The organism is Streptomyces sp. NPDC050388, from assembly GCF_040655635.1.
Classification (GTDB): Bacteria; Actinomycetota; Actinomycetes; order Streptomycetales; family Streptomycetaceae; genus Streptomyces.
In genome coordinates, this window is the sequence record NZ_JBFAKH010000064.1 from 1 (window position 1) to 45780 (window position 45780).

A 45780-nucleotide genomic window follows, 5' to 3' on the forward strand; every position below is an offset into this window, starting at 1 on the left:
TTGGGGCGGGACATCACACACCTCCCGATCGGCACGAACTCGCACCAGTGCACCCAGAATAATGCAAACACCCTATTTTGTTAGGGGCTCTTAGCGCAGACCGCACGGGCCGAAAAAATCTTGGCCGGGCCGTGCAACCCTCCCCCCACCCCGCGGGTCGTACTTGCTGTCAGGACTTCTGTGGGGGACCCGGGGGGGATCCGAGAGGTTCTGACAGGGGAGGGAACAGGGGGAGGGAACCGAGGGGGCCCGGTCACGTACCGGGCCCCCTCGAAATTTCTCCGCGTCGAAGTTTCCCCACGCACGGCAGGACCCCGTCCCCGTGGCCCGGCTCGGCCGGCGCACCGGAGGGACGCCGGTCGAGTATTCCGCTCCCCTTCACAGGGCGGCCACCTCTTCCGCCGTCGGGAAGGACACCTGCGCGCCCTCCTTGGTGACCGTCACCGCCCCCACCCGGGCCGCGTAGGAGGCCGCGTCGGCGAGGGAGTCGCCGAGGCCGAGCCGCCAGGCCAGCGCGGCGGTGAAGGAGTCCCCGGCGCCGGTGGTGTCCACGGCGCGCACCGGTACGGAGGGGATGCGGGCGACACCGTCGGAGGAGGCCACCAGGGAACCCTCACCGCCCAGTGTCACCACCACCGACCGGGGCCCCTTCGCGAGCAGCAGCCGCGCCCAGTCCTCGGGCTCCTCACCGACACGGGCCTCACCCAGGATCACCTTCGCCTCGTGCTCGTTGAGGATCAGCGGGTCGCACGCCGCCAGCACCTCGGACGGCAACGGCTGCGGCGGCGACGGGTTCAGCACGAGCCTGCTGCCCGGCGCCAGCGTGCGCGCCACCTCCGCCACCGTCTCCAGCGGGATCTCCAACTGCGTGGAGACGACCCGGGCGGAGTGGAAGATGCTCCCGGCGGCGCGTACGTCCGCGGGCGTCAGCCGGCCGTTGGCGCCCGGTGAGACGACGATGCTGTTGTCCCCGGACGGGTCCACCGTGATCAGCGCGACGCCGGTCGGCGCCCCGCCCACCAGCACGCCCGCCGTGTCGACCCCGGCCTCCCGCTGCGAGTCCAGCAGCAGCCTCCCGTGCGCGTCGTCGCCGACCCGGGCCAGCAGGGCCGTACGGGCGCCGAGCCGGGCGGCCGCCACCGCCTGGTTCGCGCCCTTGCCACCCGGGTGGACGGCCAGGTCGGAGCCGAGCACGGTCTCCCCGGCGCCCGGGCGGCGCTCCACGCCGATCACCAGGTCGGCGTTGGCCGACCCCACGATCAGCAGGTCGTAGTCGTACACGGACTGGTTCTCCATGGCTCTCCATAGGGTCGGTTCCGGGCGGGCGGCCGGCTGCTGTGCGGCGGACGCGTACAGCGTGCCCTCCCCGACTGCCTTCCGGCCGTCCGGCGTGCCGTCGAAGCCGACGACCCGGACCGGTTTTCCGGTTTTCCGGCCTCGGGGCCGAGCACCTCGATCGCGCCGAGCGCCGTCTCGTCGTCCTCGGCGTGCGGGGTGCCGCGACGCGTGCGTCCGGAACCGGCCGCCGACTGCCGGCGTCGTGGTGTTCATGGCGCGGGGCGGGAGCACGATGGGCGAGGAGCCGACGTGGGCGGAGTCGCTGCTGATGTTCGTTTTCATCGGGGCGATTCCCACTGTCGTCGGAGGAGCGGTGCTCCTGTCCCTGTTCGGTCTGACGATGTGGGCGACAGCACCGCTGCGGCGCCGCAGACGGACCAGCGCTTGAGGTGTACGCGAAGGGCGGCCCGACTCCGGCTCGTCGGACGGTGCCGGGTCTCCCTGCCTGTTGCCCGACCGTGAGCACTTGGCCCTGAGGTGTACGTATCGCGCTCGGGTGAGCGCGGATCCAACAGCCGGCCGGGAAGTGTCATCGAGTCTGCTGGGCCATCAGGGGGGCAGGGCCTGGGGGGCGACGGAGCGAGTGAGAGCCAGTTCGCACCATCGGAGATGTCAACCGTTGTGATCTTGCTGCTTTTTCTGCAGGAACCGGGTGCTGAGCAGCAGGTTCGGCGAACCCTCACCCGGGTCGGCGCCCAGGTACAGCACCGCGACACCCGCGATGTACGGGGAGACCATCGAGGCACCGGATGGGTAGGGGACCGGTATGAAGGCGGAGAACGGCTGCGAACGGCACGGGTGTTAGCTTCTTCCCCGTGGCGGAACACCAGGACGAGACCAGAGCGGCCTACGACGGGGTCGTCGAGCTCTACGCGTCGATGTTCGCTGATCGGTTGGAGACGCACCCGTTCTCACGGAACATGATCGGCACTTTCGCCGAGCTGGTGCGCGGGACGGGGAACCCGCGGACAGCCGACGTCGGGTGCGGACCCGGTCACCTGACGTCCATGCTGCACGACTTGGGGCTGGACGCCTTCGGGCTCGACCTGTCCCCGGGCATGGTCGACCACGCCCGGCGGGCCCATCCGGCGCTGCGGTTCGACGAGGCGCGGATGGAGGCCCTGCCGGTCGAGGACGGCGCGCTCGGCGGCGTGCTGGCCCACTACTCGATGATCCACACCCCGCCCGGGGAATTGCCCGCGCTGCTCGCCGAGCAGGTGCGTGTCCTGGCACCAGGGGGCCTGTTCCTGGTCTCGTTCTTCGCGACCGAGGGACCGGAGCCGGTCCGTTTCGACCACAAGGTGACGCCCGCCTACAGCTGGCCGGTGGACCGGTTCGCCGAGTTGCTGACCGGGGCCGGGCTCGTCACGTTCGCCCGGCTGCTCCACGACCCGGCCTCCGAGCGAGGCTTCCTCGACGCCCACTTGCTGGCCCGCCGCCCCTAGGACGCCCGCAGGCGACGCGCACACCTTCCGCATGTGATGTCCCATCGACATCGCGCACTGGGACCGCAGGCTGCGCGTCCTGTCGGTACGCACGATGCCCGGGCCACTGAGCCTCCCGCGCCTACGCGCCCGGCACATCCCGGAGGCGGGGGCCGGGCGGCGGCGGACTGAGGGCTGTGGCCAGGGACGCAGATCGCGGTCGACGAGGTCACGACCCCTCCGGACCCTCCGTGAACGCGGTGGCGTGGTCGGCGGCCCACTGGTGAAACGTTCGCGGCGCCGTCCCGAGGATGTCGGCCACCGCAGTGGTGATGTACGCGGGCTGTCCGACCGCCGCGTTCCACGCGGCGAGCAGCATGTCGACGGCCGAGCTGGGCGCCGTGCCCTCCGACAGGCTCCGGAACTCGTCCGGCGTCATCTCCTCGAATGCGATCCGGTTCCCCAGGGCGTCGCCGATGACGCCCACCTGCGCGGCTTGGGTCAGCGATTCGGGGCCCGTAAGGACGTAGTCGCCTCCGGCGTACCCGTCCTGACAGAGCGTCCGCGCCGCGACGGCTGCGACGTCGCGGTCGTCGACCGGTGCCGTCTCGGCAGCGCCGTGAGGCCACCGGACGACCTCGCCGGCCCGGATCGCGGGCGCCCACCAGGCCAGCGAGTTCGACGCGAGCATCCCCGGCCGGATGATCGTCGACTCGAGTCCGGTGGCTGCGATGAGCCGCTCGATGTCGGCGTGCAGCACCGCCATGGGATTGGGCTGCCGGAAGAAGGGGTGCGGCGTCCGGTGCGGAGAGGAGAGGAAGACGACCCGCCGCACGTGGGCCGCCAGCCGCTCGACGACCGCCGCGGCGGTCTGAGGCGGGGCGGTCCAGACGAGGAAGACGGCACCGGCGCCGTTCAATGCCGGGTCGAGCGTCTCGGGCACAGTGAGGTCGCCGGTGAAGACCTCGACCTTCGCCGGCAGCGTCGCCGCAGCCTCGGAGCGACGGGTGAGGGCACGGACCGGCACGCCCGCGTCGAGGAGTCGATCGATGACGAGGCGGCCGACCCGGCCCGTCGCCCCGGTTACGAGCACGGGAGGAGTGTCTCTCTTCTGATTCACGACGCCCATAAAAACGTTACTCGGTTAAAAAAGCAACCCGGTCATGAATGTTACGGTGGTCAGATGAGCGAGTCGACGGGACTGCGGGCCCGCAAGAAGGAGCGGACGCGCGACGCCATCGGCGACGCGGCCGTCTCGCTGTTCCTGGAGCGCGGCTTCGACCGCGTCTCGGTCAACGACATCGCCGCGGCGGCCGAGATCTCCAAGCCGACCCTCTTCCGGTACTTCCCCACCAAGGAAGACCTGGTGCTGCATCGGTTTGCGGACCACCAGGGCGAGGCAGCAGGCGTCGTACGTGACCGCGGGTCCGGCATCAAGCCGGTGACGGCGCTGCACCGGCACTTCCGGGCCGGCCTCGATCGGCACGACCCCGTCACCGGCCTCAACGATCATCCCGAGGTGGTGGCGTTCCATCGGCTGGTGTTCACCACACCGAGCCTGGCAGGACGGCTCACGCGGTACCAGCTCGAGGACGAGGAGGCACTGGCGGGCGCCCTCGGCGAAGGCATCCGGGCACGCCTGCTGGCCGCCCAGGTGCTCGCGGTCCAACGGGTGCTCGCCCGGACCAACTGGCAGAAGATCGCCGACGGTCGCACCGCCCACGACGTCCACCCCGAGGCCGTAGCCGACGCCGACCAGGCATTCAGCCAACTGCGGTGACAGGCGACCCTCCCGGTCGAAGAAGGCTCCGCAGCCTGGTGCACGCGTTGTCACCGGCCCGGTCATGCCGCTTCCGCACTGTTCCGATCGGTGCCGGCGTCCTCTGGCCATCGCCGGAGGCGGCAACGGTCCAGGTCACGAAGGCTCCGGCGGTGCGGCGACCGCAGCAGTGCGAGCAACGACCTCCCGGAAGGTGGGAATTCCCAGGTCGACAGACTCCTGCTGCCGGGAGATCCGCGCGTCGAGTTGAGCGAGCTTCCCCTCGGCGTGGGTCAGGCCGCTCTGCAGTCCTTCGATATCGCCGAGCCACCCCTCGCCTTCGGCTTCCAGGATGCGTGCGAGGAGGGTGTCGCGGATCCCGACGAGCCGCGGGCGTTCGGAGACCTGCACGGTCAGGACGGGACGACGGACACACGCCCGCTGTCCGAAGGTCGGCTGTCCCGAAGGACGGCCTTCTCGGAGCGCGCGAAGATCAGGCGTTCCACCACTCATCGGTGGCACAGCCGACTTCGTAGTGCCACCACCCATCCTCTTGCCCTCGGGTCAGGAGCGCCTTGATCCCGTGGAAGTCGCCACCGGCCGGTGCGTTGAAGGCCACCATCGGGAAGTCTTCACGGAAGACCTCGCCACCGAGCCCGAATCTCGAAAGGTGCTGATGAACTGCCTGAGGGCTGCGCCCCAGCGGCCCGGAAGGAACAGGCACAACGCGAATCGTGCAGTTGCCGGAGGAGCTGACCCGCCCCACGGCCCAGCGAAGCCCTTCCGAGTCGGTCTGGAACCGCACGACGTCCCCCTCAGCCACCCCGTTCTGAAGAAAGGGGACGTTCTGCACGCGAGCCGTGTCAGCGCTGAGCCTCGTAGCCCATAGACCCTCGGTGTCCTGCGGGAACCACCCCTCGCGAGGAACGAACCGGAACCAGACCTTGATCTTCTCGACCATGCTCTCCATGCCGGGCATCATGCGCCGGCCGCCGAAGTCCCGTCGCATCGGACCTGAGCTGGGCGATCAATCCTCGCTGTCACCGGACGCCCACCAGCAAGACCACGATCTACCGCTGGAGTACTGATTCGTCACTTGTCTGAGTGAAGTGCAGAGAAGTGAGCGCAGATCCAGCAGGTGGCCGGGAAGTGTCAGCGAGTCTGCGGGGCCGTCAGAGGGGTCGGGGGCTGTGGGGCGACGGGGCGAGTGAGAGCCGGCTCGCACCAGATGAACTTGCCCCGGTTGCCGTGTCTGGACAGTGGGTGCCACCCCCACACGTCGGCGCAGGCCCGCACCATGGCCAGCCCCCGACCCGTCTCCAGCTCGCCGGCCTGCTCGAAGAGGGTCGGCGGTTCCGGTGGTTCCGGGTCCGCGTCCCATGCCCCGATCCGGAGCGTGCCCGGCGGTGCCCAGCGGACCCGGAGGGCGGCGGGACCCTGGGTGTGCGTCACGGCGTTGGCGACCAGCTCGGTCGCCAGCAACTCGGCGACATCGACGAGGCCGATCAGCCCGTGCATGGTCAGGATCAGACGCAGGGTGCGGCGGCTGATGGTGACGGCGCGGAGGTCGTTGGGGATGTGGAGGGAGTACTCCCACGGCTCGTTCTCGCTTTGGGGCATGCGTCAACTCCGTTCGGTGAGGGAGAGGTTCGGGGGCGGGATCGGTGTCATTGCCGCGGCCGTCGTGGCAGGGCGGAGCGGTGCGCTTCCGGGGTCCCGGTGCCGCACGGTGTGCGTCGCGTCACTGACGGTAGGGCTTACATGTAATCCAGGGCAAGCTGATCGCGATAATCTGCCCTCGAACGAGCTGTCCTGGCGATCGGGTTGAACCAAGGAGCGATTGATGGTCCTCAGGCGCGAACCAACCGCACGCCAGTTGCGCCTGGGGGCGGAGTTGCGCAGGCTTCGCGAGGCTGCCGGGTTCACCGCGATCGAGGCGGCGGCGCTGCTCGGGGTGAATCGGGTCCAGATCAGCCACGTCGAATCCGGGCTCACAGGTGTGAGCGAAGAAAGGCTGCGCCGCTTCCTGTCCCACTACGCCTGCACGGATGAGGAGTTCATCGCATCTCTGATCGCCATGGCCACCGACCGGACGCGCGGCTGGTGGGAGGAGTATCGGGGCCTGCTGCCCACGTCCTTCCTGGACCTGGCCGAACTGGAGAACCATGCCGCGTTCCTGCGCGAGGTCCAGTTCCTGTACATCCCTGGCCCGTTCCAGACGGAGGACTACGCCCGCGCTGTCTTCGCCTACCGGATTCCCGAACTCCCGCAGGAGGAACTCGAGGCGCGCGTCCGGCACCGGATGCAGCGCAAGGCCGTCCTTGAAGGGTCTGCTCCGACGCCGTACGAAGCGGTCGTCCACGAGGCCGCGTTGCGCATCATGGTGGGCGACCGGGCCACATCACGGACCCAGTTGGCTCGGCTTCTGGAGTTCTCCGAGTGGGGGCATGTCACCGTCCGCGTCATCCCCTTCGGCCTGGAAGGCTTCGCCGGCGCCGCGAGCGCCATGACGTACGCGGGAGGTGCCGTGTCCAAGCTGGACACCGTGGTACGCGACGGCCCGCACGGTGCGGCCTTCATCGACTCGGAAGCCCAGCTCGCCGCTTTTCGAACGCTCTTTCATAGGGTGGAGGGCGTGTCGCTCTCCACCGAGCGGTCGCGCGATTTCATCCACAGGCTGGCGAAGGAGCTGTGAGGCGCTTCATGGGCACCCCAGACAACTGGCGGAAGTCGTCCTACTCCGGTCCGGGCGACGGCGACTCGTGCGTGGAGATCGCGCACAGTCCTACTTGCATAGCCATACGCGACTCGAAGATCCCCGACAGGGCCACTCTCCTCTTCCCCGCCCCCGCCTTCATCCCCTTCCTCAAAGCCCTCAAGAGGTCGGCAATGCCTGCGGCCGTGCCTCGTGTCCGGCCAAGTGGAGCCGCAGGCGGGTGAGGTCCTCGGCCTCGGCGAACACCTGCTGTCCCCAGTACGCGGTGAGGCGGTGGGCGACGTCGACCAGCCGGCGGCGGTCCTCGGGCGTGTGCGCCGGGAAACGCGCATAGCCGTGGTCGGCGATCTCGTTCCCGAGTTCGCTGAAGAGCACGGCCCGGAAGCGCTGCTCCTCCTCGTCGGTCAGCGGTGCGACGGCGGCCTCGGTGGGCCGCACCCGGACGTTGTAGAGGTCTCGCATCACGTGCCGCTCCGCCATCTGCTCGAGTTCGTCCGCGAGAGCCTACCGATTGCGGCCTCCCGGGCAGGCCCCGGTTGCCACGGCCCACCGGTACCGTCACCGGGTCCCTTGGGCAGTTCCCCGTGTCGGCGTCGCCATAAGACTCGGCTGTCATCGCTCAATCGCTAGCCGAAGGAGGCCAGTTGATGATGTGACTGCTGTCCTTGGGGTGCATGAGTGTGGTCTACTCGGCTTTTGTGACGAATGTTGGGGAACGGCGACTCTTCCACTTCACGCACGTACGCAACCTGCGCGACATCCTTACCGAGAAGCAGTTTGGTGTCGGACGCCGTCATGCAAGACAGGGGAGGGGTGTTACTGGAGTGCGGAGACAGGGAGGTCAAGGCCGAACGGCGCACCCGACGGATCACCGTCCCTCCGTACGGTTGTCCGGCTGACTATGTTCCGTTCTACTTCGCCCCGCGATCGCCCATGCTGTATGTGATCAGCCGGGGTGGCGTGCCGACGTACCGGGAGGGGCAGACTCCACTCGTCTACCTCGTCACGTCCGTAGGTGCGGTTGTGGAGTCCGGAAGGCCTTTCGTCTTCAGTGACGGCAACTGCGCAAACGAGATCACTCAGCACTTCACGACGCTGGGTGAGATGCCCACGGTCGTCGACTGGGGGATCATGGCAGCTCGGTACTGGGCAAACACGGCTGATGACGGTGACCGGATGAGACGGCGCATGGCTGAACTTCTGGTTCTCGAACATCTCCCCGTCACCGCTCTGCATGAGGTCGGGACCTACGATCATGATCACGCCCAACAGGCGTGTCACCTGCTCAGGGAGGCGGGGGCCGAACTCCCGGTGAGTGTCAGACGTGAGTGGTACTACTGAGTTGGCGGAAGCGATCGGACCCTCCAAGGGAAGGATGACAATGATCACGCGCGGCACCGGCAACCTGCTTCTGGCGGATGTCGATGCCCTTGTTAACACGGTCAACACCGTGGGCGTCATGGGCAAGGGCATCGCCTTGCAGTTCAAGCGGGCCTATCCGGAGAATTTCAAGGACTACAAGGCGTCCTGTGACCGCGGGGATGTGACGGTCGGCCGAATGCACGTGCATGAGGTCGGGCAGATGGCAGGCCCTAGATTTATCATCAATTTCCCGACGAAGCGTCACTGGCGCGAGCCGTCCCGAATTGAAGACATCGCCTCGGGGCTTGTCGCGTTGCGTGACGAGATCGTCGAGAGGGGAATCAGATCAATCGCGGTTCCTCCGCTCGGGTGCGGAAATGGCGGCCTCTCCTGGCGCGAGGTCGAGCCCATGATTCGCCAGGCGCTGGGCACCATCCCGGGGGTCGAGGTCCGGGTGTGGGAGCCAGCGGGTGCGCCGAATGCGACCTCCATGCCGAACGCCACCGAAGCGCCCTCCATGAACCGCGAGCGTGCCGCTTTCCTTGCTGCGCTCGACCGCTACATCCGTAGTGGAATCTCGCGTGGACTTGCTTTTGAGCCTCGTGTTTCCCTGCTCGAAGCGCACAAGGTCGCGTATTTTCTGCAGAAATTGCAACTGCCGCTGGGTCTTCGTTTCGAAAAGGGGATCTACGGTCCGTACTCGCACCCCCTGGACAGAGCGGTCTCGGCGATGGAGGGACACTTCATCACGGGGTATGGAGACGGCACCAGCGGAGCTCAGGCAATCCTGGAACTCGACAAGGGCTCCGTGGACGAAGCCGAGCGGCTTCTTGAGCAGTACCCGGAGTTCGAGGGGATCGCGGAAAAGTTCCATATGCTGACGGCTGGTTTCGAAGACGCCTTCGGCATGGAACTCCTGAGCACCGTTCTGTTCGCTGCGGAAGAGCTGGTCACGCCGCCGCCGAGCCCTGACGCCGTCGCGGCGTGCATCGGCGGGTGGAGCGAGCGCAAGCAGCGCCTGTTCACACGGGCGCATGTGCGCACGGCGTGGCAGCGCCTGTCCGAGGCGGGCCTCCTGCCGCCGCACGAATCCGGCTCAACCGCGTGAGGGAACAGGGCCTGGCCCGCGCCGCCCGCCCGTTCCGCCAGGGAGCCTTCGCCCCCTCCGTCCAAGCGCTCCCAGCGGATTCCCGGCGCTGAAGCCCGGACGGCCCGGCACCCTGTCACACCCCACCGGTACCGTCGGAGCATGTCCACTCAGTCCGCAGCGGCCCCCGGGGAACGGCGCCTCGCCACCCTCGAAGGCGTGCTGGAGCGCATCACGTACGCCAACGAGGAGAACGGCTACACGGTCGCCCGGGTCGACACCGGCCGGGGCGCCGGCGACCTGCTCACCGTCGTCGGGGCGCTGCTCGGTGCCCAGGTGGGCGAGTCGCTGCGGATGGAGGGGCGCTGGGGGTCCCATCCGCAGTACGGCAAGCAGTTCCACGTGGAGAACTACACGACGCTGCTCCCGGCCACCGTCCAGGGCATCCGCCGCTATCTCGGCTCGGGGCTGGTCAAGGGCATCGGGCCGGTCTTCGCCGACCGCATCACCCAGCACTTCGGGCTGGACACCCTGACCGTCATCGAGGAGGAGCCCAAGCGGCTGATCGAGGTGCCCGGTCTCGGCCCCAAGCGGACCAAGAAGATCGCCGACGCCTGGGAGGAGCAGAAGGCGATCAAGGAGGTCATGCTCTTCCTCCAGACCGTCGAGGTCTCCACCTCCATCGCCGTGCGGATCTACAAGAAGTACGGCGACGCCTCGATCTCCGTCGTGAAGAACCAGCCGTACCGGCTGGCGTCCGACGTCTGGGGCATCGGCTTCCTCACCGCCGACCGGATCGCCCAGTCCGTCGGCATCCCGCACGACAGCCCGGACCGGGTCAAGGCCGGCCTGCAGTACGCCCTGTCGCAGGCCACCGACCAGGGGCACTGCTACCTCCCCGAGGAGAAGCTGATCGCCGACGCGGTGAAGCTGCTCCAGGTGGACACCGGGCTCGTCATCGAGTGCCTCGCCGAACTGGCCGCGGAGCCCCAGGAGGGCGAGGACCCCGGAGTCGTACGGGAGAAGGTGCCCGACCCGCAGGGCGGCGACCCGGTCACCGCCGTCTACCTCGTCCCCTTCCACCGCGCCGAGCTGTCCCTCTCCGCCCAGCTGCTGCGGCTGCTGCGCACCGGCGAGGACCGGATGCCGGGCTTCCGGGACGTGGACTGGGCGAAGGCCCTCGGCTGGCTCAAGGGGCGTACGGGGGCCGACCTGGCTCCCGAGCAGGAGGCCGCCGTGAAGCTGGCGCTCACCGAGAAGGTCGCGGTCCTCACCGGCGGTCCCGGCTGCGGCAAGTCGTTCACCGTCCGCTCCATCGTGGAGCTGGCCCGCGCCAGGAAGGCCAAGGTGGTGCTCGCGGCGCCGACCGGCCGCGCCGCCAAGCGCCTGGCCGAGCTGACCGGCGCCGAGGCCTCCACCGTCCACCGCCTGCTGGAGCTCAAGCCCGGCGGCGACGCGGCCTACGACCGGGACCGGCCGCTGGACGCCGACCTGGTGGTGGTCGACGAGGCGTCCATGCTCGACCTGCTGCTGGCCAACAAGCTGGTCAAGGCCGTGGCCCCCGGCGCCCACCTGCTCTTCGTCGGTGACGTCGACCAGCTCCCCAGCGTCGGCGCGGGCGAGGTGCTCCGCGACCTGCTGGCGGACGGCAGCCCGGTCCCCGCCGTCCGCCTCACCCGCGTGTTCCGCCAGGCCCAGCAGTCGGGCGTGGTGACCAACGCGCACCGGATCAACGCCGGGCAGCACCCGGTCACCGACGGCATGAAGGACTTCTTCCTGTTCGTCGAGGACGACACGGAGGAGGCCGGCCGGCTCACCGTGGACGTGGCGGCCCGGCGCATCCCGGCGAGGTTCGGTCTCGATCCGCGCCGGGACGTGCAGGTCCTGGCCCCCATGCACCGGGGCCCGGCCGGCGCCGGCACGCTGAACGGACTGCTCCAGCAGGCCGTCACCCCGGGCCGCCCGGACCTGCCCGAGAAGCGGTTCGGCGGCCGGGTCTTCCGTGTCGGCGACAAGGTCACCCAGATCCGCAACAATTACGAGAAGGGCGCGAACGGGGTCTTCAACGGCACCGTCGGCGTGGTCACCTCGCTCGACCCGGTCGACCAGCGGCTGACGGTCCTGACGGACGAGGACGAGGAGGTGCCGTACGAGTTCGACGAACTGGACGAACTGGCACACGCCTACGCGGTGACCATCCACCGCTCCCAGGGCAGCGAGTACCCGGCCGTCGTCATCCCGGTGACCACCGGCGCCTGGATGATGCTCCAGCGCAACCTGCTCTACACGGCGGTCACCCGGGCCAAGCGGCTGGTCGTCCTCGTCGGCTCCCGCAGGGCGATCGGACAGGCGGTCCGCACGGTGTCGGCGGGCAGGCGCTGTACGGCCCTCGACTTCCGGCTCGCGGGCGCCTGATCCGCCGTTGTTGCGGCCCTTCGCCCCGTTCCCGGAAGGAAAATGATCGATCAAATGAGTCGTAAAGGTCACAAGGGCTTCCGGAAGTTGAACACAACGGGCAGGATGGGAAAGCTGGCGGCACTCAGTGCCGCCAATAGGCCCGATGGTCGACCCCGAGTGCACTCTCCTGAGCCAAGTGGGGGATGGTAGAGACAGTCAGGGCACCTCGAAGATGAGGCACTACGTCGGTGAGGGAAGACGTGAGCGACAACTCTGTAGTACTGCGGTACGGCGACGGCGAGTACACCTACCCGGTGGTCGACAGCAGCGTCGGCGACAAGGGATTCGACATCGGGAAGCTCCGCGCCCAGACCGGACTGGTGACGCTGGACAGCGGCTACGGCAACACCGCCGCATACAAATCCGCGATCACGTACCTGGACGGTGAGGGGGGCATCCTCCGTTACCGCGGATACCCGATCGAGCAGTTGGCCGAGCGCTCCTCCTTCCTGGAGGTCGCCTACCTGCTGATCAACGGTGAGCTGCCGACCGTCGACGAACTCAGCACGTTCAGGAACAACATCACGCAGCACACCCTGCTGCACGAGGATGTCAAGAACTTCTACAAGGGCTTTCCGCGCGACGCCCACCCGATGGCCATGCTGTCGTCGGTCGTCTCGGCGCTGTCCACGTTCTACCAGGACAGCCACAACCCGTTCGACGAGCGCCAGCGCAACCTCTCCACCACCCGGCTGCTCGCCAAGCTTCCGACCATCGCGGCCTACGCGTACAAGAAGTCGATCGGCCACCCGTTCGTCTTCCCGCGCAACGACCTCGGTTACGTCGAGAACTTCCTGCGCATGACCTTCTCGGTCCCGGCCCAGGAGTACGAGCTCGACCCGGTCGTCGTCTCCGCCCTGGACAAGCTGCTCATCCTGCACGCGGACCACGAGCAGAACTGCTCGACCTCCACGGTGCGCCTGGTCGGTTCCTCGCAGGCGAACATGTTCGCCTCGATCTCCGCCGGCATCTCCGCCCTGTGGGGGCCGCTGCACGGTGGCGCCAACCAGTCGGTCCTGGAGATGCTCGAGGGCATCCAGGCCGCCGGCGGCGACGTCGACTCCTTCATCCGCAAGGTGAAGAACAAGGAGGACGGCGTCCGCCTGATGGGCTTCGGCCACCGGGTCTACAAGAACTTCGACCCCCGCGCCAAGATCATCAAGGCCGCCGCGCACGAGGTGCTGTCCGCCCTCGGCAAGTCCGACGAACTGCTGGACATCGCGCTGAAGCTGGAGGAGCACGCGCTCTCCGACGACTACTTCGTCTCGCGCAGCCTCTACCCGAACGTCGACTTCTACACCGGTCTGATCTACCGGGCCATGGGCTTCCCGACCGAGATGTTCACGGTCCTGTTCGCCCTCGGCCGCCTTCCGGGCTGGATCGCCCAGTGGCACGAGATGATCAAGGAGCCGGGCTCCCGCATCGGCCGCCCGCGCCAGATCTACACGGGCGTGGTGGAGCGGGACTTCATCCCGGTCGAGCAGCGCTGACCGACCCCGGTCGCCCGCACGGACACCGGACGGCACGCCCTCAGGGGCGTGCCGTCCGGTGTTTTCGTCGGCCGCCCGGGCCGGAACCGGGCCTCGGGAAAGCGAGAAGGCGCCCCGCGCCGGTCCCCCCACGGGCCGACGGCAGGGCGCCTTCCCATGTCCCGGTGCGGATTCCCCCCACGGGATCCGGCCGGGCGTCTGTGAAGAACAGCGCCTGAATCGCTGTGTGAGCACAATGAGCAGAACAGAACTCACTGCCCCCATGCGGTCTGCCGGGACAGCGCACGGTCGGGAGGGCCGCTCAAAGCTCTCCGATGTACGTGCCCCGGCAACGCAGTCTGGGAAAGTCCCCCAAAGACATCCCCAGATGCCAGGTCGCGCCCCCCAAGACGCTTCCTGACATCGCCAACTTAGACCTTCGAACCCCTTCGATGGTTACGTTCACTTCACTGTGATCTGCGTCTCTTGCATATGTCCGTTACGCGCGCAAGGGCCCCGGTATCGCCAATGGGGCCCAGGCGTAAGGGCGATGCGTACGCCTTGTGAAGAGCTTATGTGAAAGGTCGTACCGGACTCCAGGGGTTCATCAGGTCGAGATCTCAATGAAACGCCCTCCGGCGGCGGGTCGGCCGGTGCGGCGAAGGCCGGCCGGGGCACCGTGCCCTCAGGCCTTGCCGACCAGTTCGAAGCCGGCCTCGTCGACGGCGGCGCGGACGGCCTCCTCGTCGAGCGGGGCCGCGGAGACGACGGTGACCGCGCCGGTGGCGGCGACGGCCTTCACCGAGGAGACCCCGGGGAGCCCGGAGATCTCGCCGGAGACGGCGCCCTCGCAGTGGCCGCAGCTCATGCCGCTCACCTTGTAGGTGGCGGTGACGGAACCCTGGGTGTCGGTCTGGGCGGTCATGTCGTTGCTCCCTCGTCGAGACGTGTGAGGTGGAGGGGCCCGCAGGGGCCACGTTTTTCAGTTTATACCCCTAGGGGGTATGAATCCAGGACCGTCGGGGCTCCCGGATCAAGGAGCCGCCCGCGACAGGGCGGAGGTTCGCGGATAGCGTTCCGCCGCAAACGGTGATCGCCGGGAAGGGGCGGGGGAGGCGCCGGGGTGCGCGTACGGCACTCCACGCCGGTCCCCGCGCCGCCGGCGCGGACGGAAGGCGGGCCGTCATGCGGGCGGTGGTGTTCGAGCGGTACGGGGAACCGGCCGAGGTGCGGGAGGTCGCGGACCCGGAGCCCGCGGAGCACGGGGTCGTGGTGCGGGTCGAGGCCACCGGCCTGTGCCGCAGCGACTGGCACGGCTGGCAGGGCCACGACCCGGACATCACACTGCCGCACGTGCCCGGCCACGAACTCGCCGGTGTCGTCGAGGCGGTCGGCGCGCGGGTCACCGGCCGGCGGGTCGGCGACCGGGTCACCGTCCCCTTCGTCTGCGCCTGCGGGAACTGCCCGGCCTGCGCGGCGGGGGACCAGCAGGTGTGCGAGCGGCAGACCCAGCCCGGCTTCACCCACTGGGGCTCGTTCGCCCAGTACGTGGCCCTGGACCACGCCGACGTGAACCTGGTCGACGTCCCCGAGGGCATGTCCTTCGCGACGGCCGCCTCCCTGGGCTGCCGCTTCGCCACGGCCTACCGGGCGGTGGTGCAGCAGGGCCGGGTGGCGGCGGGGGAGTCCGTCGCGGTGCACGGCTGCGGCGGGGTGGGCCTGTCGGCCGTGATGATCGCGGCGGCCTCGGGCGCCCGGGTCGTCGCCGTGGACGTGTCCCCCCGGGCCCTGGACCTGGCACGGAAGTTCGGCGCGGCTCAGTGCGTGGACGGGTCCGAGGTCGAGGACACCGCGGCCGCGGTCCGCGATCTCACCGGCGGCGGCGTCCACCTCTCCCTGGACGCCCTGGGCTCGCCCGCCACCTGCGCCGCCTCCGTGAACGGCCTGCGCCGCCGGGGCCGCCACGTCCAGGTCGGCCTGCTGCCTTCACCGACGGGCACGACCCCGGTGCCGATGGCCCGTGCCGTCGCCCTGGAGCTCGAACTCCTCGGCAGCCACGGCATGGCCGCGCACACCTACCCCCCGATGCTGGAGCTGGTCCGGGCGGGCGTCCTGCGCCCCGACCTGCTGGTGACGCGCACCATCGGCCTGGACGCGGTCCCGTCGGCCCTGGCGGCGATGGGCACGGCACCGGGCGCGGGCGTGACGGTCATCGAGCCCTGGAACTGAGCACCGCCCACGCCCGGCCGGGGCCGGAGGTGGGCGGTGCCGTGCGGATCGGCTAGTCCCTGCGGCTCCGGTTGCCGGGCCGGGCCGCCACCCAGCGGCGCACCGTGTCCGCGTACCAGTACGGTTTGCCGCTCTCCACGTGGTCGGGCGGGGGCAGCAGACCGTGCTTGCGGTAGGAGCGTACGGTGTCCGGCTGCACCTTGATGTGCGCCGCGATGTCCTTGTACGACCACAGACGTCGGTCGGTCATGCGTCGTTCCTCCCCACGAGCACCACGGAGGCGGCCAAGGGGCGGCCGTCAGGGGGAACCGGGTGCTGCGCTGGCGATCACCCAGCGTTCTGCCCGGTCAACGACGCGTTACGGAGCGGGTCAGCGGTTGTGCGCGGGGCGTGACGGAAGAGCCGCCTGCGCGGGACATCTGTGACGGGGGCGAGGTGTTTGTGACACAAGTGACGCAAAGATCCTCGCCGGTCCGTCGGCGGGGCGGGTTGACCCGTTCGGGGCATCCCCGGTCGAACCGGCCGGGTTCGGGGAGGCCCTGTCGAGATCTGGTCCGTATGTCTGGACAAAGTATTGACAGGGCTTCGCTCCACGGCTAGAAACCGGGGGAGAGCCGTACCAGGACGACCCGGGACCACCGGACACCGCGACACGGCACGAAGGGAACGCGATCGCGATGGCGTACGACCTGATCACCATGGGCCGTATCGGAGTGGACCTCTACCCGCTCCAGACCGGTGTCCCGCTTCCGCAGGTCACCTCCTTCGGCAAGTTCCTCGGCGGCTCGGCGACGAACGTCGCGGTCGCCGCCGCCCGCCTCGGGCGGCACACGGCGGTGATCAGCCGCACCGGCGACGACCCCTTCGGCACCTACCTCCACCAGGAGCTGCGCGACTTCGGCGTGGACGACCGCTGGGTCACCGCGGTCCCCGGGCTGCCCACCCCGGTCACCTTCTGCGAGGTGTTCCCGCCGGACGACTTCCCGCTGTACTTCTACCGCCGGCCCAAGGCCCCCGACCTGGAGATCGACGCCCACGAACTCGATCTGGACGCCATCCGTGACGCGCGCGTCTTCTGGGTCACCGGCACCGGACTGAGCGAGGAGCCCAGCCGCACCGCGACCCTCGGCGCACTCGCCCACCGGGCCAAGGCCGGCACCACCGTCTTCGACCTCGACTGGCGCCCGATGTTCTGGCACGACCCCGACCAGGCCCGCCCCTTCTACCGGGAGGCCCTGCGCCACACCACCGTCGCCGTGGGCAACCTGGACGAGGTGGAGGTCGCCACCGGCGTCCGCGAACCCCACGCCGCCGCCCGCGCGCTGCTGGCCGCCGGCGTCGAACTCGCCGTGGTCAAGCAGGGACCGAAGGGCGTCCTCGCGGTCAGCGCCACGGGGGAGAGCGCCGAGGTCCCGCCGCTCCCGGTGAACGTCCTCAACGGCCTCGGCGCCGGCGACGCCTTCGGCGGCTCCCTCTGCCACGGCCTGCTCGCCGGCTGGAGCCTGGAGCGGACCATGCGGTACGCCAACGCCGCCGGAGCCATCGTCGCCTCCCGGCTCGAGTGCTCGTCCGCGATGCCCACCGAGGACGAGATCGAGGCGGCGGTCACCGAGGGGGCCGTGCGATGACCGACGCGCACCCCGGCCGCGTGGGTTCCGGCCGTACCCCGGGGCACCGCTGACGGCCGGCCCCGGCACCGATCGCCTCCGGCGCGGGAGGCCGCTTTGCTTTGGCAGGAGCGAAGTGCGTGCGATGACTCCCCGCCCGCTACGGCCCCGCGCCGGAGGTCCCCGCCCCACCACCGCGGCTCACCCCGACCCAAGTGTCTACGGGGGGACCGCAACGCCCGACAGAGTGTCGGGCGCGCCCCGCGCCCGATCCTGGTGGGATGAAACCAAGGCACGTAACCCGAGGCACGTGAAGAACCGGCGCCGCCCTCTGTGAAGGAGTACTCGGTCTTGACTTTCTCTCCATCGTGAACGAGGGAGATTCCTACGGCTCGTGCCGTGGGGCTTTCTGCTTCGTCGCCGACTGCCCGCCCGGAGGTCTCCGTTGAGGTCTGACATCAGCTCCACAGACCGACACCGCCAGCCCGGCGGCCAGAACGTTCTTCGCCGCGTTCCCGTCCCGGTCGTGCGTTGTACCGCAGCCCCCGCAGGTCCAGGTACGGACGTGCAGCGGCATGCTCCCGGCGAGCGCACCGCAGTGGGAGCACAGCCTGGACGAGGGGAGGAAGCGGTCGACCACGATCACTTTCCGCCCGTACCAGGTGGCCTTGTACTCCAGCATGCTCCGCAACTCCGACCACGCCGCGTCACTGATGGCACGGGCGAGGTTTCGGTTCTTGACCATGTTGTGCACGGCCAGGTCCTCGATCACGATCGTTTGGTTCTCACGAACGAGCCGAGTGGTCACCTTGTGCAGACGGTCCCGGCGCCGGTCGGCGATCCGGGCATGGATCTTCGCGACCCTGCGCCGGGCCTTGGCCCGGTTCGCACCGTCGCCTTTGGCCTTCTTCGCCAGGTTCCGCTGCGCCTTCGCCAGGCGGGTACGGTCCTTGCGCTCGTGCCGGGGGTTGGCGATCTTCTCCCCGGTCGACAGGGTCAGCAGGTGTTCCAGGCCGACGTCCACACCGACCGCGGTGTCCGTGGCCGGGAGCGGCCGGAGGGTCGGGGCGTCGCACAGCAGGGAGACGAACCAGCGTCCCGCGGCGTCCTGCGAGACGGTCACCGTGGACGGGGTGGTCCCCTCGGGCAGCGGACGCGACCAAACGATGTCCAACGGCTCGGCCATCTTCGCCAGGGTCAGTCTGCCGTCCCGGAAGCGGAAACCGCTGGCGGTGTACTCGGCGGACCTCCGCGACTTCTTCCTCGACTTGAAGCGCGGGTACTTGGACCGCTTGCCGAAAAAGTGTGTGAACGCGGTCTGCAAGTGGCGCAGCGTCTGCTGCAACGGCACGCAGGACACCTCGTTCAGGAACGCCAGTTCCTCGGTCTTCTTCCATGCTGTCAGCAGCGTCGAGGTGGCGTTGTAGCTGACCCGCTCCCCGCGCGCCCACGCCTCGGTGCGGGCGGCGAGGGCCAGGTTGTAGACCTTCCGCACACACCCGAACGTGCGCGACAGTTCGGTCGCCTGCGCAACAGTCGGGTAGAAGCGGTACTTGAACGCCCGCTTCACCTGCTTCATCGTCACGCACACACGCTAGTGCGACCACACGCAGTGACCAAACCTGCGGGTCAGAGCGCTGCGGTTCGCCCTGATGGCGGGCCGCAGCCCGCCATCCTGCTCCGCAGGAGCCCGTTTCTCCCCCGCAAGCGGGAGGTACCCCCACTCCGCCGTGAACGGCGGAGTATCCATGGAGGAATCAGATGACGAAGATCGTCAACCACTGGATCGGCGGCAAGACCGCCGAAGGCACGTCGGGCGCGTACGGGCCGGTGACCGACCCGGCGACCGGCGAGGTCACCACGAAGGTCGCGTTCGCCTCCGTGGAGGAGGTGGACGCCGCGGTCGCCGCCGCCAAGGAGGCGTACCTGACCTGGGGTCAGTCCTCCCTGGCCCAGCGGACCTCCGTCCTCTTCGCGTTCCGGGCGCTGCTGGACGCGCACCGCGACGAGATCGCCGAGCTGATCACCGCCGAGCACGGCAAGGTGCACTCCGACGCGCTTGGCGAGGTGGCGCGCGGGCTGGAGATCGTCGACCTGGCCTGCGGGATCAGCGTGCAGCTCAAGGGCGAGCTGTCCACGCAGGTCGCCAGCCGGGTCGACGTCGCCTCGATCCGTCAGCCGCTGGGCGTCGTGGCGGGCATCACCCCGTTCAACTTCCCGGCGATGGTGCCGCTGTGGATGTTCCCGCTGGCCATCGCCTGCGGCAACACCTTCGTGCTGAAGCCGTCGGAGAAGGACCCGTCGGCCGCCGTCCGCCTCGCCGAACTGCTGTCGGAGGCCGGGCTGCCGGACGGCGTCTTCAACGTCGTCCACGGCGACAAGCTCGCCGTCGACCGGCTCCTCGCCCATCCCGACGTCCAGGCCGTCTCCTTCGTCGGCTCCACGCCGATCGCCCGCTACATCCACACCACCGCCTCGGCGAACGGCAAGCGCGTCCAGGCCCTGGGCGGCGCCAAGAACCACATGCTGGTGCTGCCCGACGCCGACCTGGACGCGGCGGCCGACGCCGCCGTCTCCGCCGCCTACGGCTCGGCGGGGGAGCGCTGCATGGCGATCTCCGCGGTCGTCGCCGTCGGCGCGATCGGCGACACCCTGGTGGAGAAGATCCGCGAGCGCGCCGAGAAGATCAAGATCGGTCCCGGCAACGACCCGGCCTCCGAGATGGGCCCGCTGATCACCAAGGCCCACCGCGACAAGGTCGCCTCCTACGTGGCGAACGCGGCGGGCGAGGGCGCCGAGGTCGTCCTGGACGGCACCGGCCACACCGTCGAGGGCCACGAGAACGGCCACTGGATCGGCATCTCCCTGCTGGACAAGGTGCCCACGTCCGCGAAGGCCTACCAGGACGAGATCTTCGGCCCGGTGCTGTGCGTGCTGCGCGCCGAGACGTACGAGGAGGCCCTGGACCTGATCAACGCCTCGCCGTACGGCAACGGCACCGCGATCTTCACCCGGGACGGCGGCGCCGCCCGCCGCTTCCAGCTGGAGGTCGAGGCCGGCATGGTCGGCGTGAACGTCCCGATCCCGGTCCCCGTCGGCTACCACTCCTTCGGCGGCTGGAAGGACTCCCTCTTCGGCGACCACCACATCTACGGCAACGACGGCACGCACTTCTACACCCGCGGCAAGGTCGTCACCACCCGCTGGCCCGACCCCTCCGACGCCCCGACCGGCATCGACCTGGGCTTCCCCCGCAACCACTGACGGCGCGGACCGTCATCCCGGCCGGCCGGGACCGTGCTCACCCCCACGGTCCCGGCCGACCGGGCGCAGTCGCTCCGGGGGCGCGGTCCACTCCCGGCCCCCACCGACGGGACGTACGAACGCGGTCGGACGCGGGCGCTGGTCCCCCCGCCAGGGAGGCACGTACGCCGTGACGTCCTGGAGGATCCCCACGCGTCCGGATCCCGAGTCTTCCACCAGGCTGCCGCGCGGGAGGCTTTCCGTTCCCCGAGGCGGTGCGAGCCAGTCCACGTCCGACTGCCGTCCGGTCACCGCAGCCCGTCCCGGTGGCCACTCCAGTGGTTGAGTTCCCGGAGCCGCTCGCTCAGCGGTCGCCCGCCTCCCTGCGGCGCGGACTCCGGCGGCGACTCGTCCCGGCCTTCCTCGGCCGCGCACACCAGGCCGTTCCTCAGGCAGGCCAGTAACCGCAGCATCAGGCGCCGCTCGTCAGCCGTGAGCGGCTCCCTCCCCCCGCTCACCGCGCCGTTCCGGCTGCCCGCAGAACGGCCGCGAGCCTGCGAGCAGTCTCCAGGTTGCAGCGCCCGAGGTCGATGAGCGGGACGGCATGGCATGCCGCGACCGTGGGAACGTCCAGCGCCAGCGAGGGCAGTACGATCCCGACGTCGGCCAGTGCCGCTCCCAATTCCTCCCGCACGGCCTCCGCCTGCTGAATTCCGTCCATCACCGCTTCGAGTTCCTTGTCCGTCATTCACCTGCTCCGGTCGTTCGTCACGTGTTGCACTCGAAGCATCACGCTGAGCAGATGGCGCGGCCAGGGCCGACGCGTTGCCGCTCCGCGAGGCAGCGGACGCGGTACAAGGGACACAGGGGAGTTGGCCGATGAACGTACGGCCGGAGCAGCACGACAGCAACGAGGACTCCGCGCGGGGCGCGCTCGGCAGCACCCTGCGCTACCTCCGCGAGAAGGCGGGCAAGTCGCTGAGCCAGCTCGCCGAGGACACCAACTACGACAAGAGCTACCTGTACCGGATCGAAGCCGCCGAACGCATCTCCAAGCGACCGGTGATGGAGGACCTGGACACGTACTACGAGACCGGGGACCTGCTGGTTCGGCTGTGGAAGCTGGCGCGGATGGAGGTGTTCAAGGACCAGTACAAGGCGTTCATGCGGCTGGAGGCCACGGCCAACGTGATGCACATGTACACCCCTGGCGTTCCTGGTCTGCTTCAGACGGAGGCGTATGCCAGGGTTGTGCTGTCGCTATGGCAGGCGCAGCCGGATGAAGAGGCATTGGAAGAACAGGTCGTCGCGCGTATCGGGCGTCAGGAGTTACTTCACCGAAAGCCCAAACCTGTCATCCGAGTGATCATCGATGAAGCGGCACTGCGGCGCACTGTGGCCGACCCCAAGATTTGGGACGACCAGTTGCTCCACCTCGTCTACTCGGCAGCCCAGCCCACGATCACCATCCAGGTACTGCCATTCAGCGCGGGGGTTCACCCGCTCAACAGGGGCTCACTCCACCTGTTGTGGCAACCTGACGGAACCTCTGTTGCCTACTTGGAAGGCAACACGTCCGGCGAGCTGCTCGAAGAGCCTGACGATATCCATAAGTTCCGTTTGGCCTACGATCGGGTGCGAGATGTGGCGTTGACGCCACAGGACTCGGTGATGTTCATCGAGCGCGTCCTGGAGGAGCTCCGATCATGAGCCGTACAACCGATCTTGGTGCCGTTAACTGGTGCAAGTCGAGCTACAGCGACGGAGGAGCAGACAACTGCGTCGAGGTTGCCCATGGCCTCCCCGCCGTTGTCCCCGTCCGCGACAGCAAGACCCCGCACGGCCCGGTCCTCCGCTTCCCCGTCAACACCTGGACTGCCTTCCTCAGCAGCCTCAAGGGGCCCGGTTACCCGACTGCCTGATGCGTAGCCGCTGACTCACGGAACACCCCCGAGTCGGCGGGGAAGACGAGAACGCGTCCGACGGGATCCCGCCCGTCTCCGGAATACCCCCGCGTCGGCGGGGAAGACGTCCTGGGAGGCGGCGTCCTGTCCGGGATCGGCGCCCTCCCCGCCGACGCGGGGGTGTTCCGCCGAGGGTGGCGATGGTGAGGACGCCGGTGGCGCCCTCCCCGCCGACGCGGGGGTGTTCCGTCGATGTGCAGCTTCCCGCCATGCTGGGAGTAGCCCTCCCCGCCGACGCGGGGGTGTTCCGGCGCCGGAACTGGACCTGTTCGGCGACTGCTTGCCCTCCCCGCCGACGCGGGGGTGTTCCAGTCACTCGGCCGGTCTTGAAGGGGCCGTCGTCGTCTTCCCCGCCGACGCGGGGTGTTCCGATCCATGCGTCAACCGTACGGGGCCGCCCCGTGTCCTCCCCGCCGACGCGGGGGTGTTCCGCACCCCGATAGCTCCGGCACGCAGCCCAGGCCGGTGTACCGCGTCCGGTGTATGTGGGGGACCCGCGTACGACCGGGGGAGGGGATCGGTATCCCCCTGGGGGCAGCCGGAGGGTGTGGCGACCCCCTTTAGGGTTCAGGCATGGACTTCCGAGTGACCCAGCTACGGGCCCGTCTGCGCGGGGGCGGGCGTGGCGGTGGACGGCGGCCTCGACGGACCCTGGCCGCCGCGGCCGCCGTCGTCGTGCTCGCCGGGGCCGGTACGTGGACCGCCGTCGCCTCCGAGGACCCGGCGCCCGCGGTCAGCCGGACCGACCGGATCGCGAGTACGGCCGACGGGGTGCGCATCGACACCTCGTACTTCACCGCCGGCCCGGACGGCCGCCGCCCCGCCGTGCTGCTCGGGCACGGCTTCGGCGGCAGCAAGGACGACGTACGGCAGCAGGCCGAGGAACTCGCGCGCGAGGGGTACGCGGTACTGACCTGGTCCGCGCGCAGCTTCGGTAAGTCCACCGGGAAGATCGGGCTGAACGACCCGAAGGGCGAGGTCGCCGACGTCTCCCGGCTCATCGACTGGCTCGCCGAGCAGCCCGAGGTGCAGCTGGACGAGGACGGCGACCCGCGCCTGGGCATGGCCGGCGCCTCCTACGGCGGCGCCATCGCGCTGCTCACCGCCGGGCACGACGACCGGGTGGACGCCCTCGCCCCCGCGATCACCTACTTCGACCTCGCCGAAGCGCTGTTCCCGAACGGCGTGTTCAAGAAGCTGTGGGCGGGCGTCTTCGTCAACACCGGCGGCGGCTGCGAGAAGTTCGAACCCGCGCTGTGCCGGATGTACGAGCGGGTCGCCGAGTCCGGCACCCCGGACGCCGAGGCCGTCGCGCTCCTGAAGGAGCGGTCCCCGTCCGCCGTCGCCGACCGCATCGACGTACCGACGCTGCTGATGCAGGGCCAGAACGACTCCCTGTTCCCGCTCGGCCACGCCGACGCCGCCGCGAAGGCGATCCGGGCGGGCGGCGCCCCGGTCGCCGTCGACTGGATCGCCGGCGGGCACGACGGCGGTGAACCGGAGGCGGACCGGGTCCGCACCCGCACCCTGGCCTGGTTCGACCGGTACCTGAAGGACGACACGAGCGCCGACACCGGCCCCGCCTTCCGCGTCACCCGCACCGGGGGCGTCGACTCCACCAATGGGCGGGCCGTGCTGAGCGGCGCGAGCGCGGACCGCTCCCCGGGCCTGACCGGCGGCGGCAGGTCCTTCCCCCTCACCGGAGGCGAGCAGAGCTTCGCCAACCCGGCCGGCGCCAACCCGCCCGCCGTCTCCGCCCTGCCCGGCCTCGGCGGCGCCGGCGGCCTCTCCCAGCTGTCCTCGCTCGGCGTCGGCGTCTCCCTGGACTTCCCCGGCCAGCACGCCCGCTTCGAGTCGGCCCCGGTCACCGGCGACCTGCGGATCACCGGATCGCCGACGGCCACCGTGCACGTGAGGTCGACCGGCGACGACGCCGTCCTCTTCGGGAAGGTGTACGACGTCGGCCCGGACGGACGGCAGCAGGTGCTGCCGTCCCAGCTGGTCGCCCCGGTGCGCGTCGAGGACGCCAAGGCCGGCAAGGACGTGACCGTCACGTTCCCGACCGTCGACCACGAGGTCCGGCAGGGCCACCGCCTGCGTCTCGTCCTCGCCTCCACCGACCTCGGCTACGCCTCACCCGTCGCCCCGGCGACGTACACCGTCTCCCTCAAGAGCGACCTCACCGTGCCCACCGCGCCCGGGGTGACCACCGCGGCGGCCCCGCTGCCCGCGTGGGTGTGGTGGCTGCCGCTCGCCGGAGCCGTGACCGCCCTCGTCCTGGTGCTCACCGGCCGCCGCCGCACGGCCGCCGCGCCCCCCGACCCCGAACTCGCGGACGTGCCCCTGCAGATCACGGACCTGAGCAAGCGCTACGCCCGCTCCGCCGAGCGGTACGCCGTGCGGAACCTGTCCTTCCGCGTGGAGCAGGGCCAGGTCCTCGGCCTGCTCGGGCCGAACGGCGCGGGCAAGACCACCACCCTGCGCATGCTGATGGGCCTGATCACACCCGACGGCGGCGAGATCCGCGTCTTCGGTCACGCCATCCGCCCCGGCGCCCCGGTGCTCTCCCGGGTCGGCGCCTTCGTCGAGGGCGCGGGCTTCCTGCCGCACCTGTCCGGCCGGGAGAACCTGGAGCTGTACTGGCGGGCCACCGGACGCCCGCCCGAGGACGCCCACCTGGACGAGGCCCTGGAGATCGCGGGCCTCGGCGAGGCCCTCGCCCGTGCGGTGCGCACCTACTCCCAGGGCATGCGCCAGCGCCTCGCCATCGCCCAGGCCATGCTCGGCCTGCCCGACCTGCTCATCCTGGACGAACCGACCAACGGGCTGGACCCGCCGCAGATCCGCGAGATGCGCGAGGTGATGATCCGGTACGCGGCCGCGGGCCGCACGGTGATCGTCTCCAGCCATCTACTGTCGGAGGTCGAGCAGTCCTGCACCCACCTCGTCGTCATGGACCGCGGCGGGCTGGTCCAGGCCGGGCCGGTGCGGGAGATCGTCGGCTCCGGCGACACCCTGCTCGTGGACACCGGGTCCCCCGTGGACGAGCCGCTCGTCGAGAAGGTGGCCGCCCTGCCGGGCGTCGCCTCGGCGGTCCGCGTCGACGACGGGCTGCTGGTCCGCCTCGACGCCGACGGCACCGCCGCCCGCCTGGTCACCGAACTGGTCCGGCTGGACGTGCCGGTGGAGTCGGTGGGCCCGCACCGCCGCCTCGAAGACGCCTTCCTCACGATGATCGGAGGTTCCGCATGAGCACGCTCGCCGAGCGGACCGGGCCCACCGGACCCGAAGCGCCGGCCGGGCCCGTGGAGGTGGCCGACGGCTACCGCGCGGGGCGCACGCTGCCGCTGCGGGTCGAGCTGGTCCGGCAGCTGAAGCGCCGCCGCACGCTCGTCATGGGCGCGATCCTCGCCGCCCTGCCGTTCGTTCTGGTCGTCGCCTTCGCGATCGGTGGTGAGCCGGAGGGCCGGCAGGGCCGGATCACCCTGATGGACACGGCCACCGCCTCCGGCGCCAACTTCGCCGCCGTGAACCTGTTCGTCTCGGCGGGCTTCCTGCTGGTCATCCCGGTCGCCCTGTTCTGCGGGGACACGGTCGCCTCGGAGGCCGGCTGGTCCTCGTTGCGCTATCTGCTCGCCGCGCCGGTGCCGCGCATGCGGCTGCTGTGGTCCAAGCTCGTCGTCGGACTGGGACTCAGCCTCGCCGCGATGGTGCTGCTGCCGGTCGTCGCGCTCGCCGTCGGCACCGCCGCCTACGGCTGGGGCCCGCTGCGGATCCCCACCGGAGGCTCGCTGGACCCCGCGACGGCGGCGCAGCGGCTCGTGGTGGTCGTGGCGTACATCTTCGTGTCCCAGCTGGTCACCGCCGGGCTCGCGTTCTGGCTGTCGACGCGCACCGACGCCCCGCTGGGCGCGGTCGGCGGCGCCGTCGGACTGACCATCGTCGGCAACGTCCTCGACGCGGTGACCGCCCTCGGCGACTGGCGGAACTTCCTGCCCGCGCACTGGCAGTTCGCCTGGGCGGACGCCGTCCAGCCGGACCCGGAGTGGTCCGGCATGATCCAGGGCACCGCGGTCTCGGTGACGTACGCGTTCGTGCTGTTCGCGCTGGCCTTCCGCGGTTTCGCCCGCAAGGACGTGGTGTCGTAGTCGCGCACGCCCCAAGTGGGCCGAGTGGGCCAAGCGGGTGAATCTGCGCAACCGATTCCCGTGCGTCGGGTTGATGAAGCAGAAGGACTTGCGACGCCACGAGAAAGGAAAGCGCTGTGCTGCTCCGTCCGCGGTACACCGGGATCTTCCGCAGGCATCCCCGACGGTGAGCATGCCGTGGTGTCCACGTACCAGCCTCCCGGCTCCGCCGTGGCCGGCCCCGCGCGTCGATCTCCGTGTCGAGGCCGCCGGCTTTCCCACTTCTTTCGAGCAGGAAGACGAACGACATTGCGACAGACCCTGAGCAAGGGAGTGTTCGCGGCGGCCGCCGCGACGGGCATTCTCTCTCTGTACGGCGCCCCCGCCTTCGCCGACGCGTACGCGGAGGGGGCCGCCACGGACTCCCCCGGTGTGGCCTCCGGGAACAACGTCCAGGTGCCGGTGGAGGTGCCGGTGAACGTGTGCGGCAACACCGTCGGTGCGGTCTCCGTGCTCAATGAGGCGTCCGACAACCTGTGCGCCAACACCTCGCACCAGGCCGGCCCCCGGTCCGAGCACGCCGATTACAAGGCCGAGGAGAAGTCCGGGCCCCGGTCCGCGCAGCGGTCCTCCGCCGAGCGCTCGTACGGTGGCCACGACGGTCACGGCGGCGGTGGCGCGCGCGCGGAGGGGGTCGCCAAGGACTCTCCCGGTGTGGCGTCCGGAAACCTCGTCCAGGTGCCGGTGCACGCTCCGGTGAACGTGTGCGGCAACAACGTCGACGTGATCGGTGCGTTCAACGAGGCGTCCGACAACGACTGCCGCAACACCTCGCACGGCGGCCGCGGCGGCGACGGCGCGTACGCGGAGGGGGTCGCCAAGGGCTCTCCCGGTGTGCTGTCCGGGAACCTCGTCCAGGTGCCCCTCGGCCTGCCGCTGAACGTGTGCGGCAACAACGTCGGCCTGGTCGGGCTGTTCAACGAGGCGTCCGACAACGACTGCCGCAACGAGCAGGGCCGGTCGCCCGAGCCCGAGCAGCGCACCGAGCGCGAGACGCCTTCGACGCCGCCCACGCGTACGCACACCCCGCCTCCCACGCACGTCGTCGACACGCCGTCGCAGGACGTGGAGGAGCCCGGTGCGCCGCCGCACCTGGCCGAGACCGGCAGTGACGGCATGGTGGCGGCCTCGGCCGCCGGTGCCACCCTGCTCGTGGGCGGGGCGTTGCTGTACCGCCGCGGTCGCGCCGCCCTCCGCCGGTAGCGGTTCCCGGGTGCCGGGCCCCGTCGGCCCGGCACCGCGCGGCTTCCCGGGGCTCTGAGCCCGGGCGGGCCCCCGGACGGGCCCGGGCCACCGTACGAGGTGGCCCGGGCCGGTCCGGGGGCTCAGTGCTGTACGGAAAGGGTTTCCCGTCAGAGGCTCACCGGCGTCGGCGAATCGGCCCGGCCGACGGCCGACGGGACCGGGACCCTTCCCCGCGCGGGAGTGGACCTGAGCCGGCGGCGCACCCCTTGGACGAGTGCCGCCGCCGTGTACGTCGCGCCCTGGACGAAGCGCATGGACGGGCCGAAGCCGGACGCCGTCGTCAGGCCCGCGAAGAACAGACCGGGATGGGAGGACTCGAAGCCCCGTCCGATCGCCGGGGAACCGTCGGGCAGGGCCGCCAGCGTCCCGCGCAGCTCGGCGGAGAGCATGCCGAGCCGCTCGCGGTGCACCCGGAACCCCGTCGCGGCGATGACGTGTTCGGTCCCGAGGGAGCGGGACTCACCCGCGCGGTTCACCAGGTCCAGCCGTACGCCGCCCGGCACCGCGCTGGCCTCCGTGACCTCGTGGCCCGGCAGCAGTTCCACCGCGCGCTCCACCCGGTCCCGCACCCACCAGGCGCCCGCCGGACCCAGCGCCGTGGCCGCGATGTGCGACCGGGTCTGCTGCGGCAGCCGCCGGAAGAGGCCGGGGCGCTCGGAGTAGAACCAGTTCCGCCAGCCGGGGCCGAGACCGCTGTGCGGGGAGCGGACCGACTGCCACCAGGGACGTTCCCAGGCCGGCGGCACGTCGTTCCAGTGCACCCGGTCCGCCCGCGCCAGCACCCGCACGCGCGTGCCCTGTTCGGCGAGGAGGGCCGCGGTCTCCAGGGCCGCCTGACCGCCGCCGAGCACCGTGACGTCCTTGCCGCGGAACTGGTCGAGGTCGCTGTGATGGCTGCTGTGCGTCACCAGTGAGGGGTGCAGTCCGCGCAGGGCCTGCGGCACCTCGATGAACGGCATCACACCGACCGCCAGCGCCACCGTCCGCGCGTGCAGCGCCTCCCCGTCGTCGGTGACCACCGTGAAGCCGGCGGGGCCGGACGCCACCCGGGACACCATGCGCTCGTCGATCTCCGGAACGGCATGGCGGGCGAACCACAGGCCGTACTCCGCGAACGCCGTCACCGGGATCGGCTCCGCGTGACGTGCCGTCAGGCCGTGCTCCGCGCAGTAGGCGGCCAGGGTCCACTCCCCGTCCGGATCCGAGAGGTTGGACGCCCACGGCTCCGACTTCAGGAACATGCCGGCGGGCATGTTGTCCCGCCAGGACGCCATGGGCCGGCCGAACACGCGCAGGTTCAGCCCGGCGGCCGCGGCGTGGGACGCGATCGACAGACCGTACGGTCCGGCGCCCACCACCAGAAGGTCGTACATCATCAACTGCTCGCTTTCTCGTTGTCGTTCGGGGAGGGCGAGGCCGCCCGGGGGATCAGGGGTGCTGCCGGTGCCACCGCCGCACCGGGGCCCAGCCGCTCGCGCAGCCGGCCGGACACGTGACGGGCCCACAGGGCCCACATCGCCCGTCCGGGTCCGCGGTCGTCCCGGGCGTGCCAGGCCAGTTCGCGTCCGCCCGGCGCCGTGCGCAGCGCGGCGAACGGCGCGTAGTTCTCCACCACGAACGTCCGTCCGGCCACCGGCTCGCCGGCCGGCGGGCGACGGCCCGTCAGGTCCATGTGGAGGGCGCGTACGACGTCCAGTCCGGCGCTGTCCTCGAAGAGCCGGAACTGGGCGCCGGGGCGCGGGTTGAAGTCGAGCAGGTGGTACCGGCCCGTCGCGTGGCAGCGGCGGAAGTCGAGGTCGAAGACGCCGCGGTAGCCCAGTTCGCCGGCGAGCCGCTCGGCCAGGGCCTGTACCTGGGTGTTGGGCGTCCAGCAGCCCACCGCCGTCAGCCCCGCGCCGCGCGGCCAGGACAGTTGCTTCCGGCCCGGCCCGCCCGTGCGCACGGCGCCCGAGTGGTCGGCGTAGCCGTGGAAGAACCAGTCCCGGTCCGGCCCCGGCGGCAGGTAGGCCTGCAACAGGAGCGGGCTGCCCGCCTCTTCGGTGCGCCGGTACAGCTCCCGGGCCTGCTCCGCGGACCGCACCAGCCGGGTGCTGCGCAGTCCGCTGCCGGCCGGCAGCAGCCAGGGTCGGCTCCACTTCGCCACCAGGGGCAGCCCGAGCCGCCACGCGTCCTCGGTGGCCCGCTGGGGGCTGTCCGGGACGAGCGTGACCGGGTGCGGAACGTCCGCGGACGCGCACACGGCGGCCAGCTCCGCCTTGTCGGCGACGCGTTCGGGCAGCGTGCCGGGCATCTCGGGCAGCAGGTAGGAGGGTGCCAGGACGTCCCGCAGGCGTCCGGCGGCGATCGCGCTCGCGTCGTCCATCGGGACCAGGACGGCGGGACGTGCGACCCGGTCGGCCACGCGGCGCAGCACGGCGAGGATGTCGTCCGTGGACGCGCCGGGCGCCGGCGGTGGGTGCAGCCGCCGGACATAACGTGAGCGGTGAACGGGACTTCCGGACTCGTCAGCGACGACGTGCACCTCCACTCCCGCCCTGCCGAGCGAACGCACGGCTCCCAGCGTTCCGTGATGGAAGGGATTCCGGTCGATCCGCAGAATGACGGCGGGGACGCGGGTGTCGAGCAGCGGCACGCATTCCTCCTTCTTTCGATTTCTTTCGAGTTCTGCAGGGTTCTTCGGGTTTCTTTTCGATCGGCTCGCCCGCACGAGGGAGCGCGGCACTCGGAAGCCGCATGTCAGTGGCGTCACGGGATTTCCTGTGACTGACTTTCGTATGACTGTTCGTCAATAAAGAGTCCAGAAACTGAAGGTCGAACGAGAGCGAAGAGAGGAGCCGGTATGGCCCCACAGCACGAGCGTGTCCGGGTTCGCGGGCCGGTCGTGGGCGCGGTGGCGATCGCGGTGTCGGCCGCCCTGGCGTTCGGTCTCATGGCGGGCACGGGGGTGCAGGTGGCGGGCGACGACTCCCGCGCTCCGGGGCCGGGCCCGGCGGCGCCCGCCGAGGCGTCCCCGAGCACGGGGCCGTCCCGTCCGGTACCGGAAGGGAAGTTCCCGCCCTTCGGCGCCTTCCTCGCCTCCGACGCCCGTGGTGTGGCCCGTATGGAACAGTTCAGCCGCTGGCTGGGCGGTGCCGAGCTCCGCGTCGGCCACACCTACCTGCCCGGCAACCACTGGAGCGACATCGCGGGCGACGTCGACTTCCTCAAGGAGTGGGCGCACTGGCGCAACGAGAAGGACGACCGGATGCTCGTCCTCAACGTGCCCATGCAGGAGCGCAACGAGGAGGGCGTCTCCGACGAGGAGGTCCGGCAGTTGCTGCGGCGGGGCGCGGCCGGAGAGTTCGACCACCACTTCCGGGCCCTGGCCGAGCGGCTGGTCCGGCTGAAGGTGCCGGACACGATCCTCGTGCTCGGCTGGGAGATGAACGGCGCCACGTACACCCATCGGTGCGGGCCGGACCCGGAGGCCTGGAAGAAGTACTGGAACAGGATCGTCACCGCCATGCGGGCGGTGCCGGGCCAGAAGTTCCGGTTCGACTTCACGCCGAGCCGCGGCCGGGACTCCGTTCCCTGGACGCGGTGCTACCCCGGGGACGGAACGGTCGACATCCTCGGCATGGACTCCTACGACCAGCCGGCCGGAATGCCGTTCGACGAACAGGTGGAGGAGCCGTACGGACTTCAGGACCACGTGGATTTCGCGAAAGCCCACGGCAAGCCCATCTCCTATCCCGAATGGGGGCTTTTCCGCAGCGGCGACAATCCCGAGTACATGCGCCGCATGCTCGCGTGGATGGACGAGCACCGGCCGCTGTACAACACGGTGACCGACTACTGCCCGCACGGTGTGTGGCAGTGCGGCGACAACCCGGAATCGTCCCGCGTCTACCGGACGACGATGTTCGGCCGCACCGGCACGGCGACCCCGGCGCCCACTCCCACGCCCACGCCCGCTCCCCCACTCCCGCCCACCGCGCCGAAGCCGCCGACGAGCTGTACGCCGCTGGACCTGGGCGACTGGGTGGAGCACTGGCTCGGCGGGAAGCTCTGCTTCCGCTTCGACTGGTGGTCCCGCATGGGTTAGCGCCACCGCCGGCCCGGCCGGGTACACCGCGGTCACCGCTTCTTGCGCGCGTCGGCGGCGGTGGCCGGGCCGGGCACCGAGGCGGCCGGGATGTTCTCGGTGTTCTTGGCGTCCTTGGAGTTCCTGGCGTTCTGGCCGTTGCGCCGCGGCCGGGCCAGCAGGGCCAGCGAGCCCAGCAGGCCGCCCGCGCTCGCCCCCACCAGGGTGGTCACCGCGGGCGACGCGGACGTCGGCTCGTTCGGCTTCACCGCACGCGAGAACTGCACGAGCCGGACCTGGGTGCTGCCTTTGGTGTGGTCCGCGTGCCGGATCAGCGCGCGGGAGACCGCGTTGGCCATGTCGACGGCGAGGCCGGGCTTCGCCGAGGTGGCCGAGACGGCGACCATCGGCGCGTCCGGCGAGGTCGCCGTACGCACGCTGTCCCGCAGGGTCCGCACCGGAACACCCGCCCACACCTGGGCGTCCCCGAGCACCGCGAGCTGCGTGGCCACCCGTCCGTACGCCTGGGCGAAGCCCCGGGCGGACTCCGGGGTGGACTTCGCGGTCGGTACGGCGACGACGTAGCTGGTGGCCGTGTAGGTCGTGGGGGTGAGCATGCCGTACGCGCCGCCGGTCAGGCCGCCGACGAGAGTGCCGCCGACCACGAGTACGGACCAGGTCGGCAGCCTCCTGAGACGGTCCGGGAACAGGCGGTGCCGACGGGCCGGAGTGTCGGTCATGACGTGCTGGCTCCGAGGGGTGAGAGGGATGAAGGGGATGAAGGGGAGCGGGAGACGGCTGCCGCGTACACGTCCATGAGGCGGGCCGTGCTGCGGGTGATGCTGTAGCGCCGAGCGGCCTCGGGGGCCGTGCGCGGCCCGGGGCCCGCCGTGCGGACCTCGGCGATCGCGCACGCGTACTCCTCGGGGCCCCCGAGCACCTGCCGGGCACCGGCGGCCGCCGGCGCCGCGTCCTCGATCGCCGGACAGGACGCGTAGAGCACGGGCAGGCCCGACGCCAGCGCCTCCACGGCGGCCAGGCCGAACGACTCCTCCGCGGACGGGGAGGCGAGCAGGTCCATCGCCGACAGGAGCGAGGGCAGGTCGGGGCCCGGCGAGCCGTCCAGGCCGTAGGGACGTTCGCCGGTGAACAGGACGCGGTCGGCCACGCCGGCCTCGCCGGCCGTGCGGCGCAGGAGGTGTTCTTCGGGGCCGCCGCCCACCAGCAGCAGCCAGTGGTCGTCCGGGAGCCGGGTGAGGGCGCGGACGAGGACGTCGAACCGCTTGCCCGGGGCGAGCCGGCCGACGCCGCCGACGACGAACGCGCCCTCCGGCAGACCGAGGCTCCGCCGGGTGTGCGCGCGCCGCTCCGGGTCGAAGCGGAAGCGGTCCAGGTCGATGCCGTTCGGGACGACCTCGATACGGGGAGCGGGCACGCCCCACCGCCGCAGCCGGTCGGCCACCGCCGGGGAGACGGCGACCGTCGCCGACCCGAGCCGCTCGCTGCCGAGGTACAGCGCCCGCACCCCCGCGGTCAGCCTGCGGCCCTCCATCTGCGTGTCGCCCAGGGAGTGTTCGGTGGCGACGACCGCGCGGACCCCGGCCAGCCGCGCGGCGAGCCGGCCGTAGACGCAGGCCCGGTACAGGTGCGTGTGGACCAGGTCGTAGCCGCCGGCCCGGATGAACCGGACCAGCCGGGGGAGCGCGGCCAGATCACGGTTGCCGCCCATGCCGAGATGCACGACGCGGACCCCGTCGGCGGTGAGTCCCTCGGCGACGGCACCCGGGTTGGTGAGCGTCACGACGTCGCAGCCGACGGGCAGATGACGCAGCAGCAGACGCAGCTGCTGCTCGGCCCCGCCGACACCGAGACCGGTGATGATGTGCAGAGCCCTCATCTCACAGACCCTCCACCGGACGCCGGCGCCACCGGTGCAGACGGTGCTTCAGGTACAGGCGCCAGGTCGTGTCGTTCTGGCCGATGTGCACGCGCGGCAGGGCGTGCGGGCCGGTCAGCGCGCCGGGATCGATGGCACAGGCGTAGGCGTATCCCGCTTTCCGCACCGCCTGGACGGCGCGGGCGTCGACCGTGCCGTACGGGTAGCAGAAGCCGTCGGGCCGGGTGCCCGTCAGCTCCGCCAGCCGCGCGCGGCTCTCGGTGACCTCGGCCTCGAGGGTGGGCCCGTCCGCCCGGGTGAGGTCGACGTGGGTCAGCCCGTGCGAGCCGATCTCCACCCCCTCGGCCGCCGCGTGCCGGATGCCGTCCGCGGTCAGCAGCGGCTTGCGCGGGCCGAGCGGGTCCCAGGCGTTGTCGCCGCCGAGCCGTCCGGGCAGCACGAACAGGGTGGCGCCGCAGTCCCAGCGGCGCAGCAGCGGAAGGGCCTCGGTGACGAAGTCGGTGTACCCGTCGTCGAAGGTGAGCCCGACCAGGCGCCGGCCCTCGCCCCGGGCGCGGGCGGCGAGCAGGTCGGCCACGGACACGCCGCGCAGCCCGCGCCGGCGCAGCCAGGCCAGTTGCTCCTCGAGCCGTTCGGGCGTGACCGTGATGCGGTACGGGTCGTCGGAGCAGTCACCCACCGAGTGGTACATCGCCACCCACGGGACGGGGCCCGGGGGCGCGGCGGGAAGCCTGCCGGTGCCGACGGAATCGACAGAGCCGGCCGAACCAGTGGAGCCGGCCGAACCAGCGGAGCCGGCCGAACCGGCGGAGCCAACGGAATCAACGGAAACGGTCATGAGTGAGCTTTCGGGTGATGGTGCGTACGGAGCGCACCGCGGATGCGGAGCCCTGGACGCCCAGGGCCAGGGAGAGCGCGACGAAGACGGCGGTCACGGTGAGGCAGCCGGCCGCGAGGCCCGCCACGGGGGAGTCGACCCGGCTCGCGGCGAACGCACCGGCGACGGTGGCGCCGGCCGAGGTGAGCACCGGCCGGCTCAACTCGGCCAGCACCTGACGGACACGGAGACGGACACCGCCGGCGCCGCCGCGCCGGGCCGTCCGCAGACCGGCCAGCAGCAGGGCGGCCGTGACGGTGATGCCGACGGCGTTGGCGGCGGCGATCCCCGCCACTCCCCAGGGGCGCACGGCGACGGCGCCGATCAACGACGTCGCGGCGATGCCCACGCCCATCACCGCGAGGGGGTACCAGCTGGGCCGGCCCGCCGAGAAGTACGAGCGGATCAGCGTGCCCACCAGGGTCTGCCCCAGCAGCCCGAGGGCGTACACCCGCATGACGTCGGAGGTCGCCGCGGTGTCGCTCGCGGTGAACGCGCCGCGCTGGAAGAGCAGTTCGATCATCTGCGGGGCACAGGCGATCACCGCGCACATGCCCAGCAGCACCACGCAGGAGGACAGCACCAGATCCCGCTCCACGCGGTCGCGGGCCCGTTCGGTGTCACCGTCGGCGAGCGCCCGCGCCACCACGGGGAAGGTGACCGTGCACACCATCAGCGACAGGGTCATCGGGATCTGGGCGACCTTCTGAGCGTAGTTCAGGTGCGAGATGGCCCCGGCCGGCAGGGAGGAGGCGAGGAAGCGTTCGACCAGGACCTGCGACTGGCGGCACAGGGCGAACAGGAGGACGGCGGCGATCAGGGCGAGCCGCACCGGCCGTTCCTCGCCGCCGGCCTGCGTCCCGCCGACCGCCGGCGCGCGTGATGCCAGTTGCCGCCACAGCGACGGCAGTTGCACCGCCACCATCAGGCAGCCGCCCACCGCGACCCCGACCGCCGCGGCACGCACGCCCCACTCACCGCCGAGCAGGAACATCGCGGCGATGATGCCCGTGTTGTACGCGATGTAGATCGCCCCGGGCGCGAAGAACCGGCGGTGGGCCCGCAGGGCGGCGCTGCAGTACCCGGCGAGCCCGAAGGCCAGCAGGCTGATCGCGGTGAGCCGGGTGCAGTCGACGGCGAGCCGGGGGTCGGGCAGGCCGGGCGCCAGCACCTCGACCAGGAAGGGAGCCGTCCCGGCGACCAGCGCGGCGACCGCGGCGAAGGCGAGGCACAGGCGCGGCAGGGTGGCGGCGACCAGCTCGCGGACCGGATCGCCCGGGACGCCCCGGGCGCGACGGGCCAACGCCATGCTGAACGCCGGGATCAGCGCGATCGCCAGCCCGTCCTCGATCAGCAGCGTGGCGGCCAGCTCGGGCACGGTCCACGCGACCAGGAAGGCGTCCGTGTCGCTCCCGGCACCGAACAGCCGCGCCAGCGACTGGTCGCGCACCAGGCCGAGCAGGGAGCCGCCGATGGACAGCGCCGCCGTGACGAGCGTGGCCCTGGCGAGGAACTTCCGGGAGGCCGAGGGCGACGACGGGTCGGTTCCGTCCCCGACCGGGGGCGCGGCACGCGCCGCGGGGACGGTCGAGGCCCGGTCGGTTCCGCGTCCGGGAGTCTGTGAAGGCACCACCGTCATCGCGCCGCGGCCTCCTCGAGGCTTTCTTGCGGGCCGCCCCTCGGCACGAGGCGCCCCCGCTCACCGTCGCCCAGCGCCCACCACGCGGCGAGCCCCAGGGCCAGGGCGGTCAGCACCGTCGAGGGGCCGCCGATGTCTCCGTACACGTAGTCGGTCAGCAGCCAGACCAGCAGCCCGCAGGCGACGAGCCCGCAGTCCGGTCCCGGTCCGCGACGACGGACGCGCAGCAGCCCGCGCAGCCCGAGCACGAGCAGCGCCAGCCAGCTTCCGGCGAGGGTGAGCAGCCCGATCAGGCCCTGCTCGCTCAGCACCAGCAGGTACATGCTGTGCGGCGAGAGCAGCGCCTGCTTGTGGTAATCCGACCCCGCGCCCGCGATGTCGCTGCCCGAGGACAGCGCCAGGGTGGCGTGCCCGTCGCGGTGCTCGGGAAAGCCCTTCAGGCCGACACCGGTCAGCGGGTGCTCGCGCCACATGTCGCCGGCGGACGCCCACAGGGCGTACCGGTCCACCACGGACTGGTCGGGGTCGTCGGCGACCTGCGTGATGCTGTCGATCCGCTCGGTCAGCTGCGTCGTGCCGACGCCGAACCCGCCCATCAGGACCACCCCCGCGGCGGCCACGGCCGCGGCCGCCTTCAGCGCGCGCCGCAGCCCGGCGAGCGCCAGCTGCACGGCGCACGCCAGGACGGTCGCGATCCAGGCGCCCCGGCTGAAGGAGAGCGCGAGCGGCAGCAGCAGCGCGAGCGCGCAGCCGGTGGCCGCCGCCCGTTGCCGTACCGGCGCCCGGCCCAGCGCGATCCCCACCGCGCACACCAGACCGAGGGCGACCGCCGACGCCATGCCCATCACGTCCTGCGCCCCGAAGGTGCCGACCGCGCGGATCGGCTCACCCTGGTAGGAGGCGCCGGTCCCGGTGGCGTACTGGTGCACGCCGATGGCCCCCTGCCACAGCGCGAGCCCCACGAACGACCAGGCCAGCACCCGGAAGTCGGCCCGGCCGCGGAGCAGCGTCAGCACGGCCGCCGGGACGAGCACGAAGACCTGCAGATAGCGGCCGAAGCCGGTGAGCGAGGCCTCGGGCGAGGACGCCCCCATGGCGGACAGCGCGAGCCCCACGACCGGCAGGCCCAGCACCACCGCGGCGGCGGGCGACAGCGGGCGCCGCCGCTCGCGCAGCAGACGGATCACGCAGTACACCACCAGCAGCCCCGAGACCACGTCGGCGGGCCCCGCCCCTTCGTACGTCAGGGGCAGGGCCAGGAGCGCGAACACCGCCACCAGGGGCAGGACCGGCGCGAACGCGGAGGCCCGGCGTGGCAGGGGTGCGAGAGCAAGGCTCACGTCGGTCAGCTCCCCGTCGGGCGTACCAGCGACGCCGCGGTGCGCAGCAGGATGCAGACGTCCTGCCACAGCGACCAGTCGTCGATGTAGGCGCAGTCGAACCGGGAGCGGTCCTCGATCGAGGTGTCGCCGCGCAGCCCGTGGACCTGGGCGAGGCCGGTGATCCCGGTCCGCATGCGGTGGCGGGCCGCGTAGCCCTGGTGGGTGTGCGAGAACTGCGCGACGAAGTAGGGGCGTTCGGGACGCGGTCCGACCAGGCTCATGTCGCCCCGGAGCACGTTCCACAGCTGGAGCAGCTCGTCGAGCGAGGTGCGCCGCAGCATCCGGCAGAACCGGCGCATCTCGTTCTCGTCGGCCACGCTCCACCGGGTCGCCGACTCGTGCTCGTCGGCGGGGCGGTAGGTGCGGAACTTCAGCAGGGTGAACGGCTTTCCGTTCCGGCCGATGCGCTCCTGCCGGAACACCACGCCCGGCCCGTCGCTGATCCGCAGGACCGCCGCGCACATCAGCAGCAGCGGGCCGACCAGGACCAGCAGCGTCCCCGACACGAGGATGTCGAGCAGCCGTTTGCCCACGCTGTCGCGGCGCACCGGGGACAGGTCCAGCCGTCGGCAGGCGAACCCGGCCAGCCGCTGCCGCGCCGTGTACGAGGGAGGGTCGGCGTCGAGCTCCCAGATCACGCAGCCCGACTCGGCCAGGGTGCGCAGCAGCGGCCCCTGTTCGGCGCGGACCGAGGGATGAACGGCCAGCACGGCCCGCACCCCGTTCTGGATGACCGCACGCTCGACCTCCTCACCGGTCCGCAGCACCGGGACGCCCTCGGCGTCGTCCGACTGCTCGGCGACGACCCCCACCGGCCGTACGCCGCACCGCGGGTGACGCAGCACGGCGGCGGCCACGCGCTGCGCGGTCGCCGCCGGGCCGATGACGAGTGCGGCGCGCGGGTGGCGCAGCAGTGCGGCGCGGCGCCGTCCGTGCACGGCCGCGCGCAGCGCACAGGCCGCCGCCGTCTGCACGGCGAGGCCGGTCAGCACGGTGCCGACGGACAGCGCGTGCTCCGGCCGGTACGCCGCCCACAGTGCGGCGGGTGCCAGCCAGGCCACGGCGATACGGCCGCACACGGCGGGCAGTTCGTCCAGCAGCCCCGGCACCGGCGGCCGGCCGTCGCGCGGGCGCAGCAGCAGCGACGCGGCGACCAGCATGAGGACCAGCGACGGGTGACGCTGGGCACCGGTGAGGGCCAGCGTGCCCAACAGGGCGGCGGCACCGTCCGCGAGGAACAGCGGCACCGGGGAGGGGGGCCGGGCCGGGGGCCGCCTGGCAGGGGACCGCACCCCGGTGGCGGGGCCGCGCGGCGGCACGACGGAGACGGTTGAGGGGCCGTGCTCCCCCAGCGGTACGCCGGGGGAGGGCACGGTGCGTTCGGCAGTCACGAGCGGATGGGCTCCCTGTGCTTGGTGGGCTCGACGCGTTGTGTCGTCCGGTTCGCCCCGGCGCCGCAGCCCGCGTCGAGCGGCTGTCCGGGTCTGGCGGGATGGGCCTCGCCGCGCTCGACGGTCCCGGACGGACGCGTCCTTTTCCTGGCGGGCCATGTGCCGAGCAGGTCGCGGTAGACGTCCGCGACCTGCTCGGCGGTGTGCCGTACGTCGTGGCGGGTCAGCACGTGCCGACGGCCCCGGTCGCCGAGGGACTCGCGCAGCGGCGGGTCGAGCAGCAGCTCGGACAGGGCCTCGGCCAGCGCCGCCGGGTTCTCCGGCGGGACCAGGCACCGGGCGGCGAAGGAGGAGGGCAGGCTCTCGCGGGCGCCGTCGACGTCGGTGACCACCACGGGGCGCCCGCAGGCCATCGCCTCCAGCGGGGCCAGGGCCATGCCCTCCCAGCGGGAGGGCAGGACGACGAGATCGGCGGCCTGGTACCAGGGCGAGGCGTCGGGCACGGCTCCCGCGAACAGCACGGACGGCGGGGCGGCTTCGCGCAGCCGGTCGCGGTCCGGGCCGTCGCCGACCAGGACCAGCCGGGCGTCCGGCACCCTGCGCACGACGGTGTCCCAGGCCCGCAGCAGGACGTCCTGCCCCTTCTGCCGGCACAGTCGCCCCACGCAGACCGCGAGCGGCGCCGCCGGGTGCAGTCCGACGAGCGGTGCGAGCCCGGCCCGTACGGTGTCGGCGCCGGCCGGGTGGAAGTGCTCGGGGTCGATGCCGTTGGGGACGACGGTCCACCGGCCGGCGATTCCGGCGTGCACCCCGGTCGCCCGTTCCGCCTCGCTCACACACACCACCCGCGCGGCCCAACGCGCCCCCCAGCGCTCCCACTTGAGGGCGAGGGCACCGGTCCGCCCGCCCACCGCCTCGAACGACCAGGCGTGCGGCTGGAAGACCGTCGGGATCCGTCCGCGCACCGCGAGCCGCCCGGCGAGCCCGGCCTTCGCGCTGTGCGCGTGCACCAGATCGGGGCGCACCTCGTCGATGAGCCGCGCGAGGTGTCGTACCTCCCGTACGAGCGACGGACCCGGCGAGCGCGTCGCCCGCCAGTTCCGTACCTGCGCGCCGAGCAACCGCAGTTGGGTGGTGAGGGCGCTCTCGGGGCAGACCGCGGTGACGTCCAGGCCGTCCGCCAGCTGGGTGCGGACCAGGTCCGTCACGACGCGCGCGACCCCGCCCTCCACCGGCTGGGTGAGGTGCAGTACCCGCGGCCGACGGACGGGGGGAGACAGCTTCATGTGCACGGTTTCCTCACTGGCGAAGGCGCTCGGGACGGGGGACGGCGCGTTCACGGCCGCGCGTCGGCGGCGAGGAAGAACACGCCGGCCCACGCCGCGTTCCGCTCGGACCTGAGCCGGAGGGTCGCCCGGTCACCGGCGTGCAGCAGGCCCCGGCCGAGAGTGAACACGTCGGAGTCGTAGCCGAGGGTGTTGGCGTGCGCCGGCACCCGTGCCGGGACAGCCCGCCCGGGCCCGCTGATGGTGGAGTTCAGGACGTCGTCGGCGGGGTTGGCGGCGTCGGCGAGGACGACGGTGGAGGCGGGCGCGCCGGTGGTCAGCGTGAGCGAGTCGCCGGTGGTGCCGCGGTCGCCGTTGTACGCCACCATCCCCACCTCGCCCTCCGCACCCGCGGGGAGGGCGAGGCGGCTCAGCCCGATCTCCGCCCCGCCGGTGGACGCCAGCGGTGTGAAGCCGTCCCAGAGCGAGAGGTGCCGCAGCGGTTCCGCCGGATTCTCGTACGCCACCACCAGCGTCCAGCCGCCCCACGCGCCGGTCGTCGACCGGCCGGAGGCCACGTTGACATCCGCCACGGTGTACAGACCCGACCCGCTGTCCCGCACCAGCGAGGTCACGTCCGCCGAGGCCTGGAAGGCGTCCGCGCCGTCCGCCACCCGGTGTCCGACGACCGTGTCGGCGAGGAGCTCCTTGTACTCCCCGCCGGGTTCGGCGATCAGGACCCGTCCGTTGGCCTCCCACGGCTTCTGCTCGCCCACGAGCAGGTTGCCGCCCCAGTAGAGGCGTGCGTAGGTCACCCGGGAGCCCGGGGGCAGCCGGACCTCCGCGCGGGAGGAGTTGTAGGTGTTCGGGTCGCGGTCGACGTCGACGTAGAACATGTCGAAGTCGCCGTTCACCCCGTGCGCGCCCGTCTGCACGTCCGCGCACGCCGGGTGGCTCGCGCGGCAGGTGGCCGAGGAGTTGGCGGCGCGCACGATGCCGCCGTGCTGGAGTGCGCGGTACCGCTGCACGAACGCGAGGCTGCTCGCCTCCGGCGCGGGCGGTGCGGTCGGCGCGGCGGCCGAGGGCCCGCAGGGGGCCCACGCCGTGACCAGGGTGAGGACGCCCACCGTCGCATGACGAAGCAACTGGCCCAGGGAATGACGCATGACCGGCGAAGCCTTTCGGGAAGGTGGCGGTGACAGGTAGCGCGAAGAGCGCGGTGCGTCCGCCCAAGGGGTACGTCCGGAGGGTCGCAACTCTAGCCACCTAACGGACAAAATCCCTGAAACTCGTTCAAGTAAGACAAGTGTGTTGGAATCGTGAAGCCCCTTCTCGGCGGGCGACGCCCACGGGATGTCGGGCCGCCGCGGGGCCCGGGGTTCGAACGCCCGATCTGTGGCCCCATCAGGCAGGACGGGGCGATGGGGTGAGAGGGGGCACCGAAGGGCTCATGCCCGGTTGCGGGACGCCGGGGGCGCTCTCACGGTGGGCTCAAGATCCGAGGTCCGTGGAAAGGAACTCCCATGCGCGCTCTGCCTGCACGGCGCATCGCATTCGGCGCACTGTGGGCCGTCCTCCTGGTCGGGACCGCCGGCCCCACCGCCCTGGCCGCCGACTCGGACGGCGGGCGCAGCCAGGTGGCGTCGCCCGACATGCCGCTCGTGCAGATCAGGAACTCCGACGTGCGCAGGGGCGAACTCACCCCGGTCGTCGACCTGCTGACCGCCGTGACCCGGGCGGACGACGGCCGGCTGTCCGCGGCCGGGACGAGGACACTGGGCAAGGCCGCGAAGGACGCGCTGAAGGAGGCCGAAGCAAGGCAACAGGCCACCAGGGCCGTGCCGTTCGCCTCGGCCCCCGCGCCGGGCGTACTGCTGCCCATGGCCGAGCCCGATCCCACGGGCGACGCGCTGGACGCCCTGTGGGACGCCGTCGACCGCCTCCTGGACCTGCTCCTCCCCGGTGACGACGCGATCAGCGACGCAACCGAAGAGGAGGTCGCCGACGAGGAAACCACCGGCGCGAACACCGATGCGAACACCGACGTGGTCGACGAGGCCACCGAGGAGATCGACGAGATCTTGGGCGAGAGCGCGGACGGGGCCGATGACGCAGTCGATGACGCGGACGCCCCGACGCTTTCATGGCTCGACGACCTGCTGACCGAGATGGGGAAGCTCATCGACGAGCTGTCCGCCGGCGACCCGCAGGTGTCGGTCGTGACCACGCAGGCGACGCCGTCCACCACGACGTCCTCCGGCGTGACGTCGTCGAGCATCACGCTGTTGACGCCCTCGCCTTCGGTCCCGGCCACCACATCGCCTGCGATCACGCTGCCTGCGACCACTCCGCCGTCGCCGGCGGTGGTGCTGTCGGCTGATTGATCTCATATGAGGACTCGTCAATCCGTGGTCCCCCGGTTTCCGGTCCGGCCGGGGATCGTTAGGCACGGCGACAGAAACCCTCCGGCGACCCGCGTTGCCGAAGAAAGGAACACGATGAAGTCCCTGAAGGCTGCCGCCGTCCTTGCCGGGTCCTTGATCGCCGCCGCCATGGCCGCGCCTGCGTCCGCCCAGGAGCTCGACCTGGCGTCCACCGGCCTCGACACCGGCCTGAACACGCGTACCGCGGTCCCCTTCGAACTGATGCCGCTGCACGACGAGTCGAAGGACGGGGAGCAGGACACCTCGGTGTTCGGCACGGCGCACGAGGCCGCGGCCGTGGTGAACGAGGCCAAGCCGGTCCACGGCGACCTGGGGCTCTACGCCTGAGGCATGCCATACGAGAGTCGGCCCCCGGTGGAGACCGGGGGCCGACTCTCGTATGCCCGCCCTCCCCGTGTACGCGCGGGGGACGCGGGTTTTTGGCGTTCATGCCGAGAGCCCCGGCGCTCGGGGCGCCGGGGCTCTCGGGTCACGACGACGGATGTCAGTAGCCGTATCCCTTGTGCTGCTTCTTGTGACTGTTGTTCACGCAGGTGTTGCCGACGGCCGAGTTGAGGAGGCCGATCCCGTCGACGGTGTTTCCGCACACGTTGACCGGTACGTGGATCGGGGCCTGGACCACATTGCCGGACAGGACACCGGACGAGCCGACCGCCGCGCCCTGGGCGCCGGCGCCCGCCGTGGCGATACCGGCCCCGCCGAGCATCACGGCGCCCGTGCTGAGAGCGACGGTGGCCGCCTTCGCGATGCGAGACATCACGTTCTCCTTAATTGATCAGGTGAGCGCGGCAGCATGACGCGCGGCCGCACGCCCCGCTCAACGCGGCGATCTCACCCTGGTCACGGCGATCGTCCTGGGATCACCCGTTAGAAAAGGGACTTCGCCGGACGAGTGGGGTTTTCGGTGGCGGAGGCTGGCTGTCCGGCGTCTCGGGCGCGCTCAGGCGGAGGGCGGCCGACGCCGGGTTCGACCGTCCGGGGTGTGTGGCGACGCCGCATCCGGCATCTCCACGAGAAACTTACGCATTTCGGCGTTTCGACTACTCAAAGCCGCAAAACCTCACTTACGTTAACTCCTGACAGTGACCAACCCGGCACGGGTTGTGTCCACTCGAGAAACGGAGAGGTAATGCGCAAGTACCAGAAGGCCGCTGTCGTCATGGCCATGCTCGGCAGCGTCGGCTTCCTCGGTGCCGGTGTCAGCCACGCCGGTGGCGAGCCCGAGTTCAAGCTGAACAACAAGCAGTCCATCGACTGCTCCGTGGACAACTCCACGAAGGGCCTCGTCAACGTCGACGACGTCAACGTGTCCCTCAAGCTGCTGGGCATCAACAAGCAGGAGGCCAACGACGTCAACGCCCCGGCCTGCTCCACCAACTTCAAGCTCGGCGGCAAGCACTGATCACCGTCAAGTGATCCAGGTGGGTCTCGGGGTTCGAAATCACGTGTTCGAGCCCCGGGCCCGCCCGGCCGGTGTGGCCGGTCCAGTCGTCCGGAACGGCTTTGCCGCTCAGCGGCGGCGGGTTGACCGTCAAGGAAACAGGTAGATGTTCAAGTCGAGGAAGATCGCGGCGGTGGCGGGAGTCCTGGGAGGCTTCGCCCTGATCGGTGCCGGTGCCGTCCAGGCCGTCGGCGCCGAGGGTCCGGGCGACTGCGTCAAGGACAGCCAGGGCAACGTTCGCTGCGAGCAGGTGAGGCGGTATCAGCTCCCGCCCGACCGGAGTGGAAAGGTCCGTTTCGTCAACGAGTCGACGATGACCTGCTCGGGCTCGGCGGGCCGGCCCTCCTGCGTGGACAGCGTCGTCGTCGGTGGCGGGAAGTCCTGACGCCTCCGCCGGCGAGGCGTGGTGAACCCCCTTTCGGAAAAAAGTGAGATTCGGCGTTTCGCCTACCAATCGCCGCAAAACGTCACCTAGGTTGGTGGCCGTCAGTGACACGGTCAACGCAGATCGTGTCCAGATGAATGGAGAAGTAATGCGCAAGTACCAGAAGGCCGCTGTCGTCATGGCCATGCTCGGCAGTGTCGGCTTCCTCGGCGCCGGTGTCAGCCACGCCGGTGGCGAGCCCGAGTTCGAGCTGAACAACAAGCAGTCCATCGACTGCTCCGTGGACAACTCCACCAGGGGCCTCATCAACGTCGAGGACGTCAACCTCGGGGTCACCATCCTGGGCTTCAACAGCCAGGAGGCCAACGACGTCAACGCCCCGGCCTGCTCCACCAACTTCCTCCTCGGCGGCAAGTGATCACTGCTAGGTGATCCGGGCAGGTCCCGGGGCTCGGATCAGGTGGTTGAGCCCCGGGACCTGCCCCGTTCGTCGACCGGTGTGGCCGGTCCAGGCATCAGGAACGACTCCGCCGTTCGGCCACGGGGTCGACCGTCAAGGAAACAGGTAGATGTTCAAGTCGAAGAAGATCGCGGCGGTGGCGGGAGTCCTGGGAGGCTTCGCCCTGATCGGTGCCGGTGCCGTCCAGGCCGTCGGCGCCGAGGGCCCGGGCGACTGCGTCAAGGACAGCCAGGGCAACGTTCGTTGTGCGCAGGTGGCCAAGTACGAGGTCACGTCGGAAGAGTACGGAAAGATTCACGTCGTCAACGACTCGTCGCAGACCTGCTCCGGTGGGGGCAAGGCGTCCTGCACGAGCAGCTTCGTCATCCCGGGCAAGAAGTCCTGAGGTCCCGTACCGCGGAGACGCCCGTACAGCGGAGAGTGGCCGGAACCCGGTACCGGGTTCCGGC

At 71.0% G+C, this 45780-nt stretch carries 47 protein-coding genes and 1 pseudogene; 25 read left to right on the forward strand and 23 right to left on the reverse strand.

Annotation, left to right across the window (positions count from 1 at the left end; translation table 11 throughout):
• Positions 1-378 precede the first annotated feature (378 nt).
• On the reverse strand, positions 379-1281 hold the full coding sequence (locus AB0I73_RS29520) for a ribokinase (protein WP_363042467.1): 903 nt from the start codon (positions 1279-1281) through the stop codon (positions 379-381).
• A 268-nt stretch (positions 1282-1549) separates the two neighbouring features.
• On the opposite strand from AB0I73_RS29520, the gene AB0I73_RS29525 reads away from it, so the two are divergent.
• Positions 1550-1726, forward strand: coding sequence for a hypothetical protein (locus AB0I73_RS29525; RefSeq protein WP_363042385.1), 177 nt, complete (start codon positions 1550-1552; stop codon positions 1724-1726).
• A gap of 224 nt (positions 1727-1950) precedes the next feature.
• On the opposite strand, the gene AB0I73_RS29530 is transcribed toward AB0I73_RS29525, so the two are convergent.
• Positions 1951-2076, reverse strand: coding sequence for a hypothetical protein (locus tag AB0I73_RS29530; protein WP_363042387.1), 126 nt, complete (start codon positions 2074-2076; stop codon positions 1951-1953).
• 77 nt (positions 2077-2153) lie between these two features.
• On the opposite strand from AB0I73_RS29530, the gene AB0I73_RS29535 reads away from it, so the two are divergent.
• Entirely contained in the window at positions 2154-2783 is a 630-nt protein-coding gene (locus tag AB0I73_RS29535) for a class I SAM-dependent methyltransferase (protein ID WP_363042389.1), read from the forward strand.
• A 208-nt stretch (positions 2784-2991) separates the two neighbouring features.
• On the opposite strand, the gene AB0I73_RS29540 is transcribed toward AB0I73_RS29535, so the two are convergent.
• The gene (locus AB0I73_RS29540; RefSeq protein WP_363042391.1) at positions 2992-3855 is read right to left on the reverse strand and encodes an NAD(P)H-binding protein; all 864 of its coding nucleotides are present in this window, start codon (positions 3853-3855) and stop codon (positions 2992-2994) included.
• Positions 3856-3945: 90 nt separating this feature from the next.
• On the opposite strand from AB0I73_RS29540, the gene AB0I73_RS29545 reads away from it, so the two are divergent.
• Entirely contained in the window at positions 3946-4542 is a 597-nt protein-coding gene (locus AB0I73_RS29545) for a TetR family transcriptional regulator (protein ID WP_363042393.1), read from the forward strand.
• Positions 4543-4677: 135 nt separating this feature from the next.
• Here the strand turns inward: AB0I73_RS29545 and AB0I73_RS29550 are convergent, their stop codons facing one another.
• The 3 genes from AB0I73_RS29550 to AB0I73_RS29560 all read right to left on the reverse strand — a co-directional run bounded on the left by AB0I73_RS29550 (position 4678) and on the right by AB0I73_RS29560 (position 6141).
• The gene (locus AB0I73_RS29550) at positions 4678-4932 is read right to left on the reverse strand and encodes a hypothetical protein (protein WP_363042395.1); all 255 of its coding nucleotides are present in this window, start codon (positions 4930-4932) and stop codon (positions 4678-4680) included.
• Between the two features lie 82 nt (positions 4933-5014).
• Positions 5015-5491: a DUF4265 domain-containing protein gene (locus AB0I73_RS29555; RefSeq protein WP_363042397.1), complete on the reverse strand. Its 477-nt coding sequence runs from the start codon at positions 5489-5491 to the stop codon at positions 5015-5017.
• A 182-nt stretch (positions 5492-5673) separates the two neighbouring features.
• Positions 5674-6141 (reverse strand): ATP-binding protein, encoded by a 468-nt coding sequence (locus tag AB0I73_RS29560; RefSeq protein WP_363042399.1) that lies wholly within the window; start codon positions 6139-6141, stop codon positions 5674-5676.
• A gap of 223 nt (positions 6142-6364) precedes the next feature.
• Here AB0I73_RS29560 and AB0I73_RS29565 point away from each other — a divergent pair, with 223 nt between their 5' ends.
• Both AB0I73_RS29565 and AB0I73_RS29570 read left to right on the forward strand, forming a co-directional pair.
• Complete coding sequence (locus AB0I73_RS29565; RefSeq protein WP_363042401.1) at positions 6365-7216, forward strand: helix-turn-helix transcriptional regulator; 852 nt, start codon at positions 6365-6367, stop codon at positions 7214-7216.
• 8 nt (positions 7217-7224) lie between these two features.
• Entirely contained in the window at positions 7225-7461 is a 237-nt protein-coding gene (locus AB0I73_RS29570) for a DUF397 domain-containing protein (protein WP_363042403.1), read from the forward strand.
• On the opposite strand, the gene AB0I73_RS29575 is transcribed toward AB0I73_RS29570, so the two are convergent.
• Positions 7397-7717, reverse strand: a complete 321-nt coding sequence (locus AB0I73_RS29575; protein WP_363042405.1) for a hypothetical protein — start codon at positions 7715-7717, stop codon at positions 7397-7399. The genes AB0I73_RS29570 and AB0I73_RS29575 overlap by 65 nt on opposite strands.
• Positions 7718-8017: 300 nt before the next feature.
• Between AB0I73_RS29575 and AB0I73_RS29580 the strand changes: the two genes are divergently transcribed.
• The 4 genes from AB0I73_RS29580 to AB0I73_RS29595 all read left to right on the forward strand — a co-directional run bounded on the left by AB0I73_RS29580 (position 8018) and on the right by AB0I73_RS29595 (position 13633).
• Positions 8018-8578, forward strand: a complete 561-nt coding sequence (locus AB0I73_RS29580; RefSeq protein WP_363042407.1) for a DUF4433 domain-containing protein — start codon at positions 8018-8020, stop codon at positions 8576-8578.
• Between the two features lie 40 nt (positions 8579-8618).
• Entirely contained in the window at positions 8619-9707 is a 1089-nt protein-coding gene (locus tag AB0I73_RS29585; RefSeq protein WP_363042409.1) for a macro domain-containing protein, read from the forward strand.
• Positions 9708-9848: 141 nt separating this feature from the next.
• Positions 9849-12101 (forward strand): ATP-dependent RecD-like DNA helicase, encoded by a 2253-nt coding sequence (locus AB0I73_RS29590; protein WP_363042411.1) that lies wholly within the window; start codon positions 9849-9851, stop codon positions 12099-12101.
• A gap of 242 nt (positions 12102-12343) precedes the next feature.
• Positions 12344-13633, forward strand: coding sequence for a citrate synthase (locus AB0I73_RS29595; RefSeq protein WP_363042413.1), 1290 nt, complete (start codon positions 12344-12346; stop codon positions 13631-13633).
• 664 nt (positions 13634-14297) lie between these two features.
• Here the strand turns inward: AB0I73_RS29595 and AB0I73_RS29600 are convergent.
• Positions 14298-14537, reverse strand: a complete 240-nt coding sequence (locus AB0I73_RS29600) for a heavy-metal-associated domain-containing protein (protein WP_363042415.1) — start codon at positions 14535-14537, stop codon at positions 14298-14300.
• Positions 14538-14797: 260 nt separating this feature from the next.
• On the opposite strand from AB0I73_RS29600, the gene AB0I73_RS29605 reads away from it, so the two are divergent.
• Positions 14798-15841 (forward strand): zinc-dependent alcohol dehydrogenase family protein, encoded by a 1044-nt coding sequence (locus AB0I73_RS29605; protein WP_363042417.1) that lies wholly within the window; start codon positions 14798-14800, stop codon positions 15839-15841.
• A gap of 52 nt (positions 15842-15893) precedes the next feature.
• Here the strand turns inward: AB0I73_RS29605 and AB0I73_RS29610 are convergent, their stop codons facing one another.
• Positions 15894-16091 (reverse strand): MerR family transcriptional regulator, encoded by a 198-nt coding sequence (locus tag AB0I73_RS29610; RefSeq protein ID WP_202277257.1) that lies wholly within the window; start codon positions 16089-16091, stop codon positions 15894-15896.
• Positions 16092-16518: 427 nt separating this feature from the next.
• Between AB0I73_RS29610 and iolC the strand changes: the two genes are divergently transcribed.
• Positions 16519-17469, forward strand: coding sequence for a 5-dehydro-2-deoxygluconokinase (gene iolC, locus AB0I73_RS29615; RefSeq protein ID WP_363042419.1), 951 nt, complete (start codon positions 16519-16521; stop codon positions 17467-17469).
• A 53-nt stretch (positions 17470-17522) separates the two neighbouring features.
• A pseudogene (locus AB0I73_RS29620) lies at positions 17523-17594 on the forward strand (5-deoxy-glucuronate isomerase); the annotation flags it as partial.
• A 239-nt stretch (positions 17595-17833) separates the two neighbouring features.
• On the opposite strand, the gene AB0I73_RS29625 reads toward AB0I73_RS29620, so the two are convergent.
• Positions 17834-19027 (reverse strand): RNA-guided endonuclease TnpB family protein, encoded by a 1194-nt coding sequence (locus tag AB0I73_RS29625; RefSeq protein ID WP_363042469.1) that lies wholly within the window; start codon positions 19025-19027, stop codon positions 17834-17836.
• A gap of 182 nt (positions 19028-19209) precedes the next feature.
• Between AB0I73_RS29625 and mmsA the strand changes: the two genes are divergently transcribed.
• Positions 19210-20712 carry a CoA-acylating methylmalonate-semialdehyde dehydrogenase gene (mmsA, locus tag AB0I73_RS29630; protein WP_363042421.1) on the forward strand — a complete coding sequence of 501 codons (1503 nt, stop codon included), beginning with the start codon at positions 19210-19212 and terminating at the stop codon, positions 20710-20712.
• 287 nt (positions 20713-20999) lie between these two features.
• On the opposite strand, the gene AB0I73_RS29635 is transcribed toward mmsA, so the two are convergent.
• Together AB0I73_RS29635 and AB0I73_RS29640 are read right to left on the reverse strand one after the other, a co-directional pair.
• Entirely contained in the window at positions 21000-21209 is a 210-nt protein-coding gene (locus AB0I73_RS29635) for a hypothetical protein (protein WP_363042423.1), read from the reverse strand.
• Positions 21206-21439, reverse strand: coding sequence for a hypothetical protein (locus tag AB0I73_RS29640; protein ID WP_363042425.1), 234 nt, complete (start codon positions 21437-21439; stop codon positions 21206-21208). Before AB0I73_RS29640 ends, AB0I73_RS29635 begins: the two co-directional genes overlap by 4 nt.
• A gap of 131 nt (positions 21440-21570) precedes the next feature.
• Here AB0I73_RS29640 and AB0I73_RS29645 point away from each other — a divergent pair, with 131 nt between their 5' ends.
• From AB0I73_RS29645 to AB0I73_RS29665, 5 genes are all read left to right on the forward strand, one after another.
• Complete coding sequence (locus AB0I73_RS29645; RefSeq protein WP_363042427.1) at positions 21571-22401, forward strand: helix-turn-helix transcriptional regulator; 831 nt, start codon at positions 21571-21573, stop codon at positions 22399-22401.
• Positions 22398-22613: a DUF397 domain-containing protein gene (locus AB0I73_RS29650; protein WP_363042429.1), complete on the forward strand. Its 216-nt coding sequence runs from the start codon at positions 22398-22400 to the stop codon at positions 22611-22613. Before AB0I73_RS29645 ends, AB0I73_RS29650 begins: the two co-directional genes overlap by 4 nt.
• Positions 22614-23228: 615 nt before the next feature.
• On the forward strand, positions 23229-25907 hold the full coding sequence (locus tag AB0I73_RS29655; RefSeq protein WP_363042431.1) for an alpha/beta fold hydrolase: 2679 nt from the start codon (positions 23229-23231) through the stop codon (positions 25905-25907).
• Positions 25904-26803 carry an ABC transporter permease gene (locus AB0I73_RS29660; protein ID WP_363042433.1) on the forward strand — a complete coding sequence of 300 codons (900 nt, stop codon included), beginning with the start codon at positions 25904-25906 and terminating at the stop codon, positions 26801-26803. The genes AB0I73_RS29655 and AB0I73_RS29660 overlap by 4 nt, the downstream gene beginning before the upstream one ends.
• A 288-nt stretch (positions 26804-27091) precedes the next feature.
• Positions 27092-28045 carry a chaplin family protein gene (locus AB0I73_RS29665; RefSeq protein WP_363042435.1) on the forward strand — a complete coding sequence of 318 codons (954 nt, stop codon included), beginning with the start codon at positions 27092-27094 and terminating at the stop codon, positions 28043-28045.
• 149 nt (positions 28046-28194) lie between these two features.
• Here the strand turns inward: AB0I73_RS29665 and AB0I73_RS29670 are convergent, their stop codons facing one another.
• Together AB0I73_RS29670 and AB0I73_RS29675 are read right to left on the reverse strand one after the other, a co-directional pair.
• Entirely contained in the window at positions 28195-29460 is a 1266-nt protein-coding gene (locus AB0I73_RS29670) for a SidA/IucD/PvdA family monooxygenase (RefSeq protein WP_363042471.1), read from the reverse strand.
• Between the two features lie 2 nt (positions 29461-29462).
• Entirely contained in the window at positions 29463-30719 is a 1257-nt protein-coding gene (locus AB0I73_RS29675) for an ATP-grasp domain-containing protein (RefSeq protein ID WP_363042437.1), read from the reverse strand.
• A gap of 207 nt (positions 30720-30926) precedes the next feature.
• Here AB0I73_RS29675 and AB0I73_RS29680 point away from each other — a divergent pair, with 207 nt between their 5' ends.
• Entirely contained in the window at positions 30927-32171 is a 1245-nt protein-coding gene (locus tag AB0I73_RS29680) for a glycosyl hydrolase (RefSeq protein ID WP_363042439.1), read from the forward strand.
• Positions 32172-32203: 32 nt separating this feature from the next.
• Here AB0I73_RS29680 and AB0I73_RS29685 read toward each other — a convergent pair whose 3' ends face one another.
• The 8 genes from AB0I73_RS29685 to AB0I73_RS29720 all read right to left on the reverse strand — a co-directional run bounded on the left by AB0I73_RS29685 (position 32204) and on the right by AB0I73_RS29720 (position 41767).
• Positions 32204-32890: a lipopolysaccharide biosynthesis protein gene (locus AB0I73_RS29685; protein ID WP_363042441.1), complete on the reverse strand. Its 687-nt coding sequence runs from the start codon at positions 32888-32890 to the stop codon at positions 32204-32206.
• The gene (locus tag AB0I73_RS29690) at positions 32887-34047 is read right to left on the reverse strand and encodes a glycosyltransferase (RefSeq protein ID WP_363042443.1); all 1161 of its coding nucleotides are present in this window, start codon (positions 34045-34047) and stop codon (positions 32887-32889) included. The genes AB0I73_RS29685 and AB0I73_RS29690 overlap by 4 nt, the downstream gene beginning before the upstream one ends.
• 1 nt (position 34048) lies before the next feature.
• Entirely contained in the window at positions 34049-34738 is a 690-nt protein-coding gene (locus AB0I73_RS29695) for a polysaccharide deacetylase family protein (RefSeq protein ID WP_363042473.1), read from the reverse strand.
• Between the two features lie 130 nt (positions 34739-34868).
• On the reverse strand, positions 34869-36563 hold the full coding sequence (locus AB0I73_RS29700; protein ID WP_363042445.1) for a lipid II flippase MurJ: 1695 nt from the start codon (positions 36561-36563) through the stop codon (positions 34869-34871).
• Positions 36560-37903 carry an O-antigen ligase family protein gene (locus AB0I73_RS29705; protein WP_363042447.1) on the reverse strand — a complete coding sequence of 448 codons (1344 nt, stop codon included), beginning with the start codon at positions 37901-37903 and terminating at the stop codon, positions 36560-36562. The genes AB0I73_RS29700 and AB0I73_RS29705 overlap by 4 nt, the downstream gene beginning before the upstream one ends.
• Positions 37904-37908: 5 nt before the next feature.
• A complete protein-coding gene (locus AB0I73_RS29710) occupies positions 37909-39336 on the reverse strand; it encodes an exopolysaccharide biosynthesis polyprenyl glycosylphosphotransferase (protein ID WP_363042449.1) in 1428 nt (475 codons plus the stop codon).
• Positions 39333-40622 (reverse strand): glycosyltransferase, encoded by a 1290-nt coding sequence (locus AB0I73_RS29715; protein ID WP_363042451.1) that lies wholly within the window; start codon positions 40620-40622, stop codon positions 39333-39335. The genes AB0I73_RS29710 and AB0I73_RS29715 overlap by 4 nt, the downstream gene beginning before the upstream one ends.
• 50 nt (positions 40623-40672) lie before the next feature.
• Positions 40673-41767: a DUF3344 domain-containing protein gene (locus AB0I73_RS29720; protein WP_363042453.1), complete on the reverse strand. Its 1095-nt coding sequence runs from the start codon at positions 41765-41767 to the stop codon at positions 40673-40675.
• Positions 41768-42124: 357 nt separating this feature from the next.
• On the opposite strand from AB0I73_RS29720, the gene AB0I73_RS29725 reads away from it, so the two are divergent.
• Together AB0I73_RS29725 and AB0I73_RS29730 are read left to right on the forward strand one after the other, a co-directional pair.
• Complete coding sequence (locus AB0I73_RS29725; protein ID WP_363042455.1) at positions 42125-42985, forward strand: hypothetical protein; 861 nt, start codon at positions 42125-42127, stop codon at positions 42983-42985.
• 114 nt (positions 42986-43099) lie between these two features.
• Positions 43100-43372 carry a hypothetical protein gene (locus AB0I73_RS29730; RefSeq protein ID WP_363042457.1) on the forward strand — a complete coding sequence of 91 codons (273 nt, stop codon included), beginning with the start codon at positions 43100-43102 and terminating at the stop codon, positions 43370-43372.
• A gap of 157 nt (positions 43373-43529) precedes the next feature.
• Here the strand turns inward: AB0I73_RS29730 and AB0I73_RS29735 are convergent, their stop codons facing one another.
• Positions 43530-43802 carry a chaplin gene (locus AB0I73_RS29735; protein ID WP_363042459.1) on the reverse strand — a complete coding sequence of 91 codons (273 nt, stop codon included), beginning with the start codon at positions 43800-43802 and terminating at the stop codon, positions 43530-43532.
• Positions 43803-44174: 372 nt separating this feature from the next.
• Between AB0I73_RS29735 and AB0I73_RS29740 the strand changes: the two genes are divergently transcribed.
• The 4 genes from AB0I73_RS29740 (at position 44175) to AB0I73_RS29755 (ending at position 45716) form a co-directional block, all read left to right on the forward strand.
• Positions 44175-44447 carry a hypothetical protein gene (locus AB0I73_RS29740; RefSeq protein ID WP_363042461.1) on the forward strand — a complete coding sequence of 91 codons (273 nt, stop codon included), beginning with the start codon at positions 44175-44177 and terminating at the stop codon, positions 44445-44447.
• 145 nt (positions 44448-44592) lie between these two features.
• Positions 44593-44871 carry a hypothetical protein gene (locus AB0I73_RS29745; RefSeq protein WP_363042463.1) on the forward strand — a complete coding sequence of 93 codons (279 nt, stop codon included), beginning with the start codon at positions 44593-44595 and terminating at the stop codon, positions 44869-44871.
• Between the two features lie 148 nt (positions 44872-45019).
• Entirely contained in the window at positions 45020-45289 is a 270-nt protein-coding gene (locus tag AB0I73_RS29750) for a hypothetical protein (protein ID WP_363042475.1), read from the forward strand.
• A 151-nt stretch (positions 45290-45440) separates the two neighbouring features.
• The gene (locus AB0I73_RS29755) at positions 45441-45716 is read left to right on the forward strand and encodes a hypothetical protein (protein WP_363042465.1); all 276 of its coding nucleotides are present in this window, start codon (positions 45441-45443) and stop codon (positions 45714-45716) included.
• Positions 45717-45780: the final 64 nt, after the last annotated feature.

What these genes read in the sequence shown, in the direction of transcription:
- AB0I73_RS29525 (WP_363042385.1), top strand. Translation starts at nt 1,550, where the DNA reads ATGGCGCGGGGCGGGAGCACGATGGGCGAGGAGCCGACGTGGGCGGAG.
- AB0I73_RS29530 (WP_363042387.1), bottom strand. Translation starts at nt 2,076, where the DNA reads ATGGTCTCCCCGTACATCGCGGGTGTCGCGGTGCTGTACCTGGGCGCC.
- AB0I73_RS29545 (WP_363042393.1), top strand. Translation starts at nt 3,946, where the DNA reads ATGAGCGAGTCGACGGGACTGCGGGCCCGCAAGAAGGAGCGGACGCGC.
- AB0I73_RS29555 (WP_363042397.1), bottom strand. Translation starts at nt 5,491, where the DNA reads ATGGAGAGCATGGTCGAGAAGATCAAGGTCTGGTTCCGGTTCGTTCCT.
- AB0I73_RS29560 (WP_363042399.1), bottom strand. Translation starts at nt 6,141, where the DNA reads ATGCCCCAAAGCGAGAACGAGCCGTGGGAGTACTCCCTCCACATCCCC.
- AB0I73_RS29565 (WP_363042401.1), top strand. Translation starts at nt 6,365, where the DNA reads ATGGTCCTCAGGCGCGAACCAACCGCACGCCAGTTGCGCCTGGGGGCG.
- AB0I73_RS29570 (WP_363042403.1), top strand. Translation starts at nt 7,225, where the DNA reads ATGGGCACCCCAGACAACTGGCGGAAGTCGTCCTACTCCGGTCCGGGC.
- AB0I73_RS29575 (WP_363042405.1), bottom strand. Translation starts at nt 7,717, where the DNA reads ATGGCGGAGCGGCACGTGATGCGAGACCTCTACAACGTCCGGGTGCGG.
- AB0I73_RS29585 (WP_363042409.1), top strand. Translation starts at nt 8,619, where the DNA reads ATGATCACGCGCGGCACCGGCAACCTGCTTCTGGCGGATGTCGATGCC.
- AB0I73_RS29590 (WP_363042411.1), top strand. Translation starts at nt 9,849, where the DNA reads ATGTCCACTCAGTCCGCAGCGGCCCCCGGGGAACGGCGCCTCGCCACC.
- AB0I73_RS29600 (WP_363042415.1), bottom strand. Translation starts at nt 14,537, where the DNA reads ATGACCGCCCAGACCGACACCCAGGGTTCCGTCACCGCCACCTACAAG.
- AB0I73_RS29605 (WP_363042417.1), top strand. Translation starts at nt 14,798, where the DNA reads ATGCGGGCGGTGGTGTTCGAGCGGTACGGGGAACCGGCCGAGGTGCGG.
- AB0I73_RS29610 (WP_202277257.1), bottom strand. Translation starts at nt 16,091, where the DNA reads ATGACCGACCGACGTCTGTGGTCGTACAAGGACATCGCGGCGCACATC.
- iolC (WP_363042419.1), top strand. Translation starts at nt 16,519, where the DNA reads ATGGCGTACGACCTGATCACCATGGGCCGTATCGGAGTGGACCTCTAC.
- AB0I73_RS29625 (WP_363042469.1), bottom strand. Translation starts at nt 19,027, where the DNA reads ATGAAGCAGGTGAAGCGGGCGTTCAAGTACCGCTTCTACCCGACTGTT.
- mmsA (WP_363042421.1), top strand. Translation starts at nt 19,210, where the DNA reads ATGACGAAGATCGTCAACCACTGGATCGGCGGCAAGACCGCCGAAGGC.
- AB0I73_RS29640 (WP_363042425.1), bottom strand. Translation starts at nt 21,439, where the DNA reads ATGACGGACAAGGAACTCGAAGCGGTGATGGACGGAATTCAGCAGGCG.
- AB0I73_RS29645 (WP_363042427.1), top strand. Translation starts at nt 21,571, where the DNA reads ATGAACGTACGGCCGGAGCAGCACGACAGCAACGAGGACTCCGCGCGG.
- AB0I73_RS29650 (WP_363042429.1), top strand. Translation starts at nt 22,398, where the DNA reads ATGAGCCGTACAACCGATCTTGGTGCCGTTAACTGGTGCAAGTCGAGC.
- AB0I73_RS29655 (WP_363042431.1), top strand. Translation starts at nt 23,229, where the DNA reads ATGGACTTCCGAGTGACCCAGCTACGGGCCCGTCTGCGCGGGGGCGGG.
- AB0I73_RS29660 (WP_363042433.1), top strand. Translation starts at nt 25,904, where the DNA reads ATGAGCACGCTCGCCGAGCGGACCGGGCCCACCGGACCCGAAGCGCCG.
- AB0I73_RS29670 (WP_363042471.1), bottom strand. Translation starts at nt 29,460, where the DNA reads ATGTACGACCTTCTGGTGGTGGGCGCCGGACCGTACGGTCTGTCGATC.
- AB0I73_RS29680 (WP_363042439.1), top strand. Translation starts at nt 30,927, where the DNA reads ATGGCCCCACAGCACGAGCGTGTCCGGGTTCGCGGGCCGGTCGTGGGC.
- AB0I73_RS29685 (WP_363042441.1), bottom strand. Translation starts at nt 32,890, where the DNA reads ATGACCGACACTCCGGCCCGTCGGCACCGCCTGTTCCCGGACCGTCTC.
- AB0I73_RS29690 (WP_363042443.1), bottom strand. Translation starts at nt 34,047, where the DNA reads ATGAGGGCTCTGCACATCATCACCGGTCTCGGTGTCGGCGGGGCCGAG.
- AB0I73_RS29695 (WP_363042473.1), bottom strand. Translation starts at nt 34,738, where the DNA reads ATGTACCACTCGGTGGGTGACTGCTCCGACGACCCGTACCGCATCACG.
- AB0I73_RS29700 (WP_363042445.1), bottom strand. Translation starts at nt 36,563, where the DNA reads ATGACGGTGGTGCCTTCACAGACTCCCGGACGCGGAACCGACCGGGCC.
- AB0I73_RS29715 (WP_363042451.1), bottom strand. Translation starts at nt 40,622, where the DNA reads ATGAAGCTGTCTCCCCCCGTCCGTCGGCCGCGGGTACTGCACCTCACC.
- AB0I73_RS29720 (WP_363042453.1), bottom strand. Translation starts at nt 41,767, where the DNA reads ATGCGTCATTCCCTGGGCCAGTTGCTTCGTCATGCGACGGTGGGCGTC.
- AB0I73_RS29725 (WP_363042455.1), top strand. Translation starts at nt 42,125, where the DNA reads ATGCGCGCTCTGCCTGCACGGCGCATCGCATTCGGCGCACTGTGGGCC.
- AB0I73_RS29730 (WP_363042457.1), top strand. Translation starts at nt 43,100, where the DNA reads ATGAAGTCCCTGAAGGCTGCCGCCGTCCTTGCCGGGTCCTTGATCGCC.
- AB0I73_RS29735 (WP_363042459.1), bottom strand. Translation starts at nt 43,802, where the DNA reads ATGTCTCGCATCGCGAAGGCGGCCACCGTCGCTCTCAGCACGGGCGCC.
- AB0I73_RS29740 (WP_363042461.1), top strand. Translation starts at nt 44,175, where the DNA reads ATGCGCAAGTACCAGAAGGCCGCTGTCGTCATGGCCATGCTCGGCAGC.
- AB0I73_RS29745 (WP_363042463.1), top strand. Translation starts at nt 44,593, where the DNA reads ATGTTCAAGTCGAGGAAGATCGCGGCGGTGGCGGGAGTCCTGGGAGGC.
- AB0I73_RS29750 (WP_363042475.1), top strand. Translation starts at nt 45,020, where the DNA reads ATGCGCAAGTACCAGAAGGCCGCTGTCGTCATGGCCATGCTCGGCAGT.
- AB0I73_RS29755 (WP_363042465.1), top strand. Translation starts at nt 45,441, where the DNA reads ATGTTCAAGTCGAAGAAGATCGCGGCGGTGGCGGGAGTCCTGGGAGGC.